Origin of the sequence: Micromonospora sp. NPDC050784 (genome assembly GCF_044456765.1) — a bacterium.
GTDB lineage: Bacteria > Actinomycetota > Actinomycetes > Mycobacteriales > Micromonosporaceae > Micromonospora > Micromonospora foliorum.
In genome coordinates this window covers 57,672-115,342 of the sequence record NZ_JBITGG010000009.1, presented here as the reverse complement: position 1 = coordinate 115,342, position 57,671 = coordinate 57,672, and the positions used below count along the sequence as shown (strand labels likewise).

Here is a 57,671-nt window from a genome sequence, read left to right as displayed (position 1 = left end):
CCTGCGCCGGTCGTCATCTGCGGCGATCGTCAACATCTCCTCGATCGCGGCGACCGTCGGGCTGCCCCGACGCGCCCTGTACTCGGCGTCAAAGGGTGCCGTGCACGCCCTCACCCTCGCCATGGCCGCCGATCTGGTGACGGAGGGTGTCCGGGTCAACTGTGTCGCCCCCGGCACCGTCGACACGCCCTGGGTGGCCCGCCTGCTCGCGGGCGCGGCCGACCCGACGGCGGAGAAGCGGCAGCTGGCGTCCCGGCAGCCCACCGGCCGCCTGGTGACCGCCGACGAGGTGGCCGCGGCCGTCGTCTACCTCGCGTCGCCCGCGACCGGGTCGGTGACCGGCTCGTCGCTGCCGGTGGACGGCGGCATGTCCGGCCTGCGCCTCCCCGCCCCGGTCCCGCCCGCGGTCGGTACTGCCGAACCGGGCGCGTGACATGATTGCGCCATGGGGAAACAGCAGGACGTCGGCGAGGCCGACCGTCACAGCGGGTCCGGCACCACCGCGCACCGTCCGATCGGTGGCAGCGCTGACGCTCGGCTCGCTCTCGCCCAGGACCCCACAACACCACAAATGACCCTTATCGACCTGGCTTCCGACCCGTCGGTCCCGGTCCGCAAGGCGGTCGCCGCTCGGGCCGACGCTCCCGCGCAGGCCCTGCGGCCGCTCACCCGGGACCATGATCGTCAGGTCCGGGAGGCGGTGGCGAGAAACCCCTCCACCTCGATCGCCAACCTCATGCGCCTGGTCAAGGACGCCGACCGGTGGGTCCGCTGGGCGGTCGCCGGCAACCCGTCCTGCGACGAGTCGATCCGCCAGGTCATGTTGGAGACCTCGGACAAGGAGCTTCGCGGTCTCCTCGCCGAAAGTCGGGAGCTGGAGCCGGAGCTGGCCGCCAAGCTGATCGACGACGTCTCACCCGAGGTACGGGAACGGCTCGCCACCCACACCCACGACCCCGACGTGATCACCGCCCTGTTGGCCGATCGCACCGCACGCGTACGCAAGGGGGTTGCCCGCAACCCGCGGACCACCGCCGAGCAGCGCAGCGCGCTCGCCGCGGACCCGGTGGTCGACGTCCGTGCCGCGCTGGTGCGGTCCGTCGAGCTGAGCGAGGCGGATCTGGCGCGCCTGGTCGACGACCGCGCGGTGCAGGTCCGACTGGCGATGGCGACGTCCGAGTTCGTTCCGCCGCACATCCGGCAGACGCTCGCTCGCGATGCCGACGAGATGGTGGCCAGCGCGGCCCGGGACTACCGCCCCGGCGCCGGCAACGCCTCCGCCGTGCGCGCGCCCCGCATCGCGCACCGGCCCTCCGCCGCCGGCACGGGTCGATCGGGCGGCGGCACCGCCCGGTAGGACCGCGCCGCGTCCCGGGCCGTGCGGCAACGGAACGTACAACTCGGGTACTCAGGATGGCCTTGACGCATTCATATGTCTCGTGCCGATCTTCTCTACGCTGCCAATGCCCAGCTTTTGGGCGGATGTCGGCAAGGGAGGATCAGCGGTGCGTATCAGGAGATCCAGGTCCAGGTTGGTGGCGACGGCCGCGGCGCTGGTGGTCGCCGTGGCTGGTGGAACACTCACCGGCGGTACGGCGAGCGCCGCCGAGCCCTCCCAGTTCACCGTCGTGGACGGGGCGATCCGTACGGCGACCGGCACTCCCGTGCCCGCCTCCGGCACGCACGCGTCGCTCTGGGGTAACTCCAGCTACGCCACCACCAGCATCAGCGGCTCCGGGCGGGTGCTGATCGGGGCCATCGGGGACAACTGCCAGGGTTGGCCGACCGTCCGGGTGACGGTCGACGGTGTCGCCGTCGGCCAGACCACCATCGTCAGCGCGACCAGCTACGGCACCTACCCGGTCGGCGCGGCGGTCGGCGGCGGGCAGCACACCGTGCGGATCCAGCTCATCAACGACTTCCGGGCCGACACCTGCGACCGCAACGTCCACATCGCGTACGCGCGAATGGAAACCGCGGGCGCCACCGACACGAAGTTCAGCTTCGCCGTCCTGCCGGACACCCAGCAGGAGGTGCTCAACAGCTCGGACACCCGGTTCCGCAACCGCACCAACTGGCTGGTGCAGAACCGCTCCGCGCTGGACCTGCGCTACGTGACGCACTCCGGTGACGTGGTCAACTGGGACACCCCCGACCACTCCCAGTACGTCATCGCCCGCGACGCGATGCGCCCGATCGAGACCGCGGGCCTGCCATACTCGCTGGCGATCGGCAACCACGACACCCAGGCGACCGGCGAGGGCGGCTCCGCCCGGGACCCCGCCCACACCCGGGAACTCGTCCGCGACACCACCGTCTTCAACAGGTACTTCACGGCCAGCCAGTACGGCGCGGTGCAGGGACAGTTCGAGGCCGGCAAGGTGGACAACTCGTACTCGACCTTCGAGGCCGGCGGGGTCCAGTGGATGGTGCTCACCCTGGAACTCTGGCCCCGGGTCGAGGCCGTGAACTGGGCCAGGAGCGTCGTCGCCGCGCACCCCCGGCACAACGTCATCGTCGTCACCCACGACTACATCGACGGCAGCGGCAACATCGAGCAGAGCGCCTCGTACGGCGCGACCAGCCCGCAGTACCTCTTCGACAATCTGATCAAGCAGTACGCCAACATCCGATTCGTCTTCTCCGGTCACGTCGGCATCGCCGCCAACCGGGTCGACACCGGAGTCAACGGCAACAAGATCTACACGTTCCTCCAGACGTTCCACTCCAACACCACCAACCCGGTACGCCTCGTCGAGGTCGACACCGCGGCCAACTCGCTGCGGACCTGGATCTACGCCCCGTACAACAACCAGTCGTTCACCGAGTACGACAGGTCCTTCACCGGGCTGGGCGTGGTCCGCTGACGCGGACTCGACAGGTCGAGGGCTCGCGAGCAGAGGACACCGGCAGCCACCGGGGCGATGGTCAGACTCTGATGGTCCGGCGCCAACCGGCGATCAGGTCGGTCACCTGCGTGGCGTCCACCGCGCCCACGTCGTGGTCCAACCATCCGACGATCTGGTTGCCCCGGTCGTCCAGGTTGAGGACCACGTCGAACCGGGTCGGCGCCGGGATGCCGACGTCCAGGATCAGCTCTGCTCGCGTTCCCTCGGCCAACCGCCACTCGCGCGGACCGGGAGGCTGGAGAGCGAACATCATCTGGGCCACCGGGTGGTGCCTGCCGCTTCGGTCGACCCGCAGGCGCCGGAGGACATCGGGCAGGGGCGCGGTCCGATGCCGCAGGGCCCGACCAACGGCCTGCTGCGTGAGGTCGGTCAGAGCCGTGAAGCTCTCCGCGCCGGTTGCCAACGGCAACAGGACGGTGTTGAGGAACAGGCCGACACAGCTGGCCTCCTCGGCCGTCGTCCGGGTGGAGATCGGCACCCCCACGCACACCTCGGCGCCGTCCTCGGCGAACAGGGACGCCCACGCGGCCAGCAGCACGGCGAACGGTGTCGCGCCGGCGTCTGTGGCCCGCTTCCGGACCGCGTTGACCTCAGCCGCGTCCAGCACGACCGGCACCCGGCGCAGCGTCGGCTTCGGAGCACGCTGCCGGCCCCAGGACTTCGGCGGTCGGGCAGCCGCCGGCGTCAGGTGCTCCACCCAGTCGGAGAGGTCAGTCTCGACCGCGGGCAACTGCCACGGCTGGATCGCGTGCGGCGGCTCATCGCCGCGGTAGAGGGCGGCGAAATCCTCGAACAGCAACCCGAGCGACCAGCCGTCGCAGCTGGCGTGGTGCACCCGGAACAGCAGGCGGTGGTGCTGGTCGCCGAGCTGGACGAGGTCGACGACCGGCGTGGCGACCGCCCCGAACTCGTAGCGCTCGGCCAGGCGCCGCCCGCGCAGCGCCGCGAGGTCGACCGACCCGGCATGGGTCACGTCGGGCAGTGCCGAGGGCAGGTACTGCTGGGTGATGTTCCGCCCGACGAAGTCGTAGCGGGTGTGCAGGGCCGCGTGCCGGCGGGTGAGCGCACGGACCGCGGCCTCGGCCGCGGCCGGGTCGAACGCCCCGGTGATGTCGAGCTCGGCCAACACCCAGTGCGACGGCCCGCTGTCCGCGAGCATCTCGTCGACGAAGATCTGCCGCTGCATCACACTCACCGGCTGTGGCCCGGCAGGCTCGGCAGCCGCCAGGCGGGGCACCGGGGGGCTCTCCGCCACGATCTCGGCCAGATGCTCCAGCGACGTGGCGGCCAGCAGCCGGTCGGTCGCCACGAGCACCCCCAACTCCCGGGCGATGCGCGCCGACACACGTGCCGCGGCGAGGGAGTCCACACCGGCCGCCCGTAGATCCTCGACCTGCTCGTCGGCCAGTTCGAGCTCCGCCTGCCAGATCGCCGCGAGGCCGTCCGCCCCCTGCCCGACCGAGGGCGACGCGAGGTCGACAAGCGCGGCGCGGTCCAGCTTCCCGCTCGGCGTGGTGGGCAGCTCCGGCAGCCGAACAATCCGGTGCGGCACCAGATGGCCAGGCAGTGTTGCGGCCATCCGCTCCCGGATCAGCCCGGTGTCGAGCCGGCCGGTGACGAAGCCGACGAGCCGGGTGCCCGCGCCGGCGCGCGCCACCACGGCCGCCTCCCGCACCTCCGGGAAGTCCAGCAGGGCGCGTTCGATCTCGGCCGGCTCCACCCGGATGCCGTTCACCTTCACCTGATCGTCGTTGCGGCCCAGGTAGTGCAACTGGCCGTCAGTCCACTGAACGACATCGCCGGTCGCGTACATGATGCCGGCCCCACCGGGCTCGGGTCGGAACCTCTTCCCGGTCAGCTCCGGCTGCCCGACGTATCCGCGTGCCACCGCGATGCCGGCGACGTGCAGCTCACCCGGCTCACCCGACGGCACCGGACCGCCTCCGCCGTCCAGCACGTGCAGCCGGACCCGGTCGATCGCGGTGCCGATCGGCGGTAGCAGCGGCCAACCTTCGGGATCGGCGGGCAGCGAATACCGGGTGCAGACGTGTGTCTCGGTGGGCCCATAGTGGTTGACGAGCCGGCACCCGGGCAGCTGGGCGAAGAGCCGCTTGATCCGGTCGTCGCAGCGCAGCTGCTCGCCCGCGGTGATCACCTCACGCAGCGGAGGTGCGCCGTCAGCCAGCTCCTCGGCGAACAGGGCCAGCGTCTGCAGCATGACGAACGGCAGATAGAGCCGGGCGACCCGCTCCCGGGCCAACACCCTCCACAGCAGCACCGGGTCACGGCGCTCGTCATCGGTGAGACAGAGCAGCACCCCGCCGGCCGCCAGGGTCGCGAAGATCTCCTGAAAGGAGACATCGAACGATATTGGGGCGAACTGTGCGGTTACCTCACCCGCGCCGACCACCGAGTCGCGGAGCTGCCACTCGACGAGGTTGGCCAGGGCTTCGTGCGTCTGCATGACCCCCTTGGGCACCCCGGTCGATCCGGAGGTGAACATGACGTACGCGATGTCCCCCGCCGTGACCGTGAGGTCGACGTCGACCGTGGGGCCGTCGTGCGTCTCGTCGAGGGGGATGAGCGGGCGCGAGCCCGCCAGCGCCTCGGCGCTGTCGCGGTGCCCGACCAGCACCGTGGCATCGGCCTGCCGCAGCATGTATTCCAGTCGCTGTCGCGGATAAGCGGCGTCGAGCGGCAGATAGGCGCCGCCGGCCCGCAGGATGCCGAGGACGCCGACGACCAGATCGGGGGAGCGCCGCGGGCAGAGGCCGATCACGTCGCCGGGTCGCACTCCGTGGTCGCGCAATTGCGCGGCGAGCACGCCGGAGCGGTGCCACAGCTGCCCGTAGCTCATCGATTCGGCGTGCCCCCGCACGGCCGGCCGGTCCGGATTGTGCCGCACCTGAAGATGAACGAGGTCGACAACGTTCCGAACAGCGGCGTCGCTCATGTTCCCCTCCATGAATGCGGACCGGCAGGTGTGCGGCGCCGAGCCCGCATTCGATGGTATCAGTCGAAATAAATACAGCCGGACCAATTCTTGGCTGCCGCGCGGGACGGACACCGGTCGCCACCGCCGCCTGGCGACGTCGATCGACATCACTGTTGGTGGTCTCCCAGCTCAGCCCGGGATGGCTCGTGAAGATCGAAAGTTGTCACACCACAAGGGGGTGACAGTCAGCTCGGAGAGTGATATCAATGTGACCGGAGTCAGTCCGGCCGGTGAACAACGAGGTGGATCCGTCCCGAGCCTGAAGGACAAGACTGGCTGGTAGGTCTGGGTCGTCGAAGAAGATGGCCGACAAGGGGGCCGCTTCCTTCGAGGGGCGCGTCTTGTTACGGGGGAAGGGACTTCACTGGGTCATGCGACAGACTACCGCTGTGCCCACCGCTCATTGATCTCGTCGATGTGGGTGCGCTCTTGCGACTGCTGGATGAAACCCCTGCGTGTGGCCGTGCCGAGACCCTCCAGGCTGACTGGTCTCGTGGGGCCGTGCACAGCAGCACTGTTTCACACCGAATAGTCCGATAGGGCTCACGATCGAGTCGGGCGACGACGCCCAAATTATCCTGCCTTGCAATACTGGTGAACGATGCTGCACGAAATTGACTGTCGACACCATGGATGCTCGCTCCCATTATCTGGAAACACCTTGGCGGGTCTCTCGCGATCTGCTTAGGGTTGCCGTCAGGCTCAGCGTGGACCTCTCAAGGCGAAGCGAATCGCGATCCGCGAAAACGCGGAAAGCCAAAGTCGTTATGTGTTCACAGGCCCATCGTCGGGGGAAAAGAATTGAAACTCGTCTTTGCTCCGTCTGGCAAGAGAATCATTCCGTACCCGCCGGTGGGGATTTCACTGCTGGCGTCGAGCCTGCGCCTGAACGGCCATGACGCCGAGGTCTTCGACCTCGAGATGCAGCTTGCCGACCTGCGCCGCAAAGGCGAGGACGTGCTGCTGTACGACGGTGCGCTGTCGACCGCCGACGTGCTCGCGCCGGAGCTCGCCGCGCCGGTCCGCGCCTACGGCGAACAGCTCTGGCAGATCATCGGCGGATCCAGCGGCGGGGAGCCCCTCGGCATCTCGGTGATGGGTTTCGAGCAGAGCGCCTCGGCGTTGCTGCTGGCCCGGCTGGCCCTGGCGCACGACATGCCGGTCATGTTCGGCGGCCAGTTCTGGACGGAGCGGTCGGCCTCCGAGGTGATCCACGCGCTCGCTCCGTTCGGCTCGGTCACCGTGACCGTGGGCGACGGCTGGGAGTCGACGACCGCGTTCGTCGAACGGGCCGCACCGGAGACGATCCCGAACAGCTACACCACCAATCCCACCCCGGGTGGCGCGATCGTCGCGGGTCCACGGAAGGTGGCGAAGTCGCTGCCCCCGCAGCCGGTCTACGACTGGGTGCCGTGGGAGCAGTACGAGGACTTCGGCATCGCGACGTACAAGAACCCGACGCCGGCGCGGCGTGCCCACCTGTACGTCTGGGACAAGCAGTGCAACTTCCGGTGCGCGTTCTGCCGGGTCGCGACCGGCAGCCGGGCGGTCCTGACCCCGCCCAAGGTGGCCATCGACTCGTTCGCCGACCTCGCCAAGGCCGAGGTCGACCAGCTCAACTTCATGACGAACGAGCTCAACCCGTCCCGCAAGTACCTGTTGCGCTTCCTCGACGAGCTCGAGGCCCGCGGCGGGGGCGGCGCCACCAACTGGTTCACCTACATCCGTGCGGATCGGCTGGAGGCCGCTGATTTCGGGCGCATCCGCCAGAACGGCGGGCGTCTCGCGCGGTACGGCGTCGAGTCCGGCTCGCAGCGGCTGCTCGACCTGATGCGCAAGGACTACGACGTACCGACGATGTCGACCACGCTGCGGTACGCCGCGGCCGAGGACGTCTGGAACCACGTCAACTTCCTCGTCGGTTTCCCCGGCGAGATCGCCGACGACATCGAGCGGACCATCGACTTCCTCGCGGCGAACGTCGACACGATCCACTCGGTCCGGATCAACCCGTTCTACCTGCCTCCGGACACACCCATCGCGCGCGCTCCCGAGGAGTTCGGCATCCAGCTGACCACCTTCGACTCCGGGTGGTGGCAGTACCAGAACTCGGACGGCTCGCTGCCGGACGCCGACGTGGTGGTGGAGCGGGTCGAGCGGCTCTCGCGGGCCTGTAGCGACCTCGGCATCGGCTTCGCCGGCACCGACCCGTTCTTCCTGCTCGACACCATCAGCCGGTACGACGCTGTGCCGGACGCCGTCAAGTTTCTCAAGGACGCCTACCCGCTGTTCTGGGTGCCGGCCCCGACTGACACGTACAAGGCGCTGATCGGCGGCTACGAGGTCAAGTCGGAATGGAAGGAAATCGCTTTGAAGCGTCAGCGCAACTACTCGTTGTCGATCTGCACGGACTGAGGGACTCGACATGTACATTGCGGCGAAGGACCTGCGTCGGCGTGTTCAGGAGGACAACGCCCGGATCGTGCTCGACGAGGCGGTGGGCGACGCGATCGAGGCGGCCTACCAGGGCATCGGCTGGGACCGGCTCTCCGAGGCCGGTTTCGACAAGCGCGGCGACTACTGCTTCATCTACAGCTATCCACCGGTGCGGGTGCTGGAGGAGCTGCCGCACGACGCGATGTTCGCCAGGTCGGAGTTGGAACCTCCGGCCGACGTGCTGAACATGTACCTGCACATCCCGTACTGCAGTGGCATCTGCTCCTACTGCTACTTCGCCAAGGTCGTGGACAACGGGAACGCGCCGGTCGACAAGGACGACTACATCGAACTCCTGATCCGGGAGATCGACGCCAAGCTGGAGCGCTACAACCCGGACGCGACGATCGGGACCGTTCACTTCGGCGGCGGCACACCCTCGATCCTGGAGGAGCGGCAGATCAAGCGGATCATGAGCTATCTGCACTCCCTCAAGACCAAGGACAGCCTGGAAGTCACCTTCGAGTGCGCGCCCGAGACGATCCACGCGAACCTCGACAAGCTGACGATTCTGCGGGACAACGGCGTGAACCGGGTGAACCTGGGCGTGGAGAGCCTCGACGACCGCGTACTCAAGATCATGGCCCGTCGGCACGGCGCGGACATGACGCTGCGCAGCATCGAGAACATGCGCAGCGCGGGTTTCGACAACATCAACGTCGACCTGATCTACGCGCTTCCCGGGCAGTCGCTCGCCTCCTGGGTCGAGACGATGAAACAGATCATCGCCTGGCAGCTCGAGTCGGTGAGCGTCTACCGGCTGCGCCAGCACCCGATGAAGCGCATCTCGAAGCTCGAACAGGACCTCTACCCGTCCTACGAGGACGGCCTGCGGATGCAGCTGGCGCACGGCCTGATGATGGGCGACGCGGACTACGTCCGGGTGCAGAGCCACAAGTACGCCAAGGCGCGCGAGAAGATGCAGCAGCAGACCGAACTCAAACGGGGCGTGGACCAGACGCAGCTGCTGAGCGCCGGCTGCGGCTCGTACGGCTTCCTCAACTCGACCTTCTACTGGAACACCAAGTCGTTGGGCGAGTGGGGCGCGCAGGTCCGCCAGGGTCTGCACCCGACCTGGATGGGTCAGACGCTGGGCCGTGACGAGCTGATGCGTAAGACCTTCGTGCTGGGCGTGCACACCAGCGCGGGCGTCTCCCGGGCCGGGTTCGCGGCCAAGTTCGGCATCGACCCGCTCGAGGTCTTCGGCGACACCATCCGGCACGCCGAGCAACACGGGCTGTTCGAGGTGACCGACACCGCGGTGCGCCCGACCGAGCTGGGCTACTTCTTCGGCGACGAGCTGAGCGTCGCCTTCTACTCGCCGTCGGTCAAGGAGCAGTTGGCCGCCGTGGGCATGAAGTACGGGATGTTCTTCGAACAGGACAGGTATGCGTGAGCCCGCCGCCGTGGTCCTGGACGCCATGGGTGTGCTCTACGAGTCGGCCGACGACGTCGCCGAGCTGCTGGTGCCCTACGTCCACGAGCACGGTTCCCCGCTGAGCGCCGCCGACATCGAGGAGACCTACCGCAGGGCCAGCCTGGGCGAGCTGACCTCGGCCGGCTTCTGGGCGGCCACCGGCGTCGCCGGTTCCGCGGACGACGAGGACTACTGCGCCCGGCACACGCTGACGCCCGGGGTGCACGAGTTCCTGAAGACCGCCGACGCGGCCGGGGTGCGGCTGGCCTGCCTCAGCAACGACGTGTCCCGCTGGTCCGAGGTGCTGCGCCGGCGCTTCGGCCTCACCGACTCGATCCGGGACTGGGTGATCAGCGCCGACATCGGCGTCCGGAAGCCGCAGCCGGCCATCTATCAGGAGATGCGGCGCCGGCTCGGCGTCGACGCGGACGGCGCGTGGTTCGTGGACGACCGGGAGGCCAACGTGGTCGCGGCACGCGAGGCCGGCTTCACCGCGATCCACTACGGCCGGGACGTCACCTCGTTCGATCAGCTCACCGCTGCGCTGGCCCGATGAACCTGACCGTCTACGAACCCGGAACGGACCTGCCCCCCGGCATGTTGGCCGCCGTTCACGAACTCTTTCGGGCGTCGTACCACCGCTACCACTACCTGGCCGAGGTCGCCGCGACCGACCGGATCAAGATCGTGGCGAACGCGCACGACCGGGTCTGCGGCTACGCCTCGGCCAGCCGGGCCGGAAAGCTCTACCGGCTCGCCAATCTCCTGGTGGCCCTGGGCAGCCGAGGCACCGGGCTCGGCCGGCGGCTGGAGCGGGTGCGCTACGACTACGTGCGTGACCGGGGGATGTCCTGCTACGTCAGCTGCACCTGCGAGGACACCACCAGCCAGCTGCTCAAGCTCGACCTCGGGCTGCGTCCGGTGGCCCTCAAGATCGGCTACCGGGTGGACGTGGTCCGGCCGGGGGAGCGCGGCAGTGCCGTGGTCTTCACCGACGCCCCCATCGAGGTGGCCGAGCCCCGGGACGACTCGCTCGTACGCAACGACGTCCTGCGGCGCACCCGGTACGTCTCCGCCGACCCGAAGCCCGAGGTGCTCGCCGCGCTGCCCGTGGACGACTTCGCCGAGGTGCTGACCGGCTCGGCCGGGCTGCGGCGGATGGCGCGGACGCCCGGGTTCCGGTTGGCCGGACACGAGTACGACGCGGTCGACGCGCAGTGGCACTACTGCTTCCAGGCCTGCAACGCGGCCTACGAGGAGGGTGTGCGGCAGCGGCCGGCGATCGCCGTCATGCCGGAACCAGCGGAGGTGGCGCTGTGACCGACTACCTCGACACGCTCGCACGGTTGGTCGCCCTCGACACGGTCAGCCCGATCGGCGACGGGCCGCTCGAGCGCTGCGCCGCCGAGCTGAGCCGGCTCGGCTGCCGGCCGGTCGGCGACCGGCTGTTCGGCTTCGGCGACCCGACCGCGCCGGTCTGGCTCTACGGCCACGTGGACACCAAGCCGATCGGGCCACGCACCGACTGGGAGACCGAGCCGCTGACGCTGACCGAGCGGAACGGGATGCTCTTCGGGCTGGGCGTCTCGGACTCCAAGTTCCAACTGCTCAACGCGCTGACGGTGGCCGACCCGGCCCGCCACTTCGTACTCGTCGACACGAGCGAGGAGACCGACGGCGCGCCCGGCGCGGCGGCCTTCGTCGCCCGACACCTACCGGCCACGCTGTTGATCTGCGACGGCGCCAGCGGCGACGCGGACCTCTACGCGGGCTACAGCGGTCAGGCCGACGGGTTCTTCCACCTGCGGACGGGGCGGCCGACCCACCATCCGGCCCGGCCCGGCGGGGACGCGGCGGAGCTGCTGCGCGCGTTGCTCGCCGCGGCGGCCGACTGCCCGCGGTTCACCCTGACCGGAGTCAGCGCGCCGCACACCGAGCGCTCGCTGGCGGTGCAGGACATCGACGTCCGGTTCGACATCCGCTACGGCCCGGACGAGGTGCCTGCGGTGGAGGCCCTGCTGGCGGCCTGGCCGCACACCCTGCGCCAGTCGATGGCCGCGGTGGCGGGCACCCGCACGATCTCGGTGCCGGGGCTGGCCACCGGCGGCCTCGCGCCCTTCTCCAACCGGCTGGGGCAGCTCGGCCCGCTGAAGGTCGACCGTCTCGCCGTCGTTCCGGGCGCCGACCCGGACAACCGCAACCACCAGCCGAACGAGTTCATCCGCATCGGCCAGATCGAACACCACCAGGACGTCCTACGCCGGGTGCTGGACGCCTTGGATAGCGAGGGGGACCGCCATGAGTGAGACGGCGCTACGCGTCTGGGGCCGGACGATCAGGCTCACCGGCTTTACCGGTGGGGAGCTGGCCGAGGTGTTCGACACCTTCGGCGGCAGCATCGACGTCGTCACCGACGGCGGGAAACCCGAGCTGACACTGCACCGGCAGCACGGTGTCGCGGACGGTGCGGGGGAACGCCGGTCCCGGCACCGGGGCGGATCACCGGCCGGGAAGTACTTCCTCGACGGCACGCCGTTCGACGGCGCCGAACAACGGCGGGACATCACCATCGTCAGCGAGGGGCCAGGCTGCGGTGTGTACGCCGAGGACCGCGCCCTGCTCGTCGTGGCCGGCGACACCGCCACGATCGTCGCCGACACCCTCCCGCCGATGCTGGTCAGCGACGTGATCGAGGACTGGCTGCTGTGCCGTAGCCGGGCCGACGACGCCGTGCAGGTGCACTGCGCGGGGTGGCTCGACGACGGGCACGTCACTCTGGCGGTGGGCAGCTCGGGCGCCGGCAAGTCGACCGAGCTGTTCCGCAACGTCCGGTCCGGCAGCTCCTTCTTCTCCAACGACCGGGCCTTCCTCCGCCTGCGCGACGGGGCGCTCGAGGTGCGCAGCTTCCCGCTCCCGGTCAACATCGGCTGCGGCACCATCCGCTCCCTGGACCTGCCGATTCCGCACCACGACCTGGGCGACCACGACAAGATCCGGCTGCGGGCGCCCGAGGTGGCCGAACGGTTCGACGTCGACTACGAGACCTGGTACCCGGTCGCGCGCATCGTCTGCACCTCGCTGGCCGACTTCCACGCCAACATCTACTGGGACGAGGACGACTGCCACCCGTTCTGGATCCGTTCGTGGCACCCCGGAGCGCTGCCCGGCGCGGTCGCCGAGGAGCTCACCACGGCGATCGAGCCGCTGATCACCGAGCGCAATCTGCTCACCCGGTGAACGCACCCGCATCCAGGCCGACGAAGGAGGCAGTGACATGAGAAGCGAGCCACCTCCCGGCCGCCCCGTCGCGGTGATCGGGATGGCCGGTCGATTCGCCGGAGCGGGCGATGTGGCGCGGTTCTGGACGAACCTTGTCGACGGGGTCGAATCGGTGCGCCGGACCGGCGAGCAGCCACCATCCGGCGGCGTCGACGACGGCGAGTTCGTGGGCGCGGTCGGGAAGGTCGACGGCGTCGACCTCTTCGACGCGGACCATTTCCGGGTACCGCCGGCCGAGGCCGTCACCCTGGACCCGCAGCAGCGGATCCTGCTCGAGGTCGCGGCCGAGGCGCTGGACGATGCCGGCTACGCGGGCGAGCGGGACGCCGTGGTCGGCGTCTTCGTCGGATGCGGCGAGAATTTGTACTACCGCGACTTCGTGGCGCCCACCGAGGCCGGCGCCGGGCGCCTCGGCGACGTGCAGGTGACACTGGCCAACGAGAAGGACTTCCTGGCGCCGCGGCTCGCCTTCAAGCTCGGCTTCACCGGGCCGGTGATCACCGTGCAGACCGGCTGCGCCACGTCGCTCACCGCGGTCGCGCTGGCCTGCTCGGCGCTGGCCGCCGGTGACTGCGACATCGCGCTGGCCGGCGGCGTGAGCCTGCTACCGCCGGACGTGGACGGCTACACCTTCCACGAGGGTGGCATCCTCTCGGCCGACGGGCACTGCCGGCCGTTCGACGTCGGTGCGTCGGGCACGGTGCCCAGTTCGGGCGCGGGCATCGTGGTGCTCCGGCGCGACGAGGACGCCCGAGCCGACGGCGACAACCGGCGTGCGGTGATCCGGGGCTGGGCCGTCAACAACGACGGCGGCGCCCGCGCGGGGTTCGCCGCGCCCAACGTGGACGGTCAAGAGGCGGTGATCCGCGCCGCGCTGGCCCGGGCCGCGCTCACCCCCGGCCAGGTCGGCTACGTCGAGACGCACGGCACCGGCACCGCCATCGGCGACCTGGTCGAGTTCGAGGCGCTCCGGCGCGTCTTCGCCCGCGACGGCCGACCGGCCGGCTCGGTCACCCTGGGCGCGGCCAAGGCGAACATCGGTCACGCCGACGCGGCGTCCGGGGTGGCGGGCCTGATCAAGGCGACCCTGGCAGTGGAGAGCGGCACGCTGCCGGGGACGGCGCACTTCGCCGCGCCGAACCCCGAACTCGACATGGACTCGACGCCCTTCGTGATGACCGCGGCGACCCGCCCCTGGCCGGTGGAGAGTCCGCGCGTCGCCGGCGTCAGCTCGTTCGGGCTGGGCGGCTCCAACGCGCACGTCGTGCTGGAGCGGGCACTCGCCGAGCCGGTCCCGACGACCATGCGGCCCCGGGCCGTGCTGGCGCTGTCCGCCCGTACCGATGACGAGCTGCACCGGATGCGGGAGCGGCTCGCCGAGCGGCTGGCGTCGACGGCGCCGGCCGAACTCGCCGACGTCGCCTACACGCTCGCGGTCGGGCGCGGCCGGTTCGTGCGGCGGTGGTCGGCGGTGGTCGGCAGCAGCGCCGACGCGATCACGAAACTGCGCGTGCCCGGCGAGGCCGGCCGGTCCACCGCCCGCTGGTCGCTGGCCATCGCCGGGGACCCCGCCGAGCTGGCGGAGTTGGGCAAGCGGCTCCAGGCGTCCGAGCCGACTGTGCGGTCCGGGTTGCTCGACCTCACCGGGTCGACCGAGCTGGCCGACATTCCGATGCCACGGGCCGGCGCGTTGGTGGCGGCCGTCGTGGGCCGGGTCCTGCAGCGGCTCGGGCTGACCTTCTCCCGCGTGGACGCACAGGAGTGGGCCCGGCCGGTGGCGCAGTGGCTCGCCGCCGGCGCCGACCCCTCGTCGCTGGCCACGGCGCTGGACGCCTGCACCGGCGCCGCCGAGGGCCGGGAGACCCGCTCCGGCCCCGGCCAGGTGGTCATCGGGCCGTCGTTCGACCTGGACGAGGTGCTGGCTGCCGCGTGGCAGGGGGGCGCGCGAATCGACTGGGCGGCCTACTACGCCGACGAACCGCGCCGGAGGGTCTCGCTGCCCGCCTACCCGTTCACTCGCCGCCGTTTCTGGCTGGACCGGCCGACGCGCTCCGCCGGCCCGGTCGACGGCGCCGCGGGTGCCTCGGCGCGCCGGAACGGCGTGAGCATCGCCAGCTATGTCGAGCAGGTGTGGCGCGACGTCCTCGGTGTCGAACACCTGCCGCCGGACGCGCACTTCTCGGACGACCTCGGCGGCGACTCCATCTACGCGGTCGAGGTCACCGCACGCCTGCGCGAGGGGCTCGGCCTGGACCTGCCGGTCGACCTGCCGTTCGTCGCCCCCACCGTCGCCGCCACAGCGGCTTTCGTCGAGGAAGCCTCGGCCAACAAGGAGACAGGCTCATGACCACCATCAACGACGACATGGTTCTCATCCGCGGACTGGACGTGACGGCCCGGCTCGCCACCGGGGTCGAGGGGCTCAGCGACCGTACCGCCGACGGCATCCTGCTGGAGACGCTGACCGGCCGCTACGTGCTGGACCGCGACGCCCGGGGGCCCTGGCTGCTGATCGACGGCCGGCACACCGTCGGGCAGGTGCTCGCCGGGGTCGCCGAGGCAACCTCCGTACCGGTCGAGCAGATCCGGCAACCGACCTACGAGTTCTGCGAGCGGCTGCTCGAGATCGGCCTCGTCGAGGTCGCCACGCCCGCCGACGTCGCCGCCGTGACCAGCCGTTAGGTCCCGGATGAACCGCACACCGATCACCCGCGTCGGCCTACAGTTCAGCGGCTACTCGTTTGCCGGGGTCACCGACGACAAGCTCTTCCAGCAGGTCGCGGACGCCGCCCGGGCGGCCGAGGAGACCGGCTTCGACAGCCTCTGGACCATGGACCACCTCCACCAGATCGCCTCGGTGGGGAGCCGGGACGAGCCCATCCTGGAGGCGTACACCACCACGGCGGCCCTGGCGGCCGTCACCTCCGTCGCCCGTCTCGGGGTGCTCGTCTCCGCCTGCGGCTTCCGGAACCCGGCGGTGCTGGCCAAGATGGTCACCACCATCGACATCATCAGTGGTGGCCGGGCGATCCTCGGCATCGGTGCCGGCTGGCACGAGGAGGAGTACCGCGCCTACGGCCTGGACTTCCCGCCCCCGCGAGAACGGCTGGCTCAGCTGGCCGAGGCGGTCCAGATCTGCCGCGCGATGTTCACCGAGTACGCGCCGCGGTTCGCCGGGAAGTACCACCGCATCGACGAGCCGCTCAACATGCCCGGGCCGATCAACCCGGACGGGCCGCCCATCCTCATCGGCGGTGGCGGCGAGAAGGTGCTCATCCCGCTGATCGCCAGGCTTGGCGACGCCTGCAACTTCTTCGGCGGGCCGGCCACCGTACGCCACAAGATCGACGTGCTGGAACGCGCGTGCGCGGCCGTGGGCCGCGACAGCGGCGAGATCACCAAGACGTGGTTGGGTCACGTGATCATCGCCGATTCCGAGTGGGAGCTGCACGAGGCGCTGGACCGGCTGGGGGTGCTCCTCGACCTCACACCGAGCGCCGCCCGCGGGTTCGCCCTCTGCGGCACCCGCGACCAGGTGCGGCGTCAGGTGCGCAGCTACCGCGAGTCCGGGGTGGACGGCTTCATCGTGGCCGTGCTCGACCCCACCGACCTCACGCACCTGCAGTCCGTCGGCACGACTCTGCGGGAGGCGTTGGATGGCTGACCTGGCCCGGGCCCCGGAGGCCGGCCCCGACCTCGACGGTGACCCGGTCGAGGTGCTTCAGGCGGTCTGGGCGGACGCCCTCGGCGTCGAGACCGTCGAGCCGGACGCCGGCTTCTTCGACCTCGGCGCGACCTCGGAGGTGATGCTCAGCGTGGTCCGTACGCTGCGCGGGCGCTGGCCCGGGGTGCGGATCGTCGACATCTTCTCGCATCCGACCGTCGATCAGCTCGCCGCGTTCCTCACCGATGAGTAGGTCACAGCGCGGCGCGCACGGTCTCGGCGAGCCGCAGCCACGCGTCACCCGCGAAGAGGTGGTCTCCCTCGGCGACCTCGTGGAAGGTCGTCGGGCCAGTCGTCTCCCGACGCCAGGCGTCGAGCCGGGCCCGGCTCAGCTGGTCGTCCCGCGCGCCGTAGACGACGGTGATCGGCGTCGTGAGGGCGGCCCCGGGCCGGTAGACGTAGCGCGACACCAGGCCGATGTCCGCGGCGATGATCGGCAGCAGCAGTTGGACGAAGTCGGGCTCATCCCGGAAGTGCGCCGGAACGTACTGCAGGAGGTCGTGCTCCGCCGTGGGGTCCGCCTCGGTGAAGTGCGGGGGCGGCAGTTGCGCGGCGACCAGCAGGTGGCTGACCTCGATGTCGTGGCCGTCGTGGGTCAGCGCCTTCGCCAACTCGAATGCCAGCACCGCCCCGAAGCACTGACCGAAGAGGGCGACCCGAGTCACGCCGCGATCGGTCAACTCGGCGACGACCTCGCCGACCACCTCGCCGACGGTCTCCGCCGGCGGCTCGGCCCGGCGGCTCTCGCGGCCCGCCAGCCGCAGGCCGTAGACGGTGGCCGTGTCGCCGAGCACCGGGGTCCAGGCGCGGAACGGAGCCGCCCCGGCGCCGGCCCACGGAATGCACACGAGGGTCAGGTCGCTCGTCGCCGGCGCGCCCCAGGAAACGAGCGACTGCCCCTTTGCCGGCGACGGTTCGAGCTTATTCATGACAATGGATACTATGCTGCCGCCACCAACTCGTACACCGTCATCCGGGAGGAATTCTGATGTTCGATCCGAATATTGACGTCATCGTGGCTCAGCCCCGATTCCGGCAGCCACCGGACATGAGTTTCGACGGCATCCTCAAGCGGTTCCCGGGCCTGGCCGAGGCGGAAGCCGTCTGCTGGACCGGGTCGACCGCGATCGGCTGGGGCAACGTCTACAGCGACTACGATCTCTTCGCCTTCTCCGACCAGACGCTCGAGCTGCCGGTGGACGAGACCATGGAGACGTGGCCGGGGGTGGACAAGAGCGGCATACGCTGGGACAACTGGATGGGCGAGTACGAGCAGGCGCGCGTCGACCTGACGGTGTGGCCGACCGCCACCTTCGCCACCGTGCTGAAGCCCTACCTGGCGGGCGAGGTCGAACTCTGCGGCACGAGCGAGGGCATGCTCGCCTTCGTCTACCGGATGTCCATCGCCACTCCACTGAAGAACGACGCATTCTTCCAGCAGGCGCGCGAACTGCTGGAGAAGTCGTCGTTCCGCCGCGCCCGTGCCCGTACCGCAAAGGTGTGGGCGGAGAATTCCCTCATCGACGTCGCCGGTCAACTGGACAACAACGACGAGGCCTCGGCACGTATTTCCGCGCGGGTCGCGGCATTCCGGGCGACCGACGCCTGTCTCGCCCTGTTCGGAGATTTCTGCCACGACGAGAAATGGACGATGCGCCGGTTGGCGGCCAAGCCCGAGTGTGGCATCGGCGCCGATGAGTTCCGGTCCATGGTGTTGGACGGGGCCCGTCCGGGAGAATCCGACGGGGACTGCGCCCTGCGCGTGGCGCGGTGGGCTCAGGGTCACCTCGTGCGGCTCGAGGGCGAGTTCCTGGCCAGCGCCTGACCGGGCGGGTCGCAAGGTTGGACAAGGACGAGGAGAACGAGTTGAAGACCGTCGGACCTGACGCAGGCCGGCTGACCCGGATCCGCGCCACGCTGCGCGGCCCGGAGGACCGCCGTCAGCAGGTGCTGGCGCGGGCGACCATCGTGAACACCATCGGCATGGGCATGTTCCTGTCCGCCGGGACGATCTTCCTGATCAGATTCACCGGCCTGAGCCCGGCCACGGTCGGGCTCGGGCTCACCATCGGGTCGCTGATCGGGGTCGGCGCCGGCGTGCTCGTCGGTGACCTGGCCGACCGGCGCGGCTCGCGTGAGGTCGTGATCGCCGCCATGGTGTTGGAGGCGGTGGGCAGTATCTGCCTGCTGCTGGTGGACAACCTGTGGAGCCTGATCGCCGTGGCCGCGGTCGCCGCGATCGGCAGCGGCGGGACGAGCAGCGCCCGTGGCGCGATGATCGGCGTGGTCGCCGAGGAGGGCAAGGGGGCGCGGCTGCGCTCGTACCTCCGGGCCGTGACGAACGTCGGGCTCGCGATCGGCACGCTCTCGGCGGCCGTCGCGTTGGCCATCGACACCCGCCCGGCGTACGTGTTCCTGATCGTCACCGACGCGACCACCTTCCTGATCGCCGCCGCCATCCTGTCCCGGCTGCCGCACCTGCCGCCGACCCGGGTCGCCAAGCTCGACGACGCCGTCGAGAAGGAACGCAAGTGGATCGCCCTGCGGGACCGGCACTACCTGATGCTGACGGTCGCGGCGGCGGTGGCCAGCCTGCAGTACTGGGTCCTGGTGCAGGCGCTGCCGGTGTGGATCGTGTTCGAGACCGACGCGCCGCGTTCCATGGCGGCGCTGGTGCTCTTCATCGCGTCGATCGCCGTCGCCGCGATGCAGGTGCCGGCGACGCGGTCCATCGACGGTCCCGCGTCGGCGGCGCGCCTCATCACGATGTCCGGGCCGCTGTTCCTCATCGCCTGGACCATGATGGCGTTGTCGGGCGGGACGGTCGCGTGGGTCGCTATCGCCCTGCTGCTCGTCGCCGTGCTCGTCCACTCGCTGGCCGAGGTGTGGCAGGCCGGTGGCACGTTCGAGCTGTCCTTCGCCCTCGCCCAGCCCAAGGCGCAGGGGCAGTATCAGGGCGTCATGGGCCTGGGGCAGTCCATCGCCGCCGCGGTGGCACCGGCCATCGTCATCCCGCTGTGCCTCAACGGCGGGCTCTACGGCTGGGTCGCGCTCGGGGTGGTCGTCGCCGTCGCCGGGTTCGTCTGCGCCCTGATCGAGCGGCACTGGGCCCGGTCGCGGCCCGTGCCGGTGACCTGAGAGGACGTGGTGATGTCCCACATCGACAGCGTCGAACTGGTGCCGAGACTCACCGTCATCTGGGAGGCCGAACTGGGCGTCCCCGTCGCTCCGGAGGACGACTTCTTCGACCTCGGCGGTGACTCGTTGCTCGCGCTCGCGGTGGCCCGGCAGGCCGCCGCCGAGGGAATGCCGATGCAGCCCGGGGCCGTGCTGCGCCACCCGACGGTGGCGGCGCTCGCCGACGCGGTGCGGAGGGGAGCGGCGTGACCCTGGCCTCGCCGGGGACCGTACCCGGGGTGTTCGCCGGCCTCGCCCGCGCGACCCCCGGGGCGGTCGCGGTCGAGGACGACCAGGAGCGATTGACGTACGCCGAGCTGGACCGTCGTGCGACGGCGCTGGCGCGCGTCCTCGTCGACCGCGGGTGTCCGGGCGGGTTCGTGGGTGTCCTGCTCGGCCGATCGACGCGGACCGTCGTCGCCCTGCTCGCCGTGCTGAAGGCCGGGGCGGCCTACGTGCCGCTCGATCCCGCCTACCCCCGGGCGCGGCTGCTAGACATGGTCGAGCGGTGCGGCGTCAAACTGGTGCTGACGAGCGCCGACGCCCCGACGCGGATCGACGTGGACCTCATCCTCGTGGACGAGGAACGGCACGACGAGGCGACGGCTCCGTTCGCCGCTCCGGAGCGCGGACCCGCCGACCCGGCGTACGTCATGTTCACCTCCGGCACCACCGGCCGGCCGAAGGCCGTGGTGGTTTCGCACCACAGCATCGTCAACCTGGCGACCGGCGCCGACTACGTGGAGCTGGGTCCGGCCCGGACGATGCTGCAGTTCGCGCCGATCTCGTTCGACGCGTCGACGTTCGAGATCTGGGGCGCCCTGCTCAACGGCGCCCGGCTGGTGGTCGCCCCGGACGACCTGCTCGGCAGCGACCGGCTCGGCGAGCTGCTGACCCGCCACCGGGTCGACACGATGTGGCTGACCTCCGCGCTGTTCCACCAGGTCGTCGACGTCGACCTGCGTGCGCTCGACCCGGTGACCCAGTTGCTCTCCGGCGGTGACGTGCTCTCGGCCGACCACGTGCGGCGGGCTCTGGCGGCCGTGCCGGGCCGGGTCGTGGTCAATGGCTACGGCCCGACCGAGACCACCACCTTCGCCTGCTGCCACCGCGTGTCGACGGTCGAGGAGGCCGGCCACCCGTTGCCGATCGGCCGGGCGATCCCGGGTGCCCGACTGTGGATCATGGACGAGCGGGGTGAGCCCGTGCCCGAGGGCGATCCGGGCGAGCTGTGGATCGCTGGCGCCGGCGTCTCGCTCGGCTACCTGGGGGACCCGGCGGAGACCGACCGTCGGTTCGTCCCCGAGCCGGGGCGGCCGGAGTCCCGCGCCTACCGATCCGGTGACCTGGTGCGGCGGCGCGGCGACGGGCTGCTGGAGTTCCTCGGCCGCATCGACGACCAGGTGAAGGTGCGTGGCTATCGGATCGAGCCGGCCGAGGTGGAGGCCGCCCTGGTCGAGCAGCCCACCGTCCACCGGGCCGTGGTCACCGCCCAGGAACTACGGCCCGGCGACAAGCGCCTGGTCGCCTACCTGGTCCTCGCGCCCGGCGCCGAGCTGCGCGTACCGGAGCTCCGGCGGGCGCTGGCGGCGCGGCTGCCCGCCCACCTGGTGCCGGCCCGGTACGTGGCGATGGACGATCTGCCGGTCACGCGCAACGGCAAGGCCGACCGCCGCGCACTGCCGGTGCCGACCTGGCGGGGCGGCCAGGGGTGAGCTTGAACCGGTCCATCTTCGCGATCTAGCCCGCTGGCCTCCACCAGCGAGCCGCTCCGCCGCGTCAATCCTCGCCGTGATGGCCATCGTCGTCCTTCACCACGCCATCCACGCGATCTCCGCGGCGGGGCGTTGACCCGAGTGATGAGTTGTCGCGTCCGCGCCCGTCATACCTCAGACAGGACATGACGAGGCGGAAGGATGACGTGATGAGTGCGGACACGCGGCTGGAGGAGCTGGGCGTGAGCGGTCTGAGCGAGGTGGACGAGCCGGCGTTCTCGGGGTTGGCGCAACGGCACCGGCGGGAGCTGCACGTGCACTGCTACCGGATGCTCGGGTCGTTCGAGGACGCCGAGGACACCGTGCAGGAGACGTTCCTGCGGGCTTGGCGGCGGCGGGAGACGTTCGAGGGGCGGTCGACGTTCCGGGCCTGGCTGTACCGGATCGCCACCAACGCCTGCCTGGACCTGCTCGCCAAGCGCCGCCCGGAGCCGGCGACCGGCGGCGAGGTGCTGTGGTTGCAGCCCTACCCGGACCGGCTGCTGGACGAGCTGCCCGCGGGCGACGCGGACGAGCCGGAGACCGTCGCCGTCGCGCGGGAGACGATCGAGTTGGCGTACCTGGTCGCGGTCCAGCACCTCGCGCCGCGTCCGCGGGCCGTGCTGATCCTGCGGGACGTGCTCGGCTGGCCGGCGAAGGACGTCGCTGAGTTGCTCGGGGACTCCGTCAACTCGGTCAACAGTGCCCTGCAGCGGGCTCGCGCCGGCATGCGGGAACACCTGCCCGCCGAGCGGCAGGACTGGACCGGCGGCGAGGAGGACGCCGGGACGCGCGAGCTGGTGCGCCGCTTCACCGACGCCAGCGTGGCCACGAACGTCGACGTGCTCGCCGGCATGCTGCGGGACGACGTCCGCTACTCGATGCCGCCCACGCCGGGCCTGTACGTCGGCCGCGACGCGGTGCTGAACAGCTGGGTCGAGGACGGCTTCGAGGGCATGACGGGCCTGCGCGCGGTCCCCACCTCGGTGAACCGCCAGCCCGCCGTCGCCTTCTACCACTGGCGGAAGCAGGAGGGCGCGTACCTGCCGCTGACGATCGACGTCCTGCGCATCACCGGCGGCGCCATCACCGAGGTCTTCATCTTCCACGACGACCAGTTCCCGCGGCTCGGGCTGCCGGAGCGCCTGCCGGCGGACGGTACGGAGTAGTCCCGGTGTGGACGCTCACGCTGCGCGGTGGCGCGCGTGCCGCGGTGGTCACGGCGGAGTGGTACGACGCGTTCGGTGTGGTCACCAGTGGGCGGGTGCAGCTGGAGCTGCGCGACGGCGAGCCCGGGCCGGTCCTCGGACGCGATGCCGGGTTCTGGCTGCGCGGCACCGGCGTCCGCGCGCTGCGCAACCCCGGCCGTCGCACGGCGAGGGTGCGTGTCTTCACGCCCGGGGCCGTCACAGACCAGTCAACACATCCGGTACGACAGCCTCTGCATGAGGGAGACGACGTGAACAGCACGAAGGACACCGAGATTGTCGCCGGTCACGCATCGGGCCAGCCCAGCCGCACCCACCTCGGGCTCGCCGGCACCGGCGTGCTCGCCACGCTCGCGGCGATGGTGACCACCACCCTCGCCGCCGCGCTGGCCCGGGCCGTTGGCGTCGATTTCGAGATCCCCGATGGTGGCGAGACGATTCCGTTGGCCGGGTTCGCCGTCGTGACCGGCTTCTTCTCCGTCGTCGGCGTCGTCATCGCCGCGGCTCTGCTCCGGTGGAGTGCTCGCCCCGCCGACCGGTTCGTATGGACCGCGGTGGCGCTGACCGTGCTCTCACTGGTCCCGGCCCTCATCTCCGGGGCGAACGCGGCCACCATCGCCGCGCTCGTCGGGCTGCACCTCGTCGCCGCGGCGGTGATGATCCCCGTCCTGGCACGGAACCTTCGCACCCGGACCGATTCACGCGCCGGTTAGTCGTCGAGGCCCGGTAGTCGGATGGTGAAGCGCGTGCCTCGGCCCGGCTCGCTCTCCACCTCGACCGTGCCGCCGTGTGCCTCGGTCAGGTGACGCACGATCGCCAGGCCGAGCCCGCTGCCGCCGGTCACCCGGCTGCGCGACTCGTCGGCCCGCCAGAAACGGTCGAAGATCTTCGGCAGGTCGGCCGGGGTGATGCCGCTGCCGGTGTCCCGTACGGAAATGGTCGGGCCGTTCGCGTCGACAGTGACCGAGCCGCCGGACGGGGTGTGACGGATGGCGTTCGAGATCAGGTTGCCGACCACCTGTCGCAGGCGGACCTGATCGGCTTGCACGACCGGATCTCCTGCGACGGTGAGTTCCAGGCGCACCCCGGCCGCGAACGCGCTGCCCCGGTGGCTGTCGACCACGTGCCCGAGCACCTCCCGCAGGTCGGTCGGCCTCAGGTCGATCCGCAGTGTGCCCGCGTCGGCGGCCGCCAGGTCGCCGAGGTCGTCGATGATGTGCTGGAGCAGCAACGCCTCTTCGTGCAGCATTGCCAGCAGCTGGGCGTCGGTCGGGGCCAGGTTGTCCTGCGCCGCCTCCAGCCAGATGCGAATGTTGCTGAGTGGGGTACGCAGCTCGTGTGCCACGTCGTTGACCATGGTGCGACGTTGCGCCTCGGCCCGTTCCCGGCGTTCTGCGGAGTCGTTCAGAGCGCGCGCCAACCGGCCGATCTCGTCGCGGGTGGTCACCGGGGCAGGCGTGCGCAGTTCGGCCGCCTCGGCGAGGTTGCGCAGCGGCCGTACCAGGCGTCGGCCGACCAGCACGGTCGCCGCGACGGTGGCGAGCAGGACCGCGCCGGTGACCGCCACGATTCGTCCGATGCTGCCGCCGGACAGGCTCAGCGAGGTGCGGCCGGTGCCGGGCGCGGTGACGAACAGCAGCGCGCGGGGCGCCACGTACGGTCGGAGTTGGGTCCTGCGCCCTGATTCGATGCAGCCCTGCACGACACCGACCGGCCCGGCCGGCTTGAGCATCGACGGCGGCTTCACCTCGATGTCCTCGTGCGCGGTCCGGACAACCGCCGACTCGCCGAGGTACGCCGTGAAGGTTGGCGTGATGCGCAGCTGGGGGCCGCGGTCGCCCAGGCTGAGACAGCGGGCGGTCAGGGTGGTAAGCGTCTGGAGGGCCTTCTTCTCGGCCGGACTGACCAGGCTGTCGAGTTCGAACCCGCAGCTCTCGGTCGCGGACCGGGTCAGCGGCCGCTCGGCCTCGGCGCGAACGGTGGTGAGGGTGACACTCGGGCGACCGGTCTTCGCGGTCTCGATGACGCCGTCGTAGCCCATCTTGTGGAAACAGGTCAGGGCGTTCTTGGCCACCTCGTTGAGCACGTACCGGTCCTCGGCCGGCACGACGTAGGGCCCGACGGCTCGCTCATCGATGTGTTCGGCGCCGCCGGTCAGCCCCAGGTCGACGTGGAGCGGGTCCACCACGGCCGACGGGCGGGTGTTCCGCAGCGCCGGTCCAGCCTGCGAGTCGAGGATGATCTGATGATCGTCGGTGGTCAGCGTGATGCGGCGGCCCAGCTCGGCGGCGCGCGAGTGCACCAGGGCGGCGGCCCCGGACCAGTCGTGGTGGGTGGCCGCGTAACCGACAAGCGCCTGGTAGACGGCTCTCTGGTCGGCGACCGCGCCGCCCTGCTCGTAGTTGATCGCCCGGGTGGTGGTGGTGGCCGCCAGCCAGGCGGTGGCCGAGATCGCGGCCAGCGCGATAACCACGGCGGAGACCAGCAGCCGGGTCACCAGGCTGTGCCGCAGCGGCACCTGGTCCCTGCTCACGGTGTCGGGCCCAGCGTCAGCTTGTAGCCCACACCGTGCACCGTGAGCAACTGCTCGGGACGCCGCGGGTCGGCTTCGATCTTGCGGCGCAGGTTCATCACGTGTACGTCGATGGTGCGCTCGGTCGAGCTGCGGTCGAGGCCACGGGTGTGGTGCAGCAGCTGCGCTCGGGTGAAGACCCGGTCCGGCTGCTCGGACATGGCGGCCAGGATGGCGAACTCGCCACGGGTGCACTCGATCCGCTCGCCGTCGACCGTCACCTGGTGCCCGATCGGGTCGACGCTGATCCGACCGATCTGCCGGATGCTCCGGGACGTGGGCTCGGGCGCGCCCCGGGACGCGCGACGCAGCAGGGTGCGGGTGCGGGCCACCAGTTCCCGCGGGCTGAACGGCTTGGTCAGGTAGTCGTCGGCGCCGAGTTCCAGGCCGAGCAGCAGGTCGCTCTCCGTACTGCGCGCGGTGAGCATGAGCACCAGCACGTCCGACTCCTGCCGCAGCGTGCGGCAGACCTGTAAGCCGTCCGGTCCCGGCATCATCACGTCCAGGATCAGCAGGTCCGGCCGGCCCCGGCGGGCGGCGTCCAGCGCCGCCCGCCCGTCGTGCACCACGATCGTCTCGTGGCCGTCGGCCACGAGGTAGCGGCGGATCCCCTCCGCGTGCCGCAGATCGTCGTCAGCGACCAGGACCATCGCACACATGCCGGCGATGATAGGCCGCCGGTACGGCGCGGAACCGATTCCCGGCCCGACCTGACAGATTCCTAACGACCGCTCACACACTGGACAGTGACTCGGTGGGGTCGAGCGAGGCGGCCCGCATCGCCGGATAGACCCCAGCCAACACCCCGACGACGAGCGCACCTCCCAGCCCGGCGCCGGCCGCCGCCGGTGGGATGGTCACCGGCCAGTGCTGGAGGGTGGCGTAGCCGGCGACGGCCATCGCACCGGTCAGCACCCCGGCTGCTCCGCCGAGCGCCGACAGCACGATCGACTCGGTCACGAACTGGATGCGCACCTGGCCGCGGTTCGCGCCGAGGGCCCGGCGCAGGCCGATCTCGCGGCGCCGCTCCAGCACCGAGATGTACATCGTGTTGGCCACCCCGATGCCGCCGACGAGCAGCGCGATCCCGGCCAGCCCGAGCAGCAGTGAGCTGAAGGTCTGCCGCACCGCCTGCTTGGCGGCGAGCCCGTCCGAGGGACGACTGACCAGTACGTCGCTCGGATGCTCCGGGTTGGCCGTGGCGGCCAGGACCGAGCGGACCGCCACCACCTGGGCGTCGGTGGTCTGCAGGTAGATCCGGGTCGGGTGTCCGTCGAAGCGCAGCCAGCGGTTGGCCGCCTCCCAGCCGATCATCGCGGAGCGGTCGATCTCGGGCGCGAGTGGTACCGGGTCGAGAATGCCGATCACGCTGAACCGCTTCCCGCCAAGGTGGACCTGGACCGGCTGGGAGAGGTCGACGGTGGTGAAGCCGAGCCGCTGGGCGGCCACCGAGCCGAGGACCACGGTCGGCAGGCGCTCCATCGCGGGATCCAGGAAACGGCCGGAGCGTACCCGGCCGTCGATCGCCGCGAGCAGGTTCGTCCTGGTGGCGACGACGGCGATGGCGTTGTAATCGCCGGCGCCGGTCCGATCGGAGCGGGCGACGTTCAGCCCGAAGTCGGCGGTCGCGCTCGCCACCGTCACCGGCGCGATCCGGGACACCATGTCCACCGACTCGACGGGCAGCTTGACCGGTGGCTCGCGGTTGGGCGCCGGTGTGACCTGCAGTCGGTTGGTGCCCAGGGCGGCCAGTTTCTCCTCGAGTGCCCGCTGGCTCGACGCGGGGATCCCGGTGACCAGGACCAGGGTGGCGATGCCGATGGCGATGCCGAGGGCTGACAACGCGGCCCGCGCTTTGCGCGTGCGGATGCCGAGCAGACCCAGACCGATCAGGTCGGCTGGGGCCAGCCGGACCGGTGCGGCGTCCCGGTCCACTCTCGCCGCCTCACAAGTACGCCTCATGCCCGCTCACCGTTCGACGTGGAGTCGGACACCAGGCGACCGTCCAGGATGCGGATCTGTCGGGGCACCCGGGCGGCCACCTCGTGATCATGAGTGATCAGCGCGATCGTGGTCCCGCCCCGGTTCAGCTCGGTCAGCAGGTCGAGTACGGCCGAGCCGGTGGCCACGTCGAGCGCCCCGGTCGGTTCGTCGGCCAACACCAGCGCGGGCCGGTTGACAAGCGCCCGGGCGATCGCCACCCGTTGGCGTTCGCCGCCCGAGAGCGCCTGCGGATGGTGGTCGGCGCGGTGGGCCAGACCGACCCGCTCCAGCGCCGCCAGGGCCAGCGCCCGGCGGTGCCGGCGGTGCACACCGGCGTAGAGCAGCCCGGTCGCCACGTTCTCGGTCGCGGTCAGCCCATCGGTGAGGTGGAACTGCTGGAACACGAAGCCCAGCCACCGGCCGCGCAGGCTGGACAGTTGCCGGTCGGACATGGTGGTGACGTCCCGCCCGCCGATCAGCACCCGGCCCTCGGTGGGCCGGTCCAGCGTGCCCATGATGTTGAGCAGGGTGGACTTTCCCGACCCGGACGGCCCCACGATGGCCACGAACTCGCCCGCGTCGATCCGCAACGAGACGTCACGCAGCGCCGTCACGTCCCCGCCGTAGCGCCGGGTGGCACCACCGATCTCCAGCACCGCGGTCACGACGTCGTCACCACCCGGGTCCCGGCGGTGATGCCGGTACCGCTGATCTGCACCATGCCGTCGGCGAACAGGCCCACCTTCACCGCGGTCAGGGCGCCGTCGGAGATCTGTACGCCGTAACCGCCACTGCTGAGCGCGAGCAGTGCGCCGACCGGGACGGCGAGCACGTCGTGCGCGGTGGTGCCGGTGAACCGGACCTCGACGGTGGCCGAGCTGATGTTCTGGATCGCCGAGGCATCGTCCACCGCGATGACGACCTGCACCTTCGGGCCCTCGGCGCCCGGGTCGCCGCCGTCCGACTGGGCGGCCTGGGCGTTGCTGCTCACCGAGTTGATGGTGCCGCTGGTGTGTGAGCTGTCCGGAAGAGTGATCTGCACCTTCTGCCCAGCACGAAGGTCGTCGGCCCGGCTGGCGTCGATCTCGACGGAGACTGCCTTCGCCTGATCGCTGATCGCCATCAGGTTGCCGGTGGCGTCGTCGCCGAGTTGAGCCGAAGCGGCGCCCACCCGCACCGCTCCGGGCAGCACCAGAATGTCGCCGAGTGACACGGTGCCGGTTGCCGGACGTACCCCCTTGGCCGCCTGCCAGCGCTTCACGGCGTCCTTGAGCGATCGGGTGAAGACGGCGTCCTGGCTGGTCACGACGGTCTGGTACGCCCCCGTGCCGGAGGCTGTCGGCGTCGGATCCGGCTTGTTGGCCTCCCCGTTCGCACCCTGGTCGTTCCCGGTCGGTGTCGGCCCGCCCTGGACGGTGACCCGGGTTCCCGGTGCGGGTTGGGATCCGATCCGGTAGCCGAGCGCCCGGAGGTTGTCGGCCAGCACTCTGACGTCGCGGCCGACCATGCCGACGGTGTCGATGTCGCGGAACATCGGCGACGGCCCGTAGAAGAGGATCACCGGCCGGTCGCCGGCACGATACAGAACGTCGCCTCGGGTGACGGTGCTGCCCGGCCGGGGCAACCAGGTGAGCACCCCGGGCGCGACGCCACGCAGGGTGCGCTGCTTGCGGTAGCCGACAGCGCCGCTCTCGGCCCAGTAGTCGGAGAGATCGGTCCGGATCACCTCGGCCGTGGCCACCTTGGCCGCGGCCGGCTGCCCGGCCGGAGAGTTGTCGCCGGCGCTGGCATGGACGGCGTAGACCGCGCCGCCCAGCGCGAGCGCTCCGCAGGTGATGGTGATGATGAGGGTTCTCGTCCGCACGGTCGGCTACTTCTGCGTGAAGGCCGAGATCTCGCACTGACGCTGGATCTCCATCCCCGCGTCGCTGTTCGCCTTCTCGAGGTTGGCCTTGGTCTCCGGTGCGACCCAGATGGTGGCGTTGTCGGTGCCCTGTTGCCGGATCTCCATCGACAGGCCGTGGCTCCGGACGCACTGCAACTGCTCGCGGAGGTCGTCGGCGAAGTTCGGGTTCTGGTGAGGGTCGAGCTCTGGAGCGCTGAGCGGCTCCTTGTCGGCGCACGCGTCCACGGCCGGTTGGTATTTCTTCTGGTCCATCTTGTAGCTGAGCAGCGGACCGCCGTTTCTGCCCTGTGCGGGCGCCGACGGCACCCCGTGCTGTGTCCAGCAGGCGTAGTAGGCGTCGTAGAGGCGGTCGATCTCCTGCTTGGTCGCGCCGAGGGGAAGTTGACGGTTGGCGCCGCTGTTCGAACCGGCCGGGCCGGCACTCGCCGACATGGTCGCGCCCGGGATCGCGGCCACCTGCGGCTCCGACGCCTCCGGGTCGCCGCCGCAGGCCGCGAGCGACAGCAGCAGGACCGCCAGGCCGGTCATCTTCACATTCGCTTTTCGCATGCCAGCCAGCGTGGCAACCGAATGTCAGCTATTCGTTAGGTCCGGGCGGGGCAGTCTGCTCCCACAGCGACTTCATCTCGTCGAAGGCCTGCTCCATCAGCTGCACCATCGCCTGCTGGGCACGCTCACCGTCGCGCCGCTGGATCGCCTGTGCGACGTCGGCGTGCATCTGGAGGGCCTGCTCGTGGGGGTGGTGCGGCATGAGGTGGTGCTTGTGCCGGCCGGTGAGCACCTCCGCGACCAGGTCCTGGAGCCGGACGAACATCTCGTTGCCGGAGGCGAGCAGGACGCGCCGGTGAAACTCGATGTCGAGGTGCAGGAAGCGCTCCTCGTCACCGGCCTCGCCGGCCGCCCACATCTTCGCCGCCAGCCCGACGAGGTCGCTCGCCTCGTCACGGCCGATCCGGCTGGCGGCCAGGAAGGCCGCGTGTGGCTCGACGGCGGTGCGCAGTTCGGTGATCGAGCGGAGCTGGGCCATCCGGCCAGCCGAGGCGAGACGCCAGCGGATCACCTGCGGGTCGAAGACGTTCCACGCGCTCGCCGGCCGGATCATCACACCTACCCGTCGGCGCGCCTCGATGAACCCGATCGAGGCCAGCACCCGCAGCACCTCGCGGACGACCGAGCGGGACACGGCGTACCGGTCGACCAGCTCGTCGATGTTGAGGACCGATCCGGGTGCCAGTTCGCCGCCGCAGATGGCGGTGCCGAGGTGTTCGAGGACGCGCGCGTGCAGCCCGGACTCGACGGGAAGGGCCGGGGCGGCTGCAACCTCTGGTGAGGACGGTTCCACCCAAAGATCATATCATTTGCATCTACCTCTTGAGGTAATCAGCTTATTCGGCCTAGCATCCCGATGTTAAGCGGATGTAACACCGAGGTAGCGGCTCTCTCGGGGGCGGCGGCCACGACAGAAGGAGAGACAAGCGTGCGACGTCGATCGATAATCGGCACTTCTCTGGCTGTGGTCGCCGCCATGGGCCTGGCCGCCTGCGGCGGCGATGGTGGCGGCGAGGACTCGAAGACCGTCCGCGTGACACTCGTCAACCACGTGTGGACAGAGAACATCAAGAAGGTCCTGCCGGAGTTCGAGAAGCAGTCCGGCCTCAAGGTCGAGGTCACCCAGCTCGGTGAGGACCAGCTCTCCGACCAGTACAACGTCAAGCTCAACGCCGGGTCCGACGACCTCGACGTGATGATGTACCGACCCCTGCAGGAGGGGAAGCAGTTCGGCAAGAACAAGTACCTCGCCGACCTGAGCGAGAGAGTCAAGTCCGACAGCGCCTTCGAGTTCGGTGACTTCCAGGCCGGGCCGGTGCAGGCGACGACCTATGAGGACAAGGTCGTCGGGCTGCCGATCATCACCGAGCAGGAGGTCCTCTACTACCGCAAGGACCTGCTGACGAAGTCCGGCTTCACCGCCCCGCCCAAGACCCTCGACGAGCTCAAGGCGCAGGCCGCGAAGATCGAGGCCGACAACCCGGGCGTCGCCGGCTTCGTCGCCCGTACCGGCAAGGCCGCCGCGGTCACGCAGTTCTCCAGCTTCCTCTTCAGCTTCGGCGGCGACTTCGTGGACTCCAGCGGAAAGGCCACCGTCAACACCGAGCAGGCCAAGCAGGCGTACGCCTACTACGGCGGGCTGCTCCGGGACCACGGCCCGGAGAACATCAGCACCGACATGAGCTGGTCGGAGGCGATGGCGATCTTCACGCAGGGCAAGGCCGCCTTCTACACCGAGGCCAACTCGCTCTACAAGAACGCCACCGACCCGACCAAGTCCAAGGTCGTCGACTCCGTCGGCTTCGCCGCCTTCCCGGCCGGCCCGGCCGGGTCGAAGCCGTACAACATCCCGTCCTGGGCGCTCGGGGTGAACGACAGCTCGGAGAACAAGGACAACGCCTGGAAGTTCATCCAGTGGGCCGCCGGCAAGGAGCAGGCGCTGGCGCAGCAGGCGGCCGGCGTACCCGGCGCCCGCACCTCGGTCTGGGCGAACCCGGCGGGTACCGCCTCCTACCCGAAGGACCTTGCCGAGGCCAACACGGTCAGCACCGCCAACGGCGTCGGGCACGACCGTCCGCTGGTGGTCAAGGTGGCCCAGGCGCGGGAGATCGTCGGCCAACCGATCGTCGACGCGATCACCGGCAAGGACGCCGCCAGCTCGGCGGACGCGGCGAACGCGGCGTTCCAGAAGTTCCTCGACGACGAGGCGAAGTAACCCATGCGCTGGGCGGCGGGGCCGACCGGCTCCGCCGCCTCGCCGGGACCTGACCCCTCCAACCCGGAGATCTCAATGTCAGCCGTTCTCACCCCCCGTACCGATTCGCCCGAGGCCCCCGTGGCGTCCCTGGACACGACGTCGGCCTGGTCGCGTTGGGCCAACGAACACCGCAAGTGGCTCTTCGCGGCACCCGCCATGGCGTTCGTCGCCGTGCTGATCATCTTTCCGGTGGCGTGGACCGGGTACCTGAGCCTGACCGACGCCGAGGGTTCGGTGCGCGCGGAGTCGGAGTTCATCGGCTTCCAGAACTACCTCGACGTGCTCACCGACACCGACCGGTTCTGGCCAGCGGTCTGGCGAACGGTCCTCTTCACCGGCGTCGTGCTGTTCTTCGAGGTCGTCCTCGGCATGGCGATCGCGCTGCTGCTGTGGCGGCCCTTCCGCGGTGAGAAGTGGGTCCGCGTCGCGATCCTCCTGCCGCTGGTGGCCACTCCGGTGGCGGTCGGCATGATGTGGCGCCTGATCTTCGACCCGAACATCGGGATGGCGAACCAGCTGCTCGGCTGGATCGGCATCGGCCCCCAGCCCTGGCTGGCCGGGCAGCACTCGGCCCTGCCGACGACGATGTTCATCGACATCTGGCAGTGGACCCCGATGGTCGTGCTGATCCTGCTCGCCGGGCTCACCTCGCTCTCCGACGAGCCCCAGGAGGCCGCCCGGATCGACGGCGCCAGCAGCTGGCAGCGGTTCCGGCACGTCACCCTGCCGCTGCTGATGCCCACGGTGATCGTCGCCATCCTGCTGCGCGGCATCGACGCGCTGAAGACGTTCGACATCCTCTACGCCACCAAGGGGCGCGGCGGTGGGTCCTTCCACGAGGTCGAGACCCTCAACGTGTACGCGTACGGCCTCAGCTTCGACTACAACGACTACGGCGTCTCGTCGACAGTCCTCATCATCTTCTTCCTGATCATCATCGGGGTGATGTGGGCCCTCACCTATCGCAAGAAGGGGCTGGGCCGATGAAGCCGAGCAAGCCGTACCGGGTGTTCCGCACGTCGGCTCTCGTCGTCGTGGTCTTCGCGTTGATGGCGCCGCTGCTCTGGATGATCGCCGCGTCGTTCAAGACCAACGTGGACATCTACGACACCGCCAAGGCGTTCGCCTTCTCGCCCAGTCTGAAGAACTACGAGACCGTTCTCCAGCAGGCGAACTATCTCGAGTTCATCGGCAACAGCCTCTGGGTGGCGTTCGCGGCCACCACGCTGTCGCTCCTGCTCGGGGTGCCCGCCGCGTACTCGATGAGCCGGTTCAGCATGAAGAAGTCCGCGCTCGTCGTGCTCATGGCCCGGGTGATCCCCGGCGTCTCGCTCCTGGTGCCCTGGTACTACGTCTTCTCGAACCTAAAGATGGTCGGCGGCTTCACCGTGCTGATCCTGAGCCACATGTTCGTGTCGCTGCCGCTGATCGTCTACATCATGATGGGCTACTTCGACGGCCTGCCGGCCGAGTTGGAAGAGGCCGCGCTTGTCGACGGGCTGACCCACATCGGCGCGTTCCGGCGGATCACCCTGCCGTTGTCAGTGGCCGGCGTGGCGACCGCCGGCATCCTCTCCTTCATCTTCTCCTGGAACAACTTCATGTTCGCCCTGGTGCTCTCCGGCTCCGACACGAAGACGCTGCCCGTCGCGATCTTCGACTTCGTCGGCTACGCCAGCATCGACTGGGGCGGCCTGATGGCCGCGGCGACCGTGGTCACCCTGCCGATCATGCTGATCGCCCTGTTCGTGCAGAAGTACGTCGTCTCCGGTCTCACCGCCGGTGCCACGAAGGGCTGACCGGTCATGACGACGATCGCAACTGTGGAGACGTTCCTGGTCGCGCCCCGCTGGCTGTTCGTCCGGATCGAGACGGAGTCCGGCATCGTCGGCTGGGGCGAGGCGACCTGCGAGGGCCGGTCCGAGACCGTGCGCACGGCCGTCCACCAACTCAGCGAGCTGCTCATCGGTCGGGACGCGCTGCGCATCGAGGACCACTGGCAGGTGCTGACCAAGGGGTCCTTCTACCGGGGCGGCCCGATCCTGGCCAGCGCGGTGTCCGGTCTGGACCAGGCGCTCTGGGACATCGCCGGCAAGCACTACGGCGCCCCCGTGCACCAGCTCCTCGGCGGGCCGGTCCGGGACCGGATCCGGGTCTACGGCTGGATCGGCGGTGACGAGCCCGCCGAGATCCGCGACCAGATCAACGCTCGGATCGAGGCGGGCCTGACCGCGGTGAAGATGAACGCGTCCGGGCGGATGGGCCCGCTCGCCTCGGTCGCCGACCTCGACGCGGTGGTGCGACGGGTGGCCGTCGCCCGCGAGGTCCTCGGCGACGACCGCGACGTCGCGGTCGACTTCCACGGTCGGTTCACCCTCGCCAACGTCCGGCGGGTCGCCCCGCTGCTGGAGCCGTACCGGCCGTTCTTCCTGGAGGAACCGGTGGTGCCGGAGAACTCACACCTGATCGGTGAGGTCGTCCGTTGCACGAGCACCCCCGTCTCGACGGGAGAGCGGCTCTACAGCCGGCAGGAGTTCCTGCCCGTCTTGCAGGCCGGCATCGCCGTGGCCCAGCCGGACCTCGCGCACGCCGGCGGCATCACCGAGGTTCGCAAGATCGCCACGTTGGCCGAGGTGTACGACGTGCAGCTCGCCCCGCACTGCCCGCTCGGGCCGATCGCCCTCGCCGCCTGCCTCCAGGTCGGCTTCGCCACACCCAACTTCCTGATCCAGGAGCAGAGCATCGGCATCCACTACAACCAGGGCGCCGAGGTGCTCGACTACTGCCTCGACCAGACCCCGCTGACCTTCGTCGACGGGTACGTGCAGCGGTTGACCGCGCCCGGTCTCGGCATCGAGATCGACGAACACGCGGTACGGACCGCGGACAAGCGTGGGCACGCCTGGCGCAGCCCGACCTGGCGGCACCCCGACGGCTCCTACGCGGAGTGGTGAGACCCCGACCGGCAAGAACGAAAGGCACCCCGTGAAGATCGTCGCAGCAGACGTCATCGTGTCCAGCCCCGACCGGAACTTCGTCACCCTGAAGATCACCACCGATGAGGGCATCACCGGCCTGGGCGACGCCACGCTCAACGGCCGTGAGCTCTCCGTCGCCTCGTACCTGCGCGACCACGTCGCCCCGCTGCTGATGGGCCGGGACCCGCACCGGATCGAGGACACCTGGCAGTTCCTGTACCGGTCGGCGTACTGGCGGCGCGGCCCGGTCACCATGGCGGCCATCGCCGCCGTGGACGTCGCGCTCTGGGACATCAAGGCCAAGGCCGCCGGCATGCCGCTGTACCAACTGCTGGGCGGCGCGTCCCGCACCGGCATCATGGCGTACGGGCACGCGTCGGGGCGGGACATCCCCGAGCTGTTCGACTCGATCCGCCGCCACCTCGACGAGGGCTTCCGGTCGATCCGGGTGCAGACCTCGGTGCCGGGGATCAACGCGGTCTACGGTGTGGCCGCGCAGCCCAGCGCCACCGGCCAGCGCTACGACTACGAGCCCGCCCAGCGCACCCCGCTGCCCGCCGAGGAGGACTGGGACACCCGCGCGTACCTGCGCCACCTGCCGTCGGTCTTCGAGGCGGTGCGCAACGAGTTCGGCCCGGAGCTGCCGCTGCTGCACGACGGTCACCACCGGATGACCCCGATCCAGGCCGCCAAGCTCGGCAAGGCCCTCGAACCGTACGACCTGTTCTGGCTGGAGGACTGCACCCCGGCCGAGAACCAGGAGGCGCTGCGGCTGGTCCGCCAGCACACCACCACCCCGCTGGCCATCGGTGAGGTCTTCAACACGGTCTGGGACTACCAAACCCTGATCCGCGAACAGCTGATCGACTACGTCCGGTCCGCGGTCACCCACACCGGCGGCATCACCGCCATGCGCAAGCTGCTCGACTTCGCCGCCCAGTACCAGATCAAGTCCGGCATCCACGGCCCCACCGACATCTCACCGGTGGGTATGGCCGCGGCGCTGCACCTGGACCTGGCCATCCACAACTTCGGCATCCAGGAGTACATGAAGCACACCCCGTTGGCCAACGAGGTGTTCCGGCAGTCGTTCACCTTCACCGACGGCTACCTGCACCCCGGCGACCAACCGGGGCTCGGGGTGGAGCTCGACGAGGAGGCGGCGGCCCGGTTCCCGTACGAGCCGGCGTACCTGCCGTTCAACCGGCTCAAGGACGGCACGGTTCATGACTGGTGAACGGCGCGGCGCCCGGCCCACCCGGCACGTCGTGGTGATGGGTGTCTCCGGGGCCGGCAAGACCACTGTGGCGCGGGGAATCAGCGCGGCCACCGGGCTGACGTTCGCCGAGGCGGACGAGTTCCACTCCCCGGAGAACGTGGCGCGGATGCGCTCCGGCGTACCGCTGGACGACACCACCCGGTGGCCCTGGCTGCGGGACATCGCCGGGTGGATCGCCGATCGCGGCGCGGAGGGTCGCTCGACGGTGCTGGCCTGCTCGGCGTTGAAGCGGTCGTACCGGGACGTGCTCCGCCGGGGCCCGCTCCGGGTGGACTTCGTGCACCTGGACGGGCCGGCGGAGGTCATCCGAGCCCGGTTGGCCCGACGCGAGGGGCACTACATGCCGGCCAGTCTGCTGGAGTCGCAGCTCGCCACGCTGGAACCGGCCGAGGCGGACGAGTCGGTGCTCGTCCTCGATGTCTCGTTGGCCCCGGAAGCCCTGGTCGCGGCGGCCGTCAAGGGCCTCGGCCTGCCCGGTCCGGTGCCGGTGGGGGAGGACCGGGCCCGCGCATCCACAGGCGTTCCGGAGGCATGTTAGGTTAGCCTGCCCTAATCGTAGTGGAGTCCCCGCCGTGCCCTCATCGATCCGAGCGTGACAGTCGCCGAGACCACCGGTGCTGTGGTGCTCCGTCGCGCGCTGCGTCGACAGCGCGCCCGGGTGGCCGCCGGCATCGCGCTGCTCTGCACCCACCAGGCCACCGAAGCCCTCGTCCCGGTGGCCATCGGCGTGGTCATCGACCGTGCGGTGGCCACCGGGGACGTCCGCGCCCTGCTGCTCTCGCTGGCAGGCCTGGCCGCCCTGTTCACCGTGCTCGCCTTCGCCTACCGGGCCGGCGCGCGACTGGCGTTCGCCGCCGTCGAACACGAGGCGCACGCCACCCGGGTCGAGATCGTCCGCAGCGCCCTCGACCCGCGTGGACGCCGGTCGGGCCTGCGCGACGGCGAGCTACTGTCCGTGACGGCTTCCGACGCCGAGCTGTCCGCGCTCGTCGTGCGGGTCGCGGGACTCACCGCCGCGGCGCTCACCGCCATCGTGGTCGCGGCCGTCGCGCTACTCGTCGTCGACATGCCCCTCGGGCTCGGGGTGCTCATCGGCGTACCCCTGCTGGTCGTCGCCCTCCAGCGGATGGCGCCGCTGCTCACCCGGCGCAGCGCGTCGCAGCAGGAGGCGCTCGCCGCCACCACCGCTCTCGCCGTCGACCTCGTCACCGGCCTGCGCGTGCTGCGCGGCATCGGCGCGCAGGACCACGCCGCCCGCCGGTACGCGGGGGCCAGTCGCCACGCGCTCGACGTCACCCTGCGCGCCGCCACCACCAAGGGCCTGCACCTCGGGCTCACCACCACCGTCAACGGTCTCTTCCTCGCGACGGTCGCCGGAGCCGCGGGCTGGCTCGCGCTGCAGGGCCGGCTCACCATCGGTGAACTCGTTGCCGTGGTCGGGCTGGCCCAGTTCATCGCCGAGCCGGTGCAGACGCTCGGGTACTGCGTCCAGTTGTTCGCCATGGCCCGAGCCTCGGCGGGGCGGGTCGCCCGGGTCCTCGGCGCCGCTCCGGTGGTGCAGCCCGGTGACGCCGGACCGCCCGCCCCGAGCCCGTCCCGGCTCGCCCTCGACGGGGTCTCGTACGCGGGCCTCGACGGCGTCAGCCTGCGCGTCCGCGCTGGTGAGATCCTGGGCGTGCTCGCCTACGACCCGAGTGATGCCGAGGCGCTGGTCGCGCTGCTGGCCGGCCGGGTGCCCCGCGCGGAGCACCGGGGGAAGGTCCTGATCGACGGCGTGCCCGCCGACGAGCTGCACATCGACGCCGCGCGCGCCGTGGTCCTGGTCGAGCAGCATGACGTGGCGCTGTTCGAGGGGACGCTGCGCGCCAACCTCAGTGCCGGCGCCTTCGTCGACGACGAGGTCCTGCGTGCCGCCGTGCGGGCCGCCGCCGCGGAGGACGTGCTCGCCGCGCACCCGCACGGGTTGGACCGCCTGCTCACCGAACGCGGGGCGAACCTGTCCGGCGGGCAGCGGCAGCGGATCGGGCTGGCGAGGGCGCTCGTCGCCGACCCGCCGGTGCTGGTGCTGCACAACCCCACCACGGCGATCGACGCGGTGACCGAGGGGTTGCTCGCCACCAGGCTGGCCGAGGCTCGCGGGGCGGGAACCCGCGGCACGGTGCTGATCACCACCAGCCCGGCGCTGCTGCGGATCACCGACCGGGTCGCCGTGATCGACCGGGGACGGGTCGTCGCCGAGGGCCCGCACGAGCGGTTGCTCGCCAGCGACGCCCGCTACCGGGAGGAGACCCTGCGATGACGTCCGAGCCGATCACCCGGCACCTGCTGCCGACGGCCACCGGCCGGCAGACCTGGGCCGCCCTCCGTACCGAGCTGGCCCTCCTGCCCGGGCTCAGCGCCGTCGCCGGCACGTTGCTGGTCGCCGCCGCCGCGACCGGGCTGGTCGCCCCTTGGGTGCTCGGCCGCCTCGTCGACGACGTCATCGCCGGAACCGACACGGCGCGGGTGATCGCCTGGGCCGGCGTGATCGCGGGCGCCGCCGTACTCGCGGGGCTCCTCACCGCGGTCGGAGCGGCGGTCGCCGCGCGCCTCGGCGAGACCGTGCTGGCGAGACTCCGGGAGCGGGTCCTCGACCGTGCCCTGCACCTGCCGTCGGCCACCCTGGAACGGGCCGGGACCGGGGATCTGGTGGCCCGTGCCGGCGACGACGTGGCCGTGGTGACGAATGTGATCGCCACCAGCGGACCCGCCTTCCTCGGCGCGCTGCTGTCCGTCGTGTTGACCGCGGCGGGGCTCTTCGCCCTCGACTGGCGACTCGGCATCGCCGGGTTGGCCGCGGCCCCGGCGTACGCGGTGGCGCTGCGCTGGTACCTCAAGCGTTCGGTGCCCTACTACGCCCGCGAGCGGGTGGCGACCGGCGAGCGCGCGCAGGCGACGGCCGAGGCGCTGCGGGGCGCGGCGACCGTGCGCGCCTACCGGATGGAGGACGCCCACGTCGCGCGGATCGCGGAGCGCTCCGGCGTCGCCCGCGACCTGTCGCTGGAGATCTTCGGTCTCTACACCCGCTTCGGGCTGCGCATCAACCGCTCGGAGTTCGTGGGGCTCGCCGCCGTGCTGCTCGCCGGCTTCCTGCTGGTACGCGGCGACCTGGCCACCGTCGGAGCCGCCACCACGGCCGCGCTCTACTTCCACCGCCTCTTCAACCCCATCGGCCTGCTGCTGTTCGAGTCGGACTCGGTGCTGCAGGCCGGGGCCAGCCTGGCCCGACTCGTCGGGGTCACCACCCTGCCGGACACCGCGGTCCCCGCCGGCACCGAGCCCACCCGCCCCGACCGGGGCGTCCCGGCGGCACTGGAGGTGACCGTCGCGCGGCACCGCTACGACGACGGGCCGGTGGTGCTGCGGGACATCGCCCTGCGTCTCGCACCGGGGGAGCGCGTCGCCCTGGTCGGCGCGAGCGGCGCGGGCAAGAGCACCCTCGCCGGCATCATCGCCGGCATCATCGCGCCCACCGACGGCGCGGTGACCCTGCGCGGCGTGCCGCTGGCACAGCTCGACGAGCACCGCCTCCGTCGCGAGATCGCCCTGATCAGCCAGGAGGTGCACGTCTTCGCCGGGCCGCTCGCCGACGACCTGCGCCTCGCCGACCCCAACGCCACCGACGCCGAGATCGCCGCCGCCCTCGACCTCGTCGGCGCCACCGAGTGGGTGCGGACCCTGCCGGACGGTCTCGCCACCGCGGTGGGGGAGGGTGGGCGGCAGCTCACCTCGGCCCAGGCCCAGCAGCTCGCGCTGGCCCGCCTCGCTCTCGCGGACCCGGCCGTCGCGGTCCTCGACGAGGCCACCGCCGAGGCGGGCAGCGCGGGGGCGCGCGACCTCGACCGCGCCGCCGTGGCGGCCACCGAGGGCCGTACCACGCTGATCGTGGCCCACCGACTCAGTCAGGCGGCCACCGCGGACCGCATCGTCGTCCTCGACCAGGGGCGGGTCGCCGAGCACGGCACCCACGCCGAGCTGCTCCGCGCCGGGGGCGGGTACAGCCAGCTGTGGCGCTCGTGGAGCGTGCCCGACCTCGTGGTCCCGCGCGAACGCGAGAGCGCGGACCAGCCCGTCCCGAGCTGAGCGGCCCCGGTTCCCATCCCCTCGGACATCCGCGAAATCAGTCGAACGTGGGAACCCCGGGAACTTTTCCGGACCGGCCGGCGACCACCAGAGTGCGCGGCCGACCGGCGGCGTTCCGACGGCGGCATCTCGGCATCAAGGAGCGGCCCGTGGCACACAGGACGGTGGTCTGTGCGAAACGGCGTCGCTGACGACGACCAGGTGACCCGGTGGGCGCGGGAGGCGGGCCAGGGTGACCGGCAGGCCGCCACGGCGTTCATCCGGGCACTACAGGACCAGGTCTGGCGGTTCCTGTCGCACCTGGCCGGGCCGGGGGAGGCCGACGACCTGACCCAGGAGACGTTCCTGCGGGCGATCCGCAACCTGCCCGGCTTCGCCGGCCGCTCGTCGGCCCGTACCTGGGTGTTCACCATCGCCCGGCGCGTTGCCGTGGACCACGTCCGGACGGCGGTGGCCCGGCCGAGGACGGCTTCGGTGCCGGACTGGCAGGCGGCGGCCGAGGCCGCCGGTGCGATCACCGCCGGTGCCGACGAGGGCGTGACCCTGCACCAGCTGATCGCCGGCCTGACCCGGGAGCGCCGCGAGGCGTTCGTCGCCACCCAGGTGCTCGGCCTGTCCTACGCCGAGGCGGCGGACGTCTGCCAGTGCCCCGTCGGCACGATCCGTTCCCGGGTCGCCCGGGCGCGCGAGGATCTCGTCGCCGCCTGGCAGGCCGACACCGACCCGGGCCACGGGCGACGAACCGGCTGAAGGTGGATACTGCCGCAATGAGTGTGCGGCGTTCCCTGTTTCTGCACTCCGAGCTGCGCCGTCGGCCGTACGACCTGCTGCGGTCGATGCTGGCCCAGGTCGACCCGGCCACACCGCCGAACGGACCGGACGGGCCGGTTGCCGTCCTCGAACGGCGTGTGGCCTCCCTGCTCGGCACGGACGAAGCCCTCTTCTTCCCGTCCGGGACGATGGCGCAGCAGGTGGCCCTGCGCATCCACGCCGACCGCCGCGGCAGGCGGGCCTTCGCCGCCCATCCGCAGTGTCACCTGGAGGCCTGGGAGCAGCAGGGGTACGCCGTCGTGCACGGGTTGCGCTTCCAGCCCGTCGGCGACCGCCACCGGCTGATGACCCTGGCCGATCTCGCCTCCGTCGCCGAACCGCTCGCGGCGGCGGTCTGGGAGCTGCCGCAACGGGACATCGGTGGGCTGCTGCCGGAGTGGGACGACCTCGTCACGCAGACCGAAGCGATGCGTGAGCGCGGCGCGGCCATCCACCTCGACGGCGCCCGCCTGTGGGAGGCCCAGACGTACTACCAGCGGCCGTTCGCCGAGATCGCCGCGCTGTTCGACAGTGCGTACGTCTCGTTCTACAAGGGACTGCAGGGCGTTGGCGGTGCCGCCCTGGCCGGGGACGCCGCCCTGGTGGCCGAGGCCCAGGTGTGGCGCCGGCGGCTCGGCGGCGACGTCTACGACGCGTGGCCGCTGGCGCTCACCGCACTGCACGGCCTGGACACCCTGCTGCCCCGGCTGCCGGCGCACCGGGAGCACGCGGTGGCGATCGCGGCGGCCATCAACGCCGACGGGGTGGCCCGCGCCTTCCCGGACCCACCGCAGACGCCGATCTTCCACGTCCACCTCCCGGTCGGCCCGGACGCCGCGACGCGGGCCGCCGACGCCCTGCTCGCCGCCGACGGGGTGGAGCTGTTCGGGCGGGTACGGTCCGCGCCAGATCCGGACCGGTGCTCGTTCGAGGTCAGCGTCGGGGAGAACGCCATGGACCTCGCCCCGGACGAGGTCGTCACATTCCTCCACGAGCTGCTGCGCCACGTCACCTGACATTGATCCGTGCCACTGCGGCGGCTAACCTCGGCTGGTCCATGGTCAACTGCGACCGTACGGAGGCCGGCGATGAACCACGAACATCCACCCGTCTGCTGTGGCGGCGACGGGGAACGGCCGCCGACCCGGTTGAGCCGTCGCAGGCTGCTGCGCGGCACCGTGTTGACCACCGGTGCCCTGGCTGTCGGCGGTGTCGTCGGCCTGCCGGGGATCGCGTCCGCCGCACCCGTGATCTACAACCCGTTCGCCGGCTACCGGATCACCGGCACCTGGCAGGACCACCTCAACAGCGGTTCGCTCGGCGGTATCGACTTCGGGATGGGCGTCGGGACCAACCTGCCGGCCTGTGGCGCCGGCACGATCCAGAACATCCCGAACAACGGTACGGGCGGCCACACCGTCACCATCCAGCACGCGGACGGCTACCGCAGTCAGTACCTGCACCTGTCCCAGTTCCTGCTGGCCAACGGCACCGCCGTGAGCGCCGGCGCGATCGTCGGACGGTCCGGTGGCGCGGTGGGCGCACCCGGATCAGGCAGCTCCACCGGTCCGCACCTGCACTGGCACATGATCAACCCGAGCGGCGTCCGCATCAACCCGCTGACCTACATCGGCCAGAACCCGGGTGGCGGCGGCCTGCCGAAGACGTCCACCGAACAGGACGGCATCCCCGGCACCGTCTTCTACAAGCGGATGCAGAACTGGTTGCGGATCACCTCCGGCTACACGGGCCCGATCGACGGCGTTCCCGGTACGGGGACCTACGCGGCCCTGCAGCAGGCCATGCGCGGGTACGGCTACACCGGTCCTCTCGACGGCGTGCCCGGGACGAACACCTGGAAAGCCGTTCAGCGGCTCGCCTCGGGGTGGGGCTACACCGGCCCGATCGACGGGGTGATGGGGCCGAACTCGTGGCGGGGCTTCGCCCGGTTCCTCAACCAGAACCAGTGGGACTGACCCGCTCGGCCACCCTGCCGTCGCCGTCGCGCTGAACGCGGCGCTCAGCTAGACCGCTCAGCGGACCACCCCCTGACGGTCAGCACCACCGGTCGACGACCGGTGGTGCTGACGGTGGTGTGGGCGTACCGCCCGCGCTAACCCAGGCGGGTTTCGATGGCCTCGATGATGCGCGGACGCAGCTCGGCGGCGCGGATGACGGCGTCCACCGAGCCGACCTCGACGGCGCGGTGGATGTTGTGCACCCGGTCGAACTCGGCCGCCACCTCGCTGAGTTTCTCCGCGCGCACCGACGAGCGCAGCTCGTCGAGCTCCGCGGTCAGCGCGGCGCGTTCGGTGCCGGTCGCGGCGGCGGTGCGGGCCTCCAGGTCCCGCACCCGCGGGTCGGCCGCCGTACGGGCGTTGACGTCGGCGGAGAACACCACCGCGGCGGCGGGTGCGCCACCGAGCACCGAGGCGAACGAGCCCTCCAGCGCCAGCACCGTCATGTTCGGGTTCAACGCCTTCGAGAACACCACGAACGCACCGCCGTGGTAGCGCGAGATCACGCAGAAGACGATGGGCCCCCGGAAGTTGACGATCGCCCGGCCGATCTCGGCGCCGTACTCCAGTTGCAGCTTGCGCATCGACTCCGGTGAGCCGTCGAAGCCGGACAGGTTCGCCAGCACGACGAGCGGCCGGTTGCCGCTGGCCGCGTTGATCGCCCGCGCGGCCTTCTTCGACGAGCGGGGGAACAGCGTGCCCGCCGTGTACGTGTCCGGGCCGTCGGTGGGCGGGAAGCCGTGCCGCGGCACCGACCGGGACTCGATGCCGAGCAGGCAGACCGGAATGCCACCGAGGTGGACGTCCTGCACGACCGCGGTGTCCGCGTCCGCCATGCCGGCCCAGCGCTCCAGCACCGGGTGGTCCTGGTCGGAGAGGGCCCGCATCACCGTGCGGATGTCGAACGGCTTCTTGCGGTCCGGGTTGGCCTCGACGGAGAAGATCTCCCCGACGGTGGCGAAGGCGCTGCCCGCCACGTCGTGCGGGAAGGCGGAGATGTCGCGGTCGACCGGGTCGGTGGTGACGGCCCGTCGGGGCGCGTCCTCGCCGGGCGCGACGTACGTGTGGTCGTAGTGCGCCATCACCACGTCCCGTGCGGCCGTCAGGTTCGGCGCCCAGTACTGCGCCTGCCCGTTCGGCCCCATCACCCGGTCATAGCCGCCGATGCCGAAGTTGTCCTCGGCCGACACACCGCCGGAGAAGTCGAGAGACTGCTTGCCGGTGAGCACCATCGCCGAGTCTGGCGTCATCACCAGGATGCCCTTGGTGTGCATGAGCATCGTCGCCTCGGCGTTCCAGTACGGCTGCGCGCCGACGTTGATGCCCGCGACCACGATGTTGATCTCACCGCCGGCCTGGGTGAACTCGACGATCCGCTTGAGCGCCGCGGCCACCCAGTCCATGTTCTCCGTACCGGAGGTCATCGAGATCCGCGCGCCGGCGGAGAGCGCCCACCACTCCAGCGGCACCTGCATCCGCTCGGCCAGGTCCAGTGCGGCGATCACGCGCCGGCACTCCGGCTCGGACAGGGCGCCCAGCGACTTCGTCGGGTCGCCGAGCAGCACCACCCGGGTGACGCCCTGCGGGTAGCGCTCGGTCGGCGTGGTGACCACCCCGGCCACGATGGCGGCGCCGTTGCGCCCCTTCGGCCGGTCCACCGGCACCAGCACGTGGTGGTCGTCCAGGTCGTACTCGACGAAGTCACCGAGCCGGCCGGTCAGCTCGTACGGGTACACGGTGTTGCGGCTGCTGGCCCGCAGCACCTTGAGCCGGTACTCGTCGAGCGGCTCGATCGGCTCGACCGGCGGCTCCCCGACGGCCAGCTCGGCGCCGCCCGCGGCGTCGAACGAGATCCGTACGGCGATCCTGGTCAGCTCGCCGGTCCGGCGGTCGCGCTGCCGCGCGATGAACAGGATCTCCTCCAGGCCGGCGCCCGCGGTCGTCGGGCGGACCCGCCCGGCGATCATCTCCATCTCCTCGCGGGTCAGCTCGCTCGGCGGCCACACGTAGACCACGATGCGGTTGGTGTTGAAGCGCGTCTTCGACGGCCGCCGCGACTGGGCGCGGCGGATCGAGTCGAGGCAGGTGGCGATGGCGTCCTCGGCCGTCGGCAGCGCGACCAGGCGGCCGTCCTGCTCGCGAAGCTCGGTCAGGTCACGCACCTGCGCGAACGCGACGAGGCGCTCGTCGGCCCGGTTCTCCCGCGCCACGCACTGGAAGAGGTAGACCTCCTCGTCCGACGACGGCAGCCGGGTCAGGTCGAACTTGTGCAGCCGCTCCAGTTGCATCCGCTGCGCGATGTACGGGTGCAGCCCACGGATCAGCCGGTCCTCGGTCAACTGGGCGCCCGACGGACGGAAGGTGAAGTGGTGGTGCATGACCGCCCCGCCGCGACCCGCCACGGTGGTGGTCACCCGACGGACCTGGGGCGGCAGCGGGTGCGCGGCGATGACCTCGGCCAGCGCCGCCGCCATCGCGTCGAAGTCCTCTGGCTGGTTCTCCCAGCCGAGGTAGATGTCGGCGTCCACGGAGTCCTCGCCGGTGGCCAGCTCGGCCAGCCCGCGCAGGGCGCTGCCCAGCGCGTCGAAGCTCACCGCGGCGGAGACCACACTCGAGTCGGCGCGCTCGGCGACCACGAACGTGCAGTCCCCGACCTGGCGGGTACGCACGCTGGTGAGCGACCGGTTGCCGTAGTACCGCCGGGTCAGCACCTCCAACATCACCGCGTTGTCGAGGTGGTCGCGGACGAGCCGCTGGCCGAGCAGCCGGACCAACGGCTCGGTGCTGCGCACCATCTCGGCAATGCGCTCGGCGCGGTCTGCCGCGTCCGGGTGCGTGTCGAGGTGCCGCAGGTGACCACGGACCTCGGCGTAGACCCGGGCGCGGTTGCGGCGCAGCAGCGGCTGGGCGAACCAGGCGAACACCACGCCGCGGGCGAGGTCCGCGACCACGGGGAAGCGGACCTGCGTCGCGGCGATCAGCCGCTCCAGTGCGAGACCGGCCGGCTCGCGCAGCGTCTCGTCCGGCGGGGTCTCCCGCAGCCAGGCGCGCAGCAGCGCCGCGACGACCTGCGCGTCCGCGGAGGCGCGCTGCTGGGCGAGGAAGATCCGGAAGACGGCCGCTTCGAGGGCGGGAGTGCGGTCCAGGTCGGTGACGCCGTACCGGCCGAGCGCCTTGCCCAGCCTGGTCTGGAAGGCCTCGGGCAGCCCGGCCCGCTCGACGTCGAGGCTCTGCAGGTAGGTGTGGAAGTACTCCCGGGCGCTGTGCACGTGCGCGGCGCCGCCGTCCTCGCCCGTCGGCCGGTTGCGGCTCAGCTCGGCGAGGTCGGCGAACACCTCGATGAGGTCGAGTTCGGCGGCCAGGGGCCGCTGACCGGCTTCGGTGGTCGCCCGCCGTGCGGTGAGGTAGTCGTCGAGCACCCGGCGGTCGTCGTGCGGGTCGACGTCGAAGCCGAGCAGCAGACCGCGAAGGTCCTCCTGACCGCGCCTGCTGCGCTCGTCCGCCGGGATGTCCGCGGTGGCGGTGGGCAGGTCCAGTTCGACGGTCTCGGTGCTCGCGTCGTCGGTGTTCTCCTCGGCGTCGTCCGCGAGCGGCTCCAGGCGCAGCAGCGGCGCACCGGCCTCCACCTGGCTGCCCACCGAGACGGCGCACTCCTTGAGCCGCGCCCGGAACGGCGCCCGCAGCACCGTCTCCATCTTCATCGCTTCCAGCACCAGCACCGGCGCGCCCGCCTCGACCTCGGCGCCGACCTCCAGTGGCGTGGCGACGACCAGCGCGGGCATCGGGGAGCGCAGGACGCCACCCTCGTCCCGGCTGACCCGGTGCGTCACGCCGTCCACCTCGACCAGGTGGGTCGGCCCGTACGTGCCGGTGAGCAGGCGGTAGCGGATGCCGTTGACGACGATCTGACCGGTGTGCCTGTCGAAGCGGTCGAGTTCGACGTCGGCGGTGCGCACCACCGGGCCGGTCTCGATGCCGACCCGGAACCGGTGCGCGCCGACGCGCGCCACCCGCGTGCGGTAGCCGACGCCGCGCAGCTTGAGGTCCAACGGTCGGCCGCTGGCGTGCTGCACCTGCGGGCGTCCGCCGGCCGCCGTCGACAGCAGCCGCTGCCGCTCGACGCGCTCCTCCTCCTCGTACGCCTCGATGGCGGCGGCGGCCAGGGCGACCGCGGAGTGGCGGTGCGTGACGAGCCGGCCCTCGCCGCGGACGCGGTCGATCCAGCCGGTGTCCGCGCTGGCGTCGATCACCTCGGGCTGGTCGAGCAGGTCGAGCACGAAGCTCTTGTTCGTCGCGCCACCCTCGATGATCACCGTGGTGTTCGCCATCGCCCGGCGCAGCTTGCCGAGCGCCTCGTCGCGGTCCCGGCCGTACGCGATGATCTTCGCGATCATCGAGTCGAAGTCGGCCGGGATGGTGTCGCCCTCGCTGACGCCGGTGTCCACCCGGATGCCGGGGCCACTGGGCAGGTCCAGCCGGGCGATGCGGCCGGGCGACGGCGCGAAGTCGCGGTCGGGGTCCTCGGCGTTGAGCCGCGCCTCGATGGCGTGCCCGCGCTCGGCCGGCGGCGCACCTTCGAGCCGCCCGCCGGCGGCGACGTGCAGCTGCGCCTTGACCAGGTCGAACCCGGTGGTCAGCTCGGTGATCGGGTGCTCGACCTGCAAGCGGGTGTTGACCTCGAGGAACGCGAACAACCGGTCGCCGGGGTGGTAGAGGAACTCGACGGTCGCCGCGCCGCGGTAACCGACCGCCACGGCCAGCCGCTCGGCCGACGTCTTCAGCTCGGCGGCCTGCGCCGGGTCGAGCACCGGCGACGCCGACTCCTCGATGACCTTCTGGTTGCGTCGTTGCACGGAGCAGTCGCGGACGCCGAGCGCCCACGCGGTGCCCTGTCCGTCGGCGATCACCTGGACCTCGACGTGCCGAGCCCCGGTGACCAGGCGCTCCAGGAACACGATGCCGCTGCCGAAGGCCCGCGCCGCCTCCTGGCTGGTGCGCTCGTACGCGTCGACCAGCTCGGCTTCGTTCCTGATCACGCGGATGCCGCGCCCGCCGCCGCCCGCGGTCGCCTTCAGCATCAGCGGGTAGCCGACCTCGGCCGCCGAGGCACGTGCGGCGTCCAGGGTCTCGACGGCACCGCGGCTCCACGGCGCGACCGGCACGCCGACCTCCTCGGCGATCAGCTTTGAGCCGATCTTGTCGCCGAGTTGGCGCATGGCGTCCGGGCTCGGCCCGACGAAGGTGACGCCGATCTTCTCGCACAGCTCGGCGAACGCCGGATCCTCGGCGACGAAGCCCCAACCGACCCACGCGGCGTCGGCCCCGGTCTCGGTCAGGGCGCGCTCCAGCACCGCCAGGTTGAGGTAGGGGCGGGCGGATGCCGGGCCGAGGTCGTAGGCGATGTCCGCTTCGCGGACGAACGTGGCGTTGCGGTCGACATCGGTATAGAGAGCCACGGTTTCGAGTTGGATGCCGGTCTCCGCGGCCAGCTCGCGGACCGCGTGGATGAGCCGCATGGCGGCTTCACCACGGTTGACGATGGCGACACGGTTGAACACCCGAAGAACCCCTTAGCTAGACCTCGACCCTGCGTGCCGAGAGACGACGGCTCCCAGCAGTGATCACTTTTCCGGGTGGCGGCGGCCAGCGCTATGGCGCAACCACCGAAGCCACCGTCCCTCAGTTGTAGGAAGTGCACAAAACTTTTTGGCACCCCGGGCTCGCGCCGACCTCCGTCGACCCGATCCGGCCGCTCCGGCAGTTGATCAAGACGGTGCGGGCGGTTCACGTCCGCGGCCTCCCGCGTTCACCCCCGGGTGATCGGCTGACCAGGAAGATCATCGCCGGCCCGGTCAACCGCCGGCCGGTTCGACCATCCCGGCCCAGGCCAGGAACGCACCAGGAAAGGAGCGGCGATGAGGTCACCGCACCTCGTACGCCCACGTCTGGCGCTGCTGCTCGCGGCGGGGCTGACCACGCTCGTCACGCCGGCCGGCGTCGCCCACGCCGCGACCGCCACGGTACCCGCGACGGGCGCCCCGATCACCATCACCTCGACCGAGCAGCTCGCCCCGGGCGTCACGTACGGCTCGTTCGAGGTGACCACGCCCCGGGGCGTGACCGTCGGTTACCTGCTCACGGCCGACCTGAAGAAGAACACGGTCTCCCTGGACCTGCTGCACCCCGACGCGGTGGCGCAGCGCACTGTCGTCTCGGCGATGACGAACGAGCAGGGTGCCGTCGCCGGCGTCAACGGCGACTTCTTCAACAACAGTGAGACGCACGCGGGCGTCACCCCGACCTACTCGTCGTCCGGCCCGGAGATCGCCGACGGCGAGGAGCTGAAGTTCGCGGTGCCGACCGCGCAGCGTTTCGGCCCCGGCCTCGCCCCCGGCACCTCGACCCGCGACGTGTTCGGCGTCGGCGTGAACGGCAAGGCCCGCGTCGACACCCTGAGCCTGGACGGCGAGGTGCGCAGCGGGAAGGGCACGATCGCGCTGGGCGGCCTCAACCAGTACGCCCTCCCGGTCGGCGGCGTCGGCCTGTTCACCGCCGACTGGGGAACCGCCTCCCGGGTCCGGTCCACCTGCGGCACCGACACGAGCCGCAGCGACCCGTGCAGCACCCACACCTACGAGGTGACCGTCCGCGACGGTGTGGTGACCGCGGTGGGCCAGACGCCCGGCGCGGGCGCGATCCCGGCCGACACCCAGGTGCTCGTCGGTCGGGAGGGCGGCGCGGACGCGCTCGACGACCTCGCCGTCGGTGACCGGGTGCAGGTGCGCGAGAAGCTGGTCTCCGCCGGCAAACCGAAGCTAACCTTCGCGGTCGGTGGCGCGCCGATCCTGCGCGACGGTGCGCCGCTGGCCGGCCTGGACACCAAGACCGCCGCGGTACGCAGCGCGGCCGGAGCCAGCCCCGACGGTCGGACCGTCTACCTGGTCGCCCTGGCCGGCCGTGCCCCGGCCAGCGCCGGGTTCACGATCGCCGAGCTGGCCGACCTGATGCGCTCGCTCGGCGCGGACGCCGCCGTGAACCTCGACGGCGGCGGTTCGAGCACCGTCGCCGTCCGCGAGCCGGGCCAGGCCGCGGCCACCGCCCGCAACAGCCCGTCCGACGGTACGGAGCGAATGGTCGCCAACGGCATCGGGATCTTCGTGGGCAAGCACTGATCGGTGCACCCGCTCGAATTCGCCCCGCCCGCAGCTGCCGGACGGGGCGAATTCGCGTACCGCCCGGAGGGGTCCGCCCTCGCCCGAGACTGTCACCCCCGGTCGGACAATGAGGTCGACCGAGATCAGTCGACGGTCGGCGGTGCCGTCCTCGCCGCCTCGGCGAGCGCCGCCGCCGCCCCGGCGTACGGGTTGTAGCTGTAGGTGCGGGCCAGGCCGGTCGGCACCGTGAAGTACGCGGCCGACAGTTTCGCCGGGTCGCTGGCGATCTCACCCCGCGCCGGGGCGTCGTTGCCGTCGTCCCAGCCCCAGGGCGCGTTGGCCGAGTTGGTCGAACAGCTCCAGGTGCCGACGCCGCAGTCGCCGGACGTGTCACCGGCGAACGTGCCCAGACTGGCGAACAGGCTCGCGTTGGACCGCTGCGCCCACAGGCCGCCGGCGGCGAAGATGTCGACCAGCTGATACCGCACGTCGCGGTCGTTGCCGCTGCTCGGCGTCTCGGCGACGGTGGACGGGTAGTAGACCAGGCCGTCGCCGTTGATGTCGTACTGCGGGTGTGCCTTGAGGCCGTGGCCCTGCGCCTCCTGCGCCGTCACCGGGTGCTGGAACGCGTCGTGCGGTGACGCCTGGAACCCCAGGGTGCCGTCGACGCTCTCCGCGCCGCTGGTCCAGGTGCTGCCGGTCGGCGTGTAGGAGAAGAAGTCGCTGTGCGCGACCGTGACGGCAGAGCGGAGAACGCCGTACGTGGAGCCGTCGCGCTCGATCGCGAACAGCGCGCCCTCACCGTCGTTCTCGTGCTCGGTCTCGAAGAAGGGGTGGTCGGTCCAGTCCCGAGGGTGGAAGAAGAAGTACGTGATGTACCAGTGGGTGCTCGTCTCCACGACGGAGTAGTACACGTGCGCGGCGAGTGGGTTGCCGGCCTGGCCAGCCCGGTCCCAGTTGTTGCGTCCGTCCAGGTCGCCGTCGAAGTCGACCCGGGTGAGGTAGTCCGACTGCCCGCTGAGGGCGTGGCTGCCGGTGGCGTCGACGTCCTGGTAGTGGATGGGCGCCCAGCGGAGGGCCAGCTCGGCCCGGCTGACGGCGGCACTGGCGGGGGTGGGTGCGGCCAGCGCGGCAGCCGCCAGCACCGCCGCAGCGCCTGCCGCGACCAGTGCCCTGACCACCCGGGGTCGCCGGGTCGCGTTGTTTGCGTCGAGCATGGTGTGCTCCCGTGTCCGAATGAATAGACCGTAATAGATCATTCGGGGTTCGGGGGCCCGGCGGGTGTCCCTGCGGCGACGAGAAAGCGGACGATGTTCGACGGGATCGGGATCGGGTTGTATCGATGCTCACCGACTGCCATGCTGTGGTTCGGTCGTGCTCGGGGAGCCAGCGCGCACCAGATCTCCTCCGGCCCACGGGGCGCATGAGGTGGCCATGTCACCCGTGCCGGGCAGCCTCGTCGGGACCGGAAACCCGAGCGCGGCACCGGCAACCACCTCGGTCATCGGTGCCCGGTAACCACGGAGGTACCGGATGCTTCGCATGTTCCTCGCTGTCACGACCATGGCGCTGGCCGCCTGGACCGGGACGACCACCGCCGCCGAGGCGACACCCACGCCCACGCCGTCGGCCACACCGACGCCGACGCCGACCTGCCCACCAGCGATACCGATCAGCGCGAGCGTGGCCGGGGCCACCACCACCAGCCTGACCATCTCGTACGTCATCTTCTTCCGCCCGCCCTGCGGCTACGACCCGCCGATGACCGTCAGCCTCTTCACCAGCCGCGAGGACGCCCAACAGTGGCGGGCCCCGGTCGCCGAGGGCGTCTCCGGGCCGGAGCGCAACGGCTCGGTGACCATCGACGGGCTGACGCCCGGCACGGAGTACTGGTACCGGTTCACCGACGTCGAGGGCCGACGGGACCCGTACGTGATCGCCTCGGCCCGCACCGCCTCGCTGACCTCGTGCCGGGCGACGGCCACGGTCGACGCCCACTGGGGCAGCGGCTTCGTCGCGACGGTCACGGTCCGCAACACCGGGTCGCTGCCGCTGGACCGGTGGCGGGTCTCCTGGCGGTGGTCCGGTGACGAGCGCATCCAGACGGTCTGGGGCGGGGCGGCCGAGATGGCCGGCGCCGACGTCACCGTTCGCAACGCCTCCTACAACGGGACGTTGACGCTGGACGGGGCGACGACCTTCGGCCTGCTCGTGGCAAGCAGCGCGGTGCCCGAGGGCCTGACCCTGACCTGCGAGCGGTGAACGACGTCCGCCCCGCTCCGGCGCGATGGCGGGAGCGGGGCGGACGTCATGTCGGTCAGGGTTTGCGAGCCACCGCGCCGTAGGCGTCGATCCCGACGGCGTCGGACTCCTCTGGTCGCCACAGCGGAATGGGCACCAGGCCCGGCTCCACCATCGTCAGCCCGTCGAAGCAACTCTCGAGCTCCTCCGGGCTGCGCAGGATGTACGGGACTCCGCCGCTCTGCGCCAGCCGGTCGGCACCGGAGACCACCGCCGGGCTGGTGTTGGTGCCGTCCCAGAGCACCAGGTGGGAGCCGGACGGCACCGCGTCCATCGTGCGCCCGACGATCGAGCGCACCACGTCCAGGTCGGGCTCGTAGCCCATCACGCCCATGTACATCACGGCGATGGGCTGGTCGAAGTCGAGCGTCTGCGCCGCCTCGGCGAGGATCTTCTCCGGGTCGTGGTAGTCGGCCGGTACGTAGGTGGTGACACCCTCCGACGTGGTGCTGGCCAGCAGCGCCCGCGCGTGCACCAGCACCATCGGGTCGTTGTCCACGTAGACGATCCGCGAGTCGGGCGCGATGCCCTGGGCGACCGCGTGCGTGTTCTGCATGGTGGGCAGGCCGGTGCCGATGTCCAGGAACTGCCGGATGCCCGCCTCGGCCGCGAGGTACCGCACGGCCCGCACCAGGAACACGCGCGACTGCTGCGCCATGAGGACGATCTCCGGGTAGACCTCGGCGACAGCGTCGCCGGCCGCCCGGTCGGACTGGAAGTTGTCCTTGCCGCCCATCCAGTAGTTCCAGATCCGTGCCGCGTGCGGCACGTCAGGCTGAAGCTTCGCGGCGAGTTCGGGGTCCGGGCCGGCCATGCCTGGCTCCTATCGAGGGGTCGTCAGCTGGAGGTCATCACAGCGGTACGCCCGGGATCGTACTCGGCCAAGGTCCACTGTCGACGCAGGGTCGGCGGCTGACGGCACTTCGCTCGACCTGGGGGCTTGAAATCCTACCTTCCTGGTAGGAAAATCGACCGCATGCCGCTCGTTCGGTTGTTCACCTCCCGCCGGGTCGTCGACCTGATGCGGGTCGCCGCGCAGCTCTGTCCAGGCGCGCCCATCCCCGCCTGAACGGGCTCTCAGCCCTCGCCAGCCCGGTGTCTGCCGCCGGCTCCGCGACCGGCGCGCGACCGGTCATCCCGCACCCCGCGAGCGCGGAGGTGCACCCCCGTCGAGGAGGACCTGTGACGATCAACGACGCCCCAACACCCACCGCCGTGGACCCGCGGCCCGAGTTCGACGAGGAATGGCGGCGGTGGCACCGACGCCACGAGGAGGCTCGTGCCGACCCGCACGGCTTCCTCGCCGTCACCGGTCTGCACTGGCTCACCTCGGAACCTCAGCGTTTCCCCGACGTGCCGGGGGAGTGGCACACCGGCGAGGGCGGCCCGGTGGTGGCTCTCGGCGACGACGAGGAGCTGACCGTCGACGACCAGCCGGTTCGGGGCAGGCACGTGTTCGGGCCGATCGCCGAGCGCGGCGGCGTCACCGTCGGCATCGACGGTGGGGTGCTGGAGGTGGCCCGCCGGGGTGGGCACGACATCCTCCGTCCCCGGCGCCCGGATCACCCACTCCGTGTCGCCTACCGGGGCACTCGCCCAGCCGCCGCTGGGTCCTGATCGGGCGCTTCGTGCCGTTCGACAACCCTCGGTCGACCACCGTCGGCGCGGCCGTGGAGGGGCTCACGCACGTCTACGACGCCCCTGGTCGCATCGAGTTCGCCGTCGACGGGGTGCCGCTGAGCCTGACCGCGTTCAACGGCCACGTGCCCGGGAGCCTGTCGGTGCTGTTCACCGACGCCACCTCCGGCGTCACGACCTATCCGGCCAACCGGTCGCTGACGGTCGACGCACCGGACGAGCAGGGGCGGGTCAGCCTCGACTTCAACCGGGCCACCAACCTGCCGTGCGCGTACACCGACTTCGCGACCTGCCCGCTGCCCCCGGCGGAGAACCGGCTGCCGATCGCCGTCGAGGCCGGCGAGAAGACCCCGTACGAGCGGCTGGCTGCCGACCGTTCGTAGGCCCAGCGGACCAACCCCTCGGGAGGATCGCCATGACCCAGTCCACCGACGCCCCGATCGACGCCGACAGCGACGCGCTACGGACGTTGCTGCGCCACCAGGCCAGCACCGTCACGGTGGTCACCGCTCCCGGCTCGCCGGCGGTCGGCTTCACCGCCACCTCGTTCACCTCGGTGTCGCTGGCGCCGCCGATCGTCTCGTTCTGCCTGAACCTCGGGTCGTCGAGTTGGCCCGCGGTCGCCCGTGCCCGCCACGTGGCCGTGCACCTGCTCGCCCACCATCAGCAGGAACTGGCCCGGACCTTCGCGACCAGCGGCATCGACCGGTTCGCGACACCCACCCGCTGGCGGGCTGGCCCGGAGGGGGTGCCCATCCTCGATGACACCCTGGCCTGGCTGTTCTGCCGGGTAGTCGACCGGGTGACCGTCGGCGACCACGCCGTGGTGCTGGCCGAGCCGGAGGTGCTCCGGCACGCCGACGTCGGTTCACCCCTGCTGTACCACCGGGGGCGCTACGCCGGGCTGGCCGGCGACCAGAACGGGGCGGTCCGCCGTCCCGCCGCCTGACCAGCGGTATCGCACGCGCGATCCACGATGAGGGGGAGGCCATGCGCGCGATCGTCGCCGCTCCGGACACGCCTGAGGGGTTCCGGCTGACGGAGGTGCCGGATCCCGTCCCCGGCCCCGGGCAGGTCCTGGTCGAGGTGCGGCACGCCGCCGTCAATGCCGGCGAGATTCAGCACCTCGGCGTCTGGCCGGCCGGGAGCGTGCTCGGGCACGACGCGGCGGGTTACGTGGCGCGCGGCGCGACCGATGGCTCCGGCCCCCGCGAGGGCGAGCGGGTGGTCGCCTTCGGGGCGGGCGCGTGGGCCGGCCTAGCGGTGTTCGACGTGGACAGCGTGGCGGTGGTCCCCGCCGTCGTCGACCTGGCGGAGGTGGCCGCACTGCCCATGGTCGGCCTGACCGCGCTGCGTACCTTGCGGTCGTCGGGCGCGCTCCTCGGCCGACGGGTGCTGATCACGGGGGCGTCCGGGGGCGTGGGTCGGGTCGCCGTCCAGCTCGCCCGGCACGGCGGCGCGTACGTGGTCGCGGCGGTGGGCTCTGCGGCTCGTGGCGCAGGGCTGGCGGCGCTGGGCGCGGACGAGGTGGTGGTCGGTCTCGACGCGGTCGCCGACCCGGTCGACGTGGTGCTGGAGACGGTCGGCGGCCCCTCCCTGGTGACCGCCTGGGGTCTGCTGGCCCCGGGTGGGGTGCTGCACAGCATCGGCTGGGCGTCCGGCGAGCCGGCGGCCTTCCCGGTGAACTCCACGTTCGCTCCCGGCCCGGCACGGACGCTGCGCTCCTTCGGTGACGCCACCGCCGCAGGGCCGGATCTCGCGGTCCTGGCGGATCTCGTGGCACGTCAGGTGCTGCGCCCGCCGGTCGGCTGGCGCGGCTCGTGGCAGCATCTCGGGGAGGCGGCCGAGGCGCTGCGGGGACGCCGGGTGGCCGGCAAGGTCGTGCTCGACCTGGATTGAGGCCGGTGGCTCCCGGCCTTGACCCATCGGTCAGGCGCAATCCCTGTAAATCCTATAGCCTTAGTAGGTTATGCGTCAACGAATCGACGTCCACCCGTGCGATAGCCGACATCCGGCGACGGATTCGTTGACACCGCGGGGCTCTGGAGGTGGACTCGGCTCATGTCCAGCGAGCTGCGGCTGACGATCCGCGGCCACATCGACTTCGGTCGAGTGTGGTCGAGTTCCTGTCTGGCCTGACCCGGCACCCTCGCCCGTAACCCGGCCCGCCGCACCGGCCCGCCGGGGTGGGGCGCACCGCCGCGCCGCCACCGCACCGACACCCTCACCGGCCCATGACTCCTGCGCGGGGCCGGGTGTCGGCATACCCGCATCCGCCTGCCTGGACAGGAGAACTCACCATGCCCGCAATCCGTCTGCGAACCCTGGCCGCCCCCGCGCTCGCCGCACTGCTCGCCGTCGTCGCCGGCTGCTCCACCGGGGCCGCCCCGGCCGCCGAGGCCGCCGGCCAGCCCCGCTCCGGCGGCACCCTCACCTGGGCGGTGGAGACCGAGCCGATCACCCTCAACCCGCACCAGTACGCCCAGGCCAAGGCCCGACTGCTCGTTTGGAACACCTTCGAGTCGCTGCTCACCTACGACCAGCAGAGCAAGCTCGTACCCTGGCTCGCGACCGGCTGGACGGTCGCGCCGGACGGGCTGACCTACACCCTGACGCTGCGCGACCGGGTCACCTTCTCCGACGGCACGCCCTTCGACTCGGCCGCCGTCAAGGCCAACATCGACAAGCTCCGGGAACCCGGGTACGCCCCGGCCGTCGCCGCCGTCCAACTGCGCAACCTCAAGGCCGTCGAAGCCGTCGACCCGCGCACCGTACGGCTCGTCCTCAGCGCGCCGGACGTGCTCATCCTCGACTTCCTGGCCTCCCCGCAGGGCGCGCAGATCTCCCCGACGTCGCTACGTCAGGCCAAGAACCTCAAGGCCGGCGGCATCGACGTGGTCGGCACCGGGCCGTTCGTGCTGGACCGCTACGTCCCCGGCCAGGAGCTGCGCTATCGGCGTAACGCCAGCTACGACTGGGCGCCGCCCACCGCGACGCACACCGGCCCGGCCTACCTCGACGGGATCACCTACCGGTTCCTCAAGGAGTCGTCGGTGCGCGTCGGGGCCCTCACGTCGAACCAGGTGCAGCTCATCGAGGGGGTGCCCGCCACGGATCAGCCGCTGATCACCGGCAACCGGACGCT

The 57,671-nt window shown here is 71.1% G+C and carries 49 protein-coding genes (2 of these 49 cut by a window edge); 37 read left to right on the top strand and 12 right to left on the bottom strand.

Annotated elements, in window-relative coordinates; all coding sequences use genetic code 11:
• The 3 genes from ACIBD9_RS14725 to ACIBD9_RS14715 all read left to right on the top strand — a co-directional run.
• Positions 1-433: the 3' portion of an SDR family NAD(P)-dependent oxidoreductase gene (locus ACIBD9_RS14725; protein ID WP_396717735.1), read on the top strand. 356 nt of this gene lie to the left of the window's left edge; the window shows 433 of its 789 coding nt (coding positions 357-789); the start codon falls outside the window, past its left edge; its stop codon occupies positions 431-433.
• A 12-nt stretch (positions 434-445) separates the two neighbouring features.
• On the top strand, positions 446-1,357 hold the full coding sequence (locus ACIBD9_RS14720; RefSeq protein ID WP_396717732.1) for a hypothetical protein: 912 nt from the start codon (positions 446-448) through the stop codon (positions 1,355-1,357).
• 178 nt (positions 1,358-1,535) lie between these two features.
• Complete coding sequence (locus tag ACIBD9_RS14715; RefSeq protein WP_396717729.1) at positions 1,536-2,867, top strand: carbohydrate-binding domain-containing protein; 1,332 nt, start codon at positions 1,536-1,538, stop codon at positions 2,865-2,867.
• A 61-nt stretch (positions 2,868-2,928) separates the two neighbouring features.
• Here ACIBD9_RS14715 and ACIBD9_RS14710 read toward each other — a convergent pair whose 3' ends face one another.
• Entirely contained in the window at positions 2,929-5,862 is a 2,934-nt protein-coding gene (locus ACIBD9_RS14710; RefSeq protein ID WP_396717726.1) for an amino acid adenylation domain-containing protein, read from the bottom strand.
• 894 nt (positions 5,863-6,756) lie between these two features.
• On the opposite strand from ACIBD9_RS14710, the gene ACIBD9_RS14705 reads away from it, so the two are divergent.
• Genes ACIBD9_RS14705 through ACIBD9_RS14660 form a run of 10 tightly spaced genes read left to right on the top strand, consistent with a single transcriptional unit; the run spans position 6,757 to position 17,013 of the window.
• Positions 6,757-8,319 (top strand): B12-binding domain-containing radical SAM protein, encoded by a 1,563-nt coding sequence (locus ACIBD9_RS14705; RefSeq protein ID WP_396717724.1) that lies wholly within the window; start codon positions 6,757-6,759, stop codon positions 8,317-8,319.
• Between the two features lie 10 nt (positions 8,320-8,329).
• Positions 8,330-9,796 (top strand): coproporphyrinogen-III oxidase family protein, encoded by a 1,467-nt coding sequence (locus tag ACIBD9_RS14700; RefSeq protein ID WP_238659191.1) that lies wholly within the window; start codon positions 8,330-8,332, stop codon positions 9,794-9,796.
• The gene (locus ACIBD9_RS14695; RefSeq protein ID WP_396717722.1) at positions 9,789-10,373 is read left to right on the top strand and encodes an HAD family hydrolase; all 585 of its coding nucleotides are present in this window, start codon (positions 9,789-9,791) and stop codon (positions 10,371-10,373) included. Before ACIBD9_RS14700 ends, ACIBD9_RS14695 begins: the two co-directional genes overlap by 8 nt.
• Positions 10,370-11,137 (top strand): hypothetical protein, encoded by a 768-nt coding sequence (locus ACIBD9_RS14690; protein WP_396717720.1) that lies wholly within the window; start codon positions 10,370-10,372, stop codon positions 11,135-11,137. The genes ACIBD9_RS14695 and ACIBD9_RS14690 overlap by 4 nt, the downstream gene beginning before the upstream one ends.
• Positions 11,134-12,123, top strand: coding sequence for a M20/M25/M40 family metallo-hydrolase (locus tag ACIBD9_RS14685; RefSeq protein ID WP_396717717.1), 990 nt, complete (start codon positions 11,134-11,136; stop codon positions 12,121-12,123). Before ACIBD9_RS14690 ends, ACIBD9_RS14685 begins: the two co-directional genes overlap by 4 nt.
• On the top strand, positions 12,116-13,054 hold the full coding sequence (locus tag ACIBD9_RS14680) for a hypothetical protein (RefSeq protein ID WP_396717715.1): 939 nt from the start codon (positions 12,116-12,118) through the stop codon (positions 13,052-13,054). The genes ACIBD9_RS14685 and ACIBD9_RS14680 overlap by 8 nt, the downstream gene beginning before the upstream one ends.
• Before the next feature lie 37 nt (positions 13,055-13,091).
• The gene (locus tag ACIBD9_RS14675; protein WP_396717713.1) at positions 13,092-15,443 is read left to right on the top strand and encodes a beta-ketoacyl synthase N-terminal-like domain-containing protein; all 2,352 of its coding nucleotides are present in this window, start codon (positions 13,092-13,094) and stop codon (positions 15,441-15,443) included.
• Positions 15,440-15,778, top strand: a complete 339-nt coding sequence (locus tag ACIBD9_RS14670; RefSeq protein WP_396717711.1) for a PqqD family protein — start codon at positions 15,440-15,442, stop codon at positions 15,776-15,778. Before ACIBD9_RS14675 ends, ACIBD9_RS14670 begins: the two co-directional genes overlap by 4 nt.
• A 7-nt stretch (positions 15,779-15,785) precedes the next feature.
• A complete protein-coding gene (locus ACIBD9_RS14665) occupies positions 15,786-16,760 on the top strand; it encodes a TIGR03560 family F420-dependent LLM class oxidoreductase (RefSeq protein WP_396717709.1) in 975 nt (324 codons plus the stop codon).
• Complete coding sequence (locus tag ACIBD9_RS14660; protein WP_396717707.1) at positions 16,753-17,013, top strand: phosphopantetheine-binding protein; 261 nt, start codon at positions 16,753-16,755, stop codon at positions 17,011-17,013. Before ACIBD9_RS14665 ends, ACIBD9_RS14660 begins: the two co-directional genes overlap by 8 nt.
• 1 nt (position 17,014) lies before the next feature.
• On the opposite strand, the gene ACIBD9_RS14655 is transcribed toward ACIBD9_RS14660, so the two are convergent.
• Positions 17,015-17,749 (bottom strand): thioesterase II family protein, encoded by a 735-nt coding sequence (locus ACIBD9_RS14655; protein ID WP_396717705.1) that lies wholly within the window; start codon positions 17,747-17,749, stop codon positions 17,015-17,017.
• A 59-nt stretch (positions 17,750-17,808) separates the two neighbouring features.
• Between ACIBD9_RS14655 and ACIBD9_RS14650 the strand changes: the two genes are divergently transcribed.
• From ACIBD9_RS14650 to ACIBD9_RS14625, 6 genes are all read left to right on the top strand, one after another.
• Positions 17,809-18,645: a hypothetical protein gene (locus ACIBD9_RS14650; protein ID WP_396717704.1), complete on the top strand. Its 837-nt coding sequence runs from the start codon at positions 17,809-17,811 to the stop codon at positions 18,643-18,645.
• Between the two features lie 17 nt (positions 18,646-18,662).
• Positions 18,663-19,958, top strand: a complete 1,296-nt coding sequence (locus ACIBD9_RS14645) for an MFS transporter (RefSeq protein ID WP_396717703.1) — start codon at positions 18,663-18,665, stop codon at positions 19,956-19,958.
• A gap of 12 nt (positions 19,959-19,970) precedes the next feature.
• Entirely contained in the window at positions 19,971-20,207 is a 237-nt protein-coding gene (locus ACIBD9_RS14640) for a phosphopantetheine-binding protein (protein WP_387175907.1), read from the top strand.
• Positions 20,204-21,712 carry an amino acid adenylation domain-containing protein gene (locus tag ACIBD9_RS14635; RefSeq protein ID WP_396717701.1) on the top strand — a complete coding sequence of 503 codons (1,509 nt, stop codon included), beginning with the start codon at positions 20,204-20,206 and terminating at the stop codon, positions 21,710-21,712. The genes ACIBD9_RS14640 and ACIBD9_RS14635 overlap by 4 nt, the downstream gene beginning before the upstream one ends.
• 206 nt (positions 21,713-21,918) lie before the next feature.
• Complete coding sequence (locus ACIBD9_RS14630) at positions 21,919-22,920, top strand: RNA polymerase subunit sigma-70 (RefSeq protein WP_396717699.1); 1,002 nt, start codon at positions 21,919-21,921, stop codon at positions 22,918-22,920.
• Positions 22,921-22,925: 5 nt separating this feature from the next.
• Complete coding sequence (locus ACIBD9_RS14625) at positions 22,926-23,672, top strand: DUF6069 family protein (protein WP_396717697.1); 747 nt, start codon at positions 22,926-22,928, stop codon at positions 23,670-23,672.
• Here the strand turns inward: ACIBD9_RS14625 and ACIBD9_RS14620 are convergent.
• The 7 genes from ACIBD9_RS14620 to ACIBD9_RS14590 all read right to left on the bottom strand — a co-directional run bounded on the left by ACIBD9_RS14620 (position 23,669) and on the right by ACIBD9_RS14590 (position 30,762).
• A complete protein-coding gene (locus ACIBD9_RS14620; protein ID WP_396717694.1) occupies positions 23,669-25,492 on the bottom strand; it encodes an ATP-binding protein in 1,824 nt (607 codons plus the stop codon). The genes ACIBD9_RS14625 and ACIBD9_RS14620 overlap by 4 nt on opposite strands.
• Positions 25,489-26,190, bottom strand: a complete 702-nt coding sequence (locus tag ACIBD9_RS14615; RefSeq protein WP_396717691.1) for a response regulator — start codon at positions 26,188-26,190, stop codon at positions 25,489-25,491. The genes ACIBD9_RS14620 and ACIBD9_RS14615 overlap by 4 nt, the downstream gene beginning before the upstream one ends.
• 73 nt (positions 26,191-26,263) lie before the next feature.
• Positions 26,264-27,493, bottom strand: coding sequence for an ABC transporter permease (locus ACIBD9_RS14610; protein WP_396717688.1), 1,230 nt, complete (start codon positions 27,491-27,493; stop codon positions 26,264-26,266).
• Positions 27,490-28,179, bottom strand: a complete 690-nt coding sequence (locus ACIBD9_RS14605) for an ABC transporter ATP-binding protein (RefSeq protein WP_396717686.1) — start codon at positions 28,177-28,179, stop codon at positions 27,490-27,492. Before ACIBD9_RS14605 ends, ACIBD9_RS14610 begins: the two co-directional genes overlap by 4 nt.
• Positions 28,176-29,378, bottom strand: coding sequence for an efflux RND transporter periplasmic adaptor subunit (locus tag ACIBD9_RS14600; RefSeq protein ID WP_396717684.1), 1,203 nt, complete (start codon positions 29,376-29,378; stop codon positions 28,176-28,178). Before ACIBD9_RS14600 ends, ACIBD9_RS14605 begins: the two co-directional genes overlap by 4 nt.
• 6 nt (positions 29,379-29,384) lie before the next feature.
• Positions 29,385-29,969 (bottom strand): hypothetical protein, encoded by a 585-nt coding sequence (locus ACIBD9_RS14595; protein WP_396717681.1) that lies wholly within the window; start codon positions 29,967-29,969, stop codon positions 29,385-29,387.
• 28 nt (positions 29,970-29,997) lie between these two features.
• Entirely contained in the window at positions 29,998-30,762 is a 765-nt protein-coding gene (locus tag ACIBD9_RS14590) for a FadR/GntR family transcriptional regulator (protein ID WP_396717679.1), read from the bottom strand.
• A 135-nt stretch (positions 30,763-30,897) separates the two neighbouring features.
• Between ACIBD9_RS14590 and ACIBD9_RS14585 the strand changes: the two genes are divergently transcribed.
• The 11 genes from ACIBD9_RS14585 (at position 30,898) to ACIBD9_RS14535 (ending at position 43,391) form a co-directional block, all read left to right on the top strand.
• On the top strand, positions 30,898-32,184 hold the full coding sequence (locus tag ACIBD9_RS14585; RefSeq protein ID WP_396717677.1) for an ABC transporter substrate-binding protein: 1,287 nt from the start codon (positions 30,898-30,900) through the stop codon (positions 32,182-32,184).
• A gap of 75 nt (positions 32,185-32,259) precedes the next feature.
• Positions 32,260-33,213 carry a carbohydrate ABC transporter permease gene (locus tag ACIBD9_RS14580; RefSeq protein WP_396717675.1) on the top strand — a complete coding sequence of 318 codons (954 nt, stop codon included), beginning with the start codon at positions 32,260-32,262 and terminating at the stop codon, positions 33,211-33,213.
• The gene (locus ACIBD9_RS14575) at positions 33,210-34,025 is read left to right on the top strand and encodes a carbohydrate ABC transporter permease (protein WP_387165478.1); all 816 of its coding nucleotides are present in this window, start codon (positions 33,210-33,212) and stop codon (positions 34,023-34,025) included. Before ACIBD9_RS14580 ends, ACIBD9_RS14575 begins: the two co-directional genes overlap by 4 nt.
• 6 nt (positions 34,026-34,031) lie before the next feature.
• On the top strand, positions 34,032-35,180 hold the full coding sequence (gene dgoD, locus ACIBD9_RS14570) for a galactonate dehydratase (protein WP_396717673.1): 1,149 nt from the start codon (positions 34,032-34,034) through the stop codon (positions 35,178-35,180).
• A gap of 31 nt (positions 35,181-35,211) precedes the next feature.
• Positions 35,212-36,441, top strand: a complete 1,230-nt coding sequence (manD, locus tag ACIBD9_RS14565; RefSeq protein ID WP_396717671.1) for a D-mannonate dehydratase ManD — start codon at positions 35,212-35,214, stop codon at positions 36,439-36,441.
• The gene (locus ACIBD9_RS14560) at positions 36,431-37,021 is read left to right on the top strand and encodes a gluconokinase (RefSeq protein WP_396717669.1); all 591 of its coding nucleotides are present in this window, start codon (positions 36,431-36,433) and stop codon (positions 37,019-37,021) included. The genes manD and ACIBD9_RS14560 overlap by 11 nt, the downstream gene beginning before the upstream one ends.
• A 54-nt stretch (positions 37,022-37,075) precedes the next feature.
• Positions 37,076-38,782, top strand: coding sequence for an ABC transporter transmembrane domain-containing protein (locus ACIBD9_RS14555; RefSeq protein ID WP_396717666.1), 1,707 nt, complete (start codon positions 37,076-37,078; stop codon positions 38,780-38,782).
• A complete protein-coding gene (locus tag ACIBD9_RS14550; protein WP_396717663.1) occupies positions 38,779-40,605 on the top strand; it encodes an ABC transporter ATP-binding protein in 1,827 nt (608 codons plus the stop codon). The genes ACIBD9_RS14555 and ACIBD9_RS14550 overlap by 4 nt, the downstream gene beginning before the upstream one ends.
• Before the next feature lie 171 nt (positions 40,606-40,776).
• Positions 40,777-41,355: a sigma-70 family RNA polymerase sigma factor gene (locus ACIBD9_RS14545; protein WP_396717661.1), complete on the top strand. Its 579-nt coding sequence runs from the start codon at positions 40,777-40,779 to the stop codon at positions 41,353-41,355.
• Between the two features lie 17 nt (positions 41,356-41,372).
• Complete coding sequence (locus ACIBD9_RS14540; RefSeq protein WP_396717659.1) at positions 41,373-42,431, top strand: threonine aldolase family protein; 1,059 nt, start codon at positions 41,373-41,375, stop codon at positions 42,429-42,431.
• Positions 42,432-42,503: 72 nt separating this feature from the next.
• Complete coding sequence (locus ACIBD9_RS14535; protein ID WP_396717657.1) at positions 42,504-43,391, top strand: peptidoglycan DD-metalloendopeptidase family protein; 888 nt, start codon at positions 42,504-42,506, stop codon at positions 43,389-43,391.
• Between the two features lie 137 nt (positions 43,392-43,528).
• On the opposite strand, the gene ACIBD9_RS14530 is transcribed toward ACIBD9_RS14535, so the two are convergent.
• Positions 43,529-48,991, bottom strand: coding sequence for a carboxyl transferase domain-containing protein (locus tag ACIBD9_RS14530; protein WP_396717655.1), 5,463 nt, complete (start codon positions 48,989-48,991; stop codon positions 43,529-43,531).
• Between the two features lie 357 nt (positions 48,992-49,348).
• On the opposite strand from ACIBD9_RS14530, the gene ACIBD9_RS14525 reads away from it, so the two are divergent.
• Positions 49,349-50,605 carry a phosphodiester glycosidase family protein gene (locus ACIBD9_RS14525; RefSeq protein ID WP_396717652.1) on the top strand — a complete coding sequence of 419 codons (1,257 nt, stop codon included), beginning with the start codon at positions 49,349-49,351 and terminating at the stop codon, positions 50,603-50,605.
• Positions 50,606-50,730: 125 nt separating this feature from the next.
• Here the strand turns inward: ACIBD9_RS14525 and ACIBD9_RS14520 are convergent, their stop codons facing one another.
• Entirely contained in the window at positions 50,731-51,804 is a 1,074-nt protein-coding gene (locus ACIBD9_RS14520) for a hypothetical protein (RefSeq protein WP_396717650.1), read from the bottom strand.
• A gap of 316 nt (positions 51,805-52,120) precedes the next feature.
• Between ACIBD9_RS14520 and ACIBD9_RS14515 the strand changes: the two genes are divergently transcribed.
• Positions 52,121-52,849, top strand: coding sequence for a cellulose binding domain-containing protein (locus ACIBD9_RS14515; RefSeq protein WP_396717648.1), 729 nt, complete (start codon positions 52,121-52,123; stop codon positions 52,847-52,849).
• A gap of 55 nt (positions 52,850-52,904) precedes the next feature.
• On the opposite strand, the gene ACIBD9_RS14510 is transcribed toward ACIBD9_RS14515, so the two are convergent.
• A complete protein-coding gene (locus ACIBD9_RS14510) occupies positions 52,905-53,702 on the bottom strand; it encodes an SAM-dependent methyltransferase (protein ID WP_396717646.1) in 798 nt (265 codons plus the stop codon).
• Between the two features lie 368 nt (positions 53,703-54,070).
• On the opposite strand from ACIBD9_RS14510, the gene ACIBD9_RS14505 reads away from it, so the two are divergent.
• The 5 genes from ACIBD9_RS14505 to ACIBD9_RS14485 all read left to right on the top strand — a co-directional run.
• Entirely contained in the window at positions 54,071-54,505 is a 435-nt protein-coding gene (locus tag ACIBD9_RS14505; protein ID WP_396717644.1) for a hypothetical protein, read from the top strand.
• A gap of 11 nt (positions 54,506-54,516) precedes the next feature.
• Positions 54,517-54,909 (top strand): DUF1684 domain-containing protein, encoded by a 393-nt coding sequence (locus ACIBD9_RS14500; RefSeq protein ID WP_396717642.1) that lies wholly within the window; start codon positions 54,517-54,519, stop codon positions 54,907-54,909.
• Between the two features lie 32 nt (positions 54,910-54,941).
• Complete coding sequence (locus ACIBD9_RS14495) at positions 54,942-55,475, top strand: flavin reductase family protein (RefSeq protein ID WP_396717640.1); 534 nt, start codon at positions 54,942-54,944, stop codon at positions 55,473-55,475.
• Between the two features lie 41 nt (positions 55,476-55,516).
• Positions 55,517-56,425: a zinc-binding dehydrogenase gene (locus ACIBD9_RS14490; protein WP_396717638.1), complete on the top strand. Its 909-nt coding sequence runs from the start codon at positions 55,517-55,519 to the stop codon at positions 56,423-56,425.
• 401 nt (positions 56,426-56,826) lie between these two features.
• Positions 56,827-57,671 carry the 5' portion of an ABC transporter substrate-binding protein gene (locus tag ACIBD9_RS14485; RefSeq protein WP_396717636.1) on the top strand. The gene runs 799 nt beyond the window's last position, so 845 of the gene's 1,644 nt are visible here — the first part of the coding sequence; the start codon lies at positions 56,827-56,829; its stop codon lies beyond the right edge, outside the window.

Excerpts from the sequence above, each read along its gene's own strand:
- ACIBD9_RS14720 (WP_396717732.1), top strand. The coding sequence starts at position 446 with ATGGGGAAACAGCAGGACGTCGGCGAGGCCGACCGTCACAGCGGGTCC.
- ACIBD9_RS14710 (WP_396717726.1), bottom strand. The coding sequence starts at position 5,862 with ATGAGCGACGCCGCTGTTCGGAACGTTGTCGACCTCGTTCATCTTCAG.
- ACIBD9_RS14700 (WP_238659191.1), top strand. The coding sequence starts at position 8,330 with ATGTACATTGCGGCGAAGGACCTGCGTCGGCGTGTTCAGGAGGACAAC.
- ACIBD9_RS14695 (WP_396717722.1), top strand. The coding sequence starts at position 9,789 with ATGCGTGAGCCCGCCGCCGTGGTCCTGGACGCCATGGGTGTGCTCTAC.
- ACIBD9_RS14690 (WP_396717720.1), top strand. The coding sequence starts at position 10,370 with ATGAACCTGACCGTCTACGAACCCGGAACGGACCTGCCCCCCGGCATG.
- ACIBD9_RS14680 (WP_396717715.1), top strand. The coding sequence starts at position 12,116 with ATGAGTGAGACGGCGCTACGCGTCTGGGGCCGGACGATCAGGCTCACC.
- ACIBD9_RS14675 (WP_396717713.1), top strand. The coding sequence starts at position 13,092 with ATGAGAAGCGAGCCACCTCCCGGCCGCCCCGTCGCGGTGATCGGGATG.
- ACIBD9_RS14670 (WP_396717711.1), top strand. The coding sequence starts at position 15,440 with ATGACCACCATCAACGACGACATGGTTCTCATCCGCGGACTGGACGTG.
- ACIBD9_RS14665 (WP_396717709.1), top strand. The coding sequence starts at position 15,786 with ATGAACCGCACACCGATCACCCGCGTCGGCCTACAGTTCAGCGGCTAC.
- ACIBD9_RS14660 (WP_396717707.1), top strand. The coding sequence starts at position 16,753 with ATGGCTGACCTGGCCCGGGCCCCGGAGGCCGGCCCCGACCTCGACGGT.
- ACIBD9_RS14655 (WP_396717705.1), bottom strand. The coding sequence starts at position 17,749 with ATGAATAAGCTCGAACCGTCGCCGGCAAAGGGGCAGTCGCTCGTTTCC.
- ACIBD9_RS14650 (WP_396717704.1), top strand. The coding sequence starts at position 17,809 with ATGTTCGATCCGAATATTGACGTCATCGTGGCTCAGCCCCGATTCCGG.
- ACIBD9_RS14640 (WP_387175907.1), top strand. The coding sequence starts at position 19,971 with ATGTCCCACATCGACAGCGTCGAACTGGTGCCGAGACTCACCGTCATC.
- ACIBD9_RS14615 (WP_396717691.1), bottom strand. The coding sequence starts at position 26,190 with ATGTGTGCGATGGTCCTGGTCGCTGACGACGATCTGCGGCACGCGGAG.
- ACIBD9_RS14610 (WP_396717688.1), bottom strand. The coding sequence starts at position 27,493 with ATGAGGCGTACTTGTGAGGCGGCGAGAGTGGACCGGGACGCCGCACCG.
- ACIBD9_RS14595 (WP_396717681.1), bottom strand. The coding sequence starts at position 29,969 with ATGCGAAAAGCGAATGTGAAGATGACCGGCCTGGCGGTCCTGCTGCTG.
- ACIBD9_RS14580 (WP_396717675.1), top strand. The coding sequence starts at position 32,260 with ATGTCAGCCGTTCTCACCCCCCGTACCGATTCGCCCGAGGCCCCCGTG.
- ACIBD9_RS14575 (WP_387165478.1), top strand. The coding sequence starts at position 33,210 with ATGAAGCCGAGCAAGCCGTACCGGGTGTTCCGCACGTCGGCTCTCGTC.
- dgoD (WP_396717673.1), top strand. The coding sequence starts at position 34,032 with ATGACGACGATCGCAACTGTGGAGACGTTCCTGGTCGCGCCCCGCTGG.
- ACIBD9_RS14560 (WP_396717669.1), top strand. The coding sequence starts at position 36,431 with ATGACTGGTGAACGGCGCGGCGCCCGGCCCACCCGGCACGTCGTGGTG.
- ACIBD9_RS14550 (WP_396717663.1), top strand. The coding sequence starts at position 38,779 with ATGACGTCCGAGCCGATCACCCGGCACCTGCTGCCGACGGCCACCGGC.
- ACIBD9_RS14540 (WP_396717659.1), top strand. The coding sequence starts at position 41,373 with ATGAGTGTGCGGCGTTCCCTGTTTCTGCACTCCGAGCTGCGCCGTCGG.
- ACIBD9_RS14535 (WP_396717657.1), top strand. The coding sequence starts at position 42,504 with ATGAACCACGAACATCCACCCGTCTGCTGTGGCGGCGACGGGGAACGG.
- ACIBD9_RS14525 (WP_396717652.1), top strand. The coding sequence starts at position 49,349 with ATGAGGTCACCGCACCTCGTACGCCCACGTCTGGCGCTGCTGCTCGCG.
- ACIBD9_RS14520 (WP_396717650.1), bottom strand. The coding sequence starts at position 51,804 with ATGCTCGACGCAAACAACGCGACCCGGCGACCCCGGGTGGTCAGGGCA.
- ACIBD9_RS14515 (WP_396717648.1), top strand. The coding sequence starts at position 52,121 with ATGCTTCGCATGTTCCTCGCTGTCACGACCATGGCGCTGGCCGCCTGG.
- ACIBD9_RS14510 (WP_396717646.1), bottom strand. The coding sequence starts at position 53,702 with ATGGCCGGCCCGGACCCCGAACTCGCCGCGAAGCTTCAGCCTGACGTG.
- ACIBD9_RS14495 (WP_396717640.1), top strand. The coding sequence starts at position 54,942 with ATGACCCAGTCCACCGACGCCCCGATCGACGCCGACAGCGACGCGCTA.
- ACIBD9_RS14490 (WP_396717638.1), top strand. The coding sequence starts at position 55,517 with ATGCGCGCGATCGTCGCCGCTCCGGACACGCCTGAGGGGTTCCGGCTG.